The organism is Rhizobium sp. CC1099 (assembly GCF_029714385.1).
Lineage (GTDB): Bacteria > Pseudomonadota > Alphaproteobacteria > Rhizobiales > Rhizobiaceae > Rhizobium.
In genome coordinates, this window is the sequence record NZ_CP121642.1 from 2173705 (window position 1) to 2231375 (window position 57671).

General features: G+C 60.3%; 46 protein-coding genes and 1 pseudogene (2 of these 47 only partly in view). 24 read left to right on the plus strand and 23 right to left on the minus strand.

Going from position 1 to position 57671, the window contains the following annotated elements; translation table 11 throughout:
- From QA644_RS31730 to QA644_RS31795, 14 genes are all read right to left on the minus strand, one after another.
- Positions 1-765, minus strand: partial view of an AGE family epimerase/isomerase gene (locus QA644_RS31730; RefSeq protein WP_239602864.1) — the 5' portion only. 426 nt of this gene lie to the left of the window's left edge; only the first 765 of its 1191 coding nucleotides appear in the window; its start codon is at positions 763-765; its stop codon lies beyond the left edge, outside the window.
- 15 nt (positions 766-780) lie between these two features.
- Complete coding sequence (locus tag QA644_RS31735; RefSeq protein ID WP_283073029.1) at positions 781-2157, minus strand: hypothetical protein; 1377 nt, start codon at positions 2155-2157, stop codon at positions 781-783.
- Positions 2158-2258: 101 nt separating this feature from the next.
- Positions 2259-3713 carry a phosphomannomutase gene (locus QA644_RS31740; protein ID WP_283073030.1) on the minus strand — a complete coding sequence of 485 codons (1455 nt, stop codon included), beginning with the start codon at positions 3711-3713 and terminating at the stop codon, positions 2259-2261.
- Between the two features lie 33 nt (positions 3714-3746).
- Positions 3747-4805: an alginate lyase family protein gene (locus tag QA644_RS31745; RefSeq protein ID WP_283073031.1), complete on the minus strand. Its 1059-nt coding sequence runs from the start codon at positions 4803-4805 to the stop codon at positions 3747-3749.
- Positions 4806-4925: 120 nt separating this feature from the next.
- Positions 4926-7778, minus strand: a complete 2853-nt coding sequence (locus tag QA644_RS31750; protein WP_283073032.1) for a tetratricopeptide repeat protein — start codon at positions 7776-7778, stop codon at positions 4926-4928.
- Positions 7779-7817: 39 nt separating this feature from the next.
- Positions 7818-8477, minus strand: coding sequence for an alginate O-acetyltransferase AlgF (locus QA644_RS31755; protein ID WP_283073033.1), 660 nt, complete (start codon positions 8475-8477; stop codon positions 7818-7820).
- A 16-nt stretch (positions 8478-8493) separates the two neighbouring features.
- Entirely contained in the window at positions 8494-9909 is a 1416-nt protein-coding gene (locus QA644_RS31760) for a hypothetical protein (protein WP_283073034.1), read from the minus strand.
- Positions 9906-12923, minus strand: a complete 3018-nt coding sequence (locus QA644_RS31765; RefSeq protein WP_283073035.1) for a tetratricopeptide repeat protein — start codon at positions 12921-12923, stop codon at positions 9906-9908. The genes QA644_RS31760 and QA644_RS31765 overlap by 4 nt, the downstream gene beginning before the upstream one ends.
- Positions 12924-12927: 4 nt before the next feature.
- Positions 12928-16677: a right-handed parallel beta-helix repeat-containing protein gene (locus tag QA644_RS31770; protein ID WP_283073036.1), complete on the minus strand. Its 3750-nt coding sequence runs from the start codon at positions 16675-16677 to the stop codon at positions 12928-12930.
- Positions 16678-16689: 12 nt separating this feature from the next.
- Complete coding sequence (locus QA644_RS31775; RefSeq protein WP_283073037.1) at positions 16690-17661, minus strand: hypothetical protein; 972 nt, start codon at positions 17659-17661, stop codon at positions 16690-16692.
- A 44-nt stretch (positions 17662-17705) separates the two neighbouring features.
- Positions 17706-19196 (minus strand): mannose-1-phosphate guanylyltransferase/mannose-6-phosphate isomerase, encoded by a 1491-nt coding sequence (locus tag QA644_RS31780; protein WP_283073038.1) that lies wholly within the window; start codon positions 19194-19196, stop codon positions 17706-17708.
- 48 nt (positions 19197-19244) lie between these two features.
- Positions 19245-20288 carry a PilZ domain-containing protein gene (locus QA644_RS31785; RefSeq protein ID WP_283073039.1) on the minus strand — a complete coding sequence of 348 codons (1044 nt, stop codon included), beginning with the start codon at positions 20286-20288 and terminating at the stop codon, positions 19245-19247.
- Positions 20288-21817, minus strand: a complete 1530-nt coding sequence (locus tag QA644_RS31790) for a glycosyltransferase (RefSeq protein WP_239602838.1) — start codon at positions 21815-21817, stop codon at positions 20288-20290. The genes QA644_RS31785 and QA644_RS31790 overlap by 1 nt, the downstream gene beginning before the upstream one ends.
- Before the next feature lie 6 nt (positions 21818-21823).
- Positions 21824-23140: a nucleotide sugar dehydrogenase gene (locus QA644_RS31795; protein ID WP_239602837.1), complete on the minus strand. Its 1317-nt coding sequence runs from the start codon at positions 23138-23140 to the stop codon at positions 21824-21826.
- A 969-nt stretch (positions 23141-24109) separates the two neighbouring features.
- On the opposite strand from QA644_RS31795, the gene QA644_RS31800 reads away from it, so the two are divergent.
- Positions 24110-25144, plus strand: coding sequence for an alginate lyase family protein (locus QA644_RS31800; RefSeq protein WP_283073040.1), 1035 nt, complete (start codon positions 24110-24112; stop codon positions 25142-25144).
- A 31-nt stretch (positions 25145-25175) separates the two neighbouring features.
- Here QA644_RS31800 and QA644_RS31805 read toward each other — a convergent pair whose 3' ends face one another.
- The 3 genes from QA644_RS31805 to QA644_RS31815 all read right to left on the minus strand — a co-directional run bounded on the left by QA644_RS31805 (position 25176) and on the right by QA644_RS31815 (position 28505).
- A complete protein-coding gene (locus tag QA644_RS31805) occupies positions 25176-25445 on the minus strand; it encodes a hypothetical protein (protein ID WP_239602833.1) in 270 nt (89 codons plus the stop codon).
- A 329-nt stretch (positions 25446-25774) separates the two neighbouring features.
- Positions 25775-27529 (minus strand): polysaccharide lyase family 7 protein, encoded by a 1755-nt coding sequence (locus QA644_RS31810; protein ID WP_283073041.1) that lies wholly within the window; start codon positions 27527-27529, stop codon positions 25775-25777.
- Positions 27530-27830: 301 nt separating this feature from the next.
- Positions 27831-28505: a GntR family transcriptional regulator gene (locus QA644_RS31815; protein ID WP_283074068.1), complete on the minus strand. Its 675-nt coding sequence runs from the start codon at positions 28503-28505 to the stop codon at positions 27831-27833.
- 339 nt (positions 28506-28844) lie between these two features.
- On the opposite strand from QA644_RS31815, the gene QA644_RS31820 reads away from it, so the two are divergent.
- The 18 genes from QA644_RS31820 (at position 28845) to QA644_RS31905 (ending at position 48844) form a co-directional block, all read left to right on the plus strand.
- Positions 28845-29972 carry a BMP family ABC transporter substrate-binding protein gene (locus QA644_RS31820; RefSeq protein ID WP_283073042.1) on the plus strand — a complete coding sequence of 376 codons (1128 nt, stop codon included), beginning with the start codon at positions 28845-28847 and terminating at the stop codon, positions 29970-29972.
- A gap of 20 nt (positions 29973-29992) precedes the next feature.
- Complete coding sequence (locus QA644_RS31825) at positions 29993-31123, plus strand: ABC transporter permease (protein ID WP_283073043.1); 1131 nt, start codon at positions 29993-29995, stop codon at positions 31121-31123.
- Positions 31123-32049, plus strand: a complete 927-nt coding sequence (locus QA644_RS31830; protein WP_194730478.1) for an ABC transporter permease — start codon at positions 31123-31125, stop codon at positions 32047-32049. The genes QA644_RS31825 and QA644_RS31830 overlap by 1 nt, the downstream gene beginning before the upstream one ends.
- Before the next feature lie 12 nt (positions 32050-32061).
- Positions 32062-33090 (plus strand): formamidase, encoded by a 1029-nt coding sequence (locus QA644_RS31835; RefSeq protein ID WP_283073044.1) that lies wholly within the window; start codon positions 32062-32064, stop codon positions 33088-33090.
- Positions 33090-33791, plus strand: coding sequence for an isochorismatase family cysteine hydrolase (locus QA644_RS31840; RefSeq protein WP_283073045.1), 702 nt, complete (start codon positions 33090-33092; stop codon positions 33789-33791). Before QA644_RS31835 ends, QA644_RS31840 begins: the two co-directional genes overlap by 1 nt.
- On the plus strand, positions 33788-35338 hold the full coding sequence (locus tag QA644_RS31845; protein WP_283073046.1) for an ABC transporter ATP-binding protein: 1551 nt from the start codon (positions 33788-33790) through the stop codon (positions 35336-35338). Before QA644_RS31840 ends, QA644_RS31845 begins: the two co-directional genes overlap by 4 nt.
- Positions 35338-36006 (plus strand): isochorismatase family cysteine hydrolase, encoded by a 669-nt coding sequence (locus tag QA644_RS31850; protein WP_283073047.1) that lies wholly within the window; start codon positions 35338-35340, stop codon positions 36004-36006. The genes QA644_RS31845 and QA644_RS31850 overlap by 1 nt, the downstream gene beginning before the upstream one ends.
- Positions 35999-36352 (plus strand): cupin domain-containing protein, encoded by a 354-nt coding sequence (locus tag QA644_RS31855; protein ID WP_194730473.1) that lies wholly within the window; start codon positions 35999-36001, stop codon positions 36350-36352. Before QA644_RS31850 ends, QA644_RS31855 begins: the two co-directional genes overlap by 8 nt.
- Positions 36349-38181, plus strand: a complete 1833-nt coding sequence (gene atzF, locus QA644_RS31860; RefSeq protein ID WP_283073048.1) for an allophanate hydrolase — start codon at positions 36349-36351, stop codon at positions 38179-38181. The genes QA644_RS31855 and atzF overlap by 4 nt, the downstream gene beginning before the upstream one ends.
- Positions 38182-38511: 330 nt before the next feature.
- The gene (locus tag QA644_RS31865) at positions 38512-39015 is read left to right on the plus strand and encodes an AAA family ATPase (RefSeq protein ID WP_283073049.1); all 504 of its coding nucleotides are present in this window, start codon (positions 38512-38514) and stop codon (positions 39013-39015) included.
- Between the two features lie 412 nt (positions 39016-39427).
- The gene (locus QA644_RS31870) at positions 39428-39997 is read left to right on the plus strand and encodes a nucleoside 2-deoxyribosyltransferase (RefSeq protein ID WP_283073050.1); all 570 of its coding nucleotides are present in this window, start codon (positions 39428-39430) and stop codon (positions 39995-39997) included.
- Between the two features lie 334 nt (positions 39998-40331).
- A complete protein-coding gene (locus QA644_RS31875; protein WP_283073051.1) occupies positions 40332-41348 on the plus strand; it encodes a hypothetical protein in 1017 nt (338 codons plus the stop codon).
- Positions 41349-41614: 266 nt separating this feature from the next.
- Positions 41615-42598: a BMP family protein gene (locus QA644_RS31880; protein WP_239602812.1), complete on the plus strand. Its 984-nt coding sequence runs from the start codon at positions 41615-41617 to the stop codon at positions 42596-42598.
- Between the two features lie 8 nt (positions 42599-42606).
- On the plus strand, positions 42607-44019 hold the full coding sequence (locus QA644_RS31885) for an amidase (RefSeq protein ID WP_283073052.1): 1413 nt from the start codon (positions 42607-42609) through the stop codon (positions 44017-44019).
- Positions 44016-45548, plus strand: a complete 1533-nt coding sequence (locus QA644_RS31890) for an ABC transporter ATP-binding protein (RefSeq protein ID WP_283073053.1) — start codon at positions 44016-44018, stop codon at positions 45546-45548. Before QA644_RS31885 ends, QA644_RS31890 begins: the two co-directional genes overlap by 4 nt.
- On the plus strand, positions 45538-46587 hold the full coding sequence (locus tag QA644_RS31895; RefSeq protein WP_239602808.1) for an ABC transporter permease: 1050 nt from the start codon (positions 45538-45540) through the stop codon (positions 46585-46587). Before QA644_RS31890 ends, QA644_RS31895 begins: the two co-directional genes overlap by 11 nt.
- Positions 46584-47528, plus strand: coding sequence for an ABC transporter permease (locus QA644_RS31900; RefSeq protein WP_283073054.1), 945 nt, complete (start codon positions 46584-46586; stop codon positions 47526-47528). The genes QA644_RS31895 and QA644_RS31900 overlap by 4 nt, the downstream gene beginning before the upstream one ends.
- A 26-nt stretch (positions 47529-47554) precedes the next feature.
- A complete protein-coding gene (locus QA644_RS31905; protein WP_283073055.1) occupies positions 47555-48844 on the plus strand; it encodes an amidohydrolase family protein in 1290 nt (429 codons plus the stop codon).
- Between the two features lie 18 nt (positions 48845-48862).
- Here the strand turns inward: QA644_RS31905 and QA644_RS31910 are convergent.
- A pseudogene (locus QA644_RS31910) lies at positions 48863-49129 on the minus strand (7-carboxy-7-deazaguanine synthase QueE); the annotation flags it as partial.
- Between QA644_RS31910 and QA644_RS31915 the strand changes: the two are divergent.
- Entirely contained in the window at positions 49094-49459 is a 366-nt protein-coding gene (locus QA644_RS31915; protein ID WP_349254129.1) for a tyrosine-type recombinase/integrase, read from the plus strand. The pseudogene QA644_RS31910 and the gene QA644_RS31915 overlap by 36 nt on opposite strands.
- Before the next feature lie 76 nt (positions 49460-49535).
- On the opposite strand, the gene QA644_RS31920 is transcribed toward QA644_RS31915, so the two are convergent.
- The 3 genes from QA644_RS31920 to QA644_RS31930 form a co-directional block, all read right to left on the minus strand.
- Entirely contained in the window at positions 49536-50645 is a 1110-nt protein-coding gene (locus QA644_RS31920; RefSeq protein WP_283073056.1) for an alpha/beta hydrolase, read from the minus strand.
- Positions 50646-50741: 96 nt separating this feature from the next.
- Positions 50742-51197 (minus strand): cyclophilin-like fold protein, encoded by a 456-nt coding sequence (locus tag QA644_RS31925; protein ID WP_239603508.1) that lies wholly within the window; start codon positions 51195-51197, stop codon positions 50742-50744.
- A gap of 5 nt (positions 51198-51202) precedes the next feature.
- A complete protein-coding gene (locus QA644_RS31930) occupies positions 51203-52411 on the minus strand; it encodes an MFS transporter (protein WP_194730464.1) in 1209 nt (402 codons plus the stop codon).
- Between the two features lie 94 nt (positions 52412-52505).
- On the opposite strand from QA644_RS31930, the gene QA644_RS31935 reads away from it, so the two are divergent.
- On the plus strand, positions 52506-53396 hold the full coding sequence (locus QA644_RS31935) for a LysR family transcriptional regulator (RefSeq protein ID WP_283073057.1): 891 nt from the start codon (positions 52506-52508) through the stop codon (positions 53394-53396).
- Positions 53397-54635: 1239 nt separating this feature from the next.
- Here QA644_RS31935 and QA644_RS31940 read toward each other — a convergent pair.
- Positions 54636-55274 carry an NrsF family protein gene (locus QA644_RS31940; protein ID WP_283073058.1) on the minus strand — a complete coding sequence of 213 codons (639 nt, stop codon included), beginning with the start codon at positions 55272-55274 and terminating at the stop codon, positions 54636-54638.
- A 1-nt stretch (position 55275) separates the two neighbouring features.
- Entirely contained in the window at positions 55276-55812 is a 537-nt protein-coding gene (locus QA644_RS31945; RefSeq protein ID WP_194730461.1) for a sigma-70 family RNA polymerase sigma factor, read from the minus strand.
- Positions 55813-56000: 188 nt separating this feature from the next.
- On the opposite strand from QA644_RS31945, the gene QA644_RS31950 reads away from it, so the two are divergent.
- The 3 genes from QA644_RS31950 to QA644_RS31960 form a co-directional block, all read left to right on the plus strand.
- Positions 56001-56288, plus strand: coding sequence for a DUF2282 domain-containing protein (locus QA644_RS31950; protein WP_074072754.1), 288 nt, complete (start codon positions 56001-56003; stop codon positions 56286-56288).
- A 64-nt stretch (positions 56289-56352) separates the two neighbouring features.
- Positions 56353-57240 (plus strand): DUF692 domain-containing protein, encoded by an 888-nt coding sequence (locus tag QA644_RS31955; RefSeq protein ID WP_283073059.1) that lies wholly within the window; start codon positions 56353-56355, stop codon positions 57238-57240.
- 2 nt (positions 57241-57242) lie between these two features.
- Positions 57243-57671 carry the 5' portion of a DNA-binding domain-containing protein gene (locus QA644_RS31960; protein ID WP_283073060.1) on the plus strand. The gene runs 348 nt beyond the window's last position, so the window shows 429 of its 777 coding nt (coding positions 1-429); it begins with the start codon at positions 57243-57245; its stop codon lies beyond the right edge, outside the window.

Below are 57671 nucleotides of genomic sequence, written 5' to 3' on the forward strand. Positions count from 1 at the left end.
TGCCCATTCGAATTGATGACCGGGCTCGACGATCCGTCCCTTGTCACCGGGAAACGGTGTCCAGTCGCGGTCGAAGAACTCCCTGAGCGCACCGGTCTCCTGATCGATGAACCGCGTCATCGCAAGATTGGCGATCTCATCAGCCAACGCAGCCCAGGGTAGAGGATCAGCAGCCATCGTCTCCCAAGCGAGGCAGGCCTCGAAGAGATGCATGTGCGGATTGGAGCACAACGGCAGCTTGACCGGGCGGCCTTCGTCGAACCCCGCCTCCGGATGGGCATATTCCGCCTTCAGCGTGGCGAGCAGGGCGCGCGCCTTTTGCTCCATCGCGTCCTTCTGTTCGGGGACAGACAGGGCCAACTGGGAAAAAGCGAAGAGGGCGAAGGCCTGATTATAGAGGTCGAAGCTCTCGTCGATCATCTCCCCCGAAGGCGACGCGACACTGCCGAAGAACGCATCGTCCCTGCGATAGACGCGCTCAAACCACGAAAATCCGTGCTGGATCAGTTCGCGCCAATCGACAAGTACGTTGCGCGCGCCGGCCGCGGCAAAGCAATAGATCTGTCGCGGATGCACCCGAGCCCTCCGATTGTCCTCCAAGCAAGGCGTGCCATCCAATCCGACCCGTTCGAAGAAACCTCCAGCCTGCCGGTCGTAGCCGACCTCGAACCAGAGCGGCAGCGCGTTGCCGTACAGCCAGTCGCGCAAGAGAGAGACCTCGTCCGAAAAGGCGGCCAAGGCGCGTGAATACTCAGCGTCCAACATTCGCCAATACTCCCGTTACGTCTTGGATTTGAGATATGTCAGGGCGAAGAGGTCGCCTTGCCCAGCTGCCATGTTGAGATATTGCAGCGCCATCTGCTTGGATTGCGGATTGCCACCGTTCTCGTAGAGATCGACGCCGAGTTCGTATTGCGACTTGACGTCGCCCGCGTCGGCTGCCCGCTGCAGCCACGTGCGGCTCTCTTCGCGATTAGCAGCCTTGAACCCACCGATGCGGTAAAGCGAGCTTAGCGATCGGGCGGCCTCGACATTACCTTTCTGCGCCGCCTTGACGACACCGTCGAACAGGATATCCGCGGCCTTCTGCCCGGCTTCCGCACGCATCAGCTGCGAGATCATCAGGTCCAAGGCCTCAGGCTTGCCCTTGGAATAGGCCTTGACGAGGAGGCTGTTGATCTCGCTCGGCTCGCCGCGCGTGCTGATGTAGATGGCAGCCAGTTCATAGGACGCATTGGGATCGTTATTGCGCGCCGCTGCCTTCAGCGGTTCGAGGATCTTCGCCCGGTCCGCATTGGTCTTGGCACTGCGATAGGCCTCCAGCAATTGTTCTCGCGACAGGACGTTGACGCCTGCGGTCGTAGCAACGCTGATCAGGTAGGAGCCATCACGCCCGCCCAAGTTGGTGCGATAGATGCGCGCAGCCAGCTGGCCAGCGCCCTGCTTGTCGAGCTTACGCGCCAGTTCGAGCCAGGCGTGACCGAGCTTCGGGTTGGGGCCACCCTCGAGGCCGAGATAGTAAACCCGCGCCTGGCGCAGGGCACGATCGGCCTTCGACGTCTTGTCCGCCCGATAATAGTAATCGGAGGCAAGCGCGACATTGCCGGACTTCTCAGCCCGTTCGGCCAGTTCGCGGAATGCCTTGGTAGCACCCGCGGCCGCAGCTTCGTCGAGCCAGGCGTCCGCGGTGCGGAATTCCCCGCCCCCGATCTCGCCGCTGTCAAGCAATTGCGCCAGGAGCAGCCGCGTGTTTGCGTCGGACTTGTCTGCTGTCAGCGGCAGATAGACCGAACGGGCGATCATGGGGACGTTTGCCGGACGATAGACCCCGTCGAGATGTCCCTTGACGAGGCGGCGGCCGGAGCTGGCATCGCCGGCAAGTGCAGCGCGCTCGAAAGCGGCATGGGCCTCCTGGCTCTTGCCGCGACCGCGCACCAGATTGGCATAGGCGCGGTTGTAGCGGACTACGTCTTCCTGTGCCTTCGCATGCTGCGCGGCAAAGGCCAGCAACTGTTCCGGATCACGGCGCGACTTGAAGCCCGCCTTCTCGTAACCGATCTGGGCCTTGGCGTCGTCATAAGCAAACTTAGGCGAAGTCGTGCACGCGGCCGCTGAGATCGCCATGGTTGCCACCACCAGCGCCTTACTCAAACTCATCATCTTATTCATTGTCAGTCCACCCTTACCCCTCAAATGCATACAACGGCGACCCTAACCGATCACGCGTCGGCAGATCCAAACCACCACCAAGGCCGGCGTCAGGCCGGCCCAATCCCCTTGTTCAGCACCGATCGGGCTGTGTCGAAGTCGCGCAACAATCCCAGCCCTATATCGAGCACCTGCGCCGTCTCCTCGGCGCTTCCGGCCTCGACATAGCAGCGCATCTCCGGAGCATTCCCGGACGGCCTGAAATGGACGATCCTGCCGTTGCTCAAAGTCACCCGCAGTCCGTCGAGCTCGCTGAACCCGGAAACCTGCCCCAGCGGGGCAGTGAAGCGTTCAAGATTAGCGTCATCGGCGCGCAGCCAGGCCATCAATGCGGCACTCCGCTCGGTCGCAAAGTTCACCAACCGATCGGCAGCTGTGAACGGCAGACCGAGATCCAGTTTCAGCTTGGACAGCGCCCGGCCGGTAGCCGCCGCCGTGGCGAGCACGGCCAGAATGGGCAGGAACGAGTCACGCGTTGGCAAAGGCTCGAGCAAGCCTGATGCCACCGGAAAGGAGGAACCGGTCAGCGTCCCGCCGTTGGCCTCGAAACCGACGACGCCTTGGTGTGTCTTCAGCGCCTCTTGCATTCCGGCAATCACGAAGGGCGAGCCTACCTTGGTACGGACGACATGACTGCCAAGGGCCTCTATGCCCGAGTTGGAGGTGATCGGCGTGACGATCGCATCGGCGCCGAGAAAGCGGGCAGCGATCAGGCCGCATATGTCTCCGTTGATCGGCGTGCCGGTCTCGTCGGCGATCAGGGGCCGGTCACCATCGCCATCGGTCGACACGATCGCGTCGAGGCGGAGCTCGGCGGCCCACTGTTGCAACGCCGCGATGGTTTGGACGGAGACGGCTTCCGTATCGACCGGAACAAAGACTTCGGATCGGCCTAGGTCGAACACCTCGGCCCCATAATAGCTCAGGATCTCGCTCAGCAAGTCGCGGGCAACCGTCGAATGCTGGTAGACGCCGACGCGCATACCGGAAAGAGCACTTTGCGGCAGCAAGGTTTTGTTGCGGTCCATGAACAGCGACACGGCATTCGCCGCCCCGTCAGTTTCCTTCGCCGAATCCGTCGCGACAGGCAGCTCCAAATCGACCAGTTCCTGGGCGATCGCGGAAATTCCCTGCTCGTGATTTTTGTCAATTTCTCCGTCAGGCAGGTAGAATTTGATGCCATTGCGATCGGCCGGAATGTGCGAGCCGGTGATCATCATCGACGCAGCGCCCGTGCGGATCCCGTAAAAGGCAAGCGCGGGCGTGGGCAGATGGCCGCAATCGACCGGCTGCAGTCCCTGTGCAGCAAGCGCCAATTTGACGTTGGCGGCGATCGCCGGACTAGAGTCGCGGAAATCATAGCCGACCAGAACGCGATCGCCCGGGCTTGCGATCCGGTTCCGCAACAGAAAGGTTGCAAACGCTGCCGAATAGACGAAGGAGGCCTTCCCCTTCAAGTCCACAGATAGCCCGCGCAATCCACTCGTACCAAATTTCAGGCTCAAACCAGCCTCCTTGAAGCAAAACGCAATTAAATGTCAGTCTCGTTCCGATACGTTGTAGAGAACGCTGACGCGTCCTCCGAAATTCGAGGAGAACAACGCCCCTTCGAACAGCTTCCCGTAAACCTTTCTGTCCTCTGGATAATAGTGCAGGTAGGCATCCAGCCAGGCGATGCGATCAGGACGGATCAGGCCGTTCTTGTCGCGCGGCAGTTTGATCTGCGGTTCTCCCGCCAGCATCTCCATCTTCGAAGGATCGTTGATCGAATCCAAAGCGAAGCGCGCCAGCCTCTCCAGGCCGTTGTCGCATTGCGACAGCGCATCGTATCCGTTGGCCTGCAGAACCGACGCCGTCATCACCAGAGGCCCGGCGGCATGCAGGTGGTAGTCGCGCGCCTTCTTCTTGCGCATGAGTTCGAGAGGCAGCGCACCGTCGACCGTCACCTGGCAAACGCCCAGTTTGTAGCTCTCGAAGCCGAAATCCAGGTAGTCCTTGCGCCCGATCGCAACTCCGACCGCGGTCACGGCAAGCCCGCCCCAATAGCGATGATTCTGCTTGTTAGAGTTGCGGTCGCCCGATTCCGTATAGACGGGGATCGTCCGGTCGGCGAGACTGCCAAGCCACTTCTCGATGGCACCGGTATCGAACTTTAGCAGCGCCGCAGCAGGGCGAACTTGAACATAGGCCAGGGCGGCGCCGGCCAGAATTCGCGTCGTGCTCAGATAGCTCTGGCGCGTCTTCAAATCCGAAAGCGCATCGGCCCGCGCCCAACTGTCCAGCGCCTTCAGGGCACAGCTTGCCGCATCCAGCCGGTTACCATCTGTCTCGGTATAGTTGCTCGCATACTTTGTAACGAATGCAGCGAATTGGCGCGTCTGGGATATCGCCTTGTCGTAGCGTTCCTTGTGTTGCGGATCGATCGTCGAGTGGCTCTCGTCGTCATCCTCGTAGATGCTGGAAAGACTGAGCGAGATCACTGGTGCCGGTGGGCTGACCGTGCAGGTCTTCTTACCATTGTTCTTCGCGATATGCCTTGCCAGCTCGAAGGGCACCGTCAATGTGGCGCCCTGAACGGCCTGCGTTGTGCCCACCACGATAAAGGCACTCGCCAGGAGGCTAAATCTCGAAAGCTCTACCATTGCTATGTACTCGGTTCATTTCGTTGCGTCGTCTCGCTCCCAGCCCCGATCTTCAGACCGAGGCTGGAACGCTCTTCATTGCCCCGTGGACAGGGCCCTGTATTTGCTGTCCCAATAGGCAGCCTTGCCAGCATCGGGATCCAGTCCGACAACGCCGACCTTGTAAGCGACGGCCAACTCGCGGGCAGCCTTGGAGTTGCCGGCTTCCGCCGACCTGGTCAGCCAGTCGAATGCCTTGGTGGTATCCTTTGCCGCGCCGTTGCCGAAGAAATAGGCCTGGTAGAGGCGATACATGGCATATGGCTCTCCGGCCCCAGCCGAAACTGTCAACCAACGAATGGCCATGGCATCATCTCGGCTCCCCAGCTTGCCGTCGATATTGAGGCGCGCGATCTTCAGCAGATACTTGCCCGGAGCGCTGATGTCCGGCCCGAGGAAAATCAGAAGCTCGTTCACTTCGGCCGGCGTCGACGCGATACGTTCGTCGGCAATCTCGCTGATCAGCTTGTTAGCCGCATCCTTGTCGCCGGAGCCATAGAGCGTAAGCAGCTCTTCCTTGGCCTTTTCGGTGGAGGAAACGGTCCACATGCCCTGCAGATGGCCTTCGGCCAAGTCACGTAGGACGGAGATGCGTCCGAGCGCATAGGAACGCAGGAAGAAGCCTTCTGCCTTGGCACGGTTGTCCACGCCGTCCACGCCGTCGCGGAATGCTGCGCCGACCGCGTACAAATCGTCGGCATCCTGATCGGACATACTCTCGGCCAACGACAGCCAATAGCGTGCCAAGGTCTTGGCCTGGGGATCAGGCAGCGTCGAATAGACACGAGCCACGTTAACGATGGCATCGACCGAGCACGCCTCGCCCGCGGCGGTCATCTTTGCCAGATCCTGCAGCGCGTTCGGGTCGCCGGGATCGACGAGCGAGATCTTCGCCTTGAAGTCACCGGCATCGGCCGCCTTCTGCAGCCATGCGCGCCCGACTGCGGAGTCCTGCGACAAGTCCGCCAGAAGGATCTTGCCATATTCCCGCATGCCTCGGGGATCGCCCATTTCGGCAAGTTTCTTGTAGATGTCATTGAGCGTCGTCGGCGTCGCCTGCCCGGCTCGCTGCAAGAGTTGGGCTTTCAGCATCAGCGGATCCGGGTCACCTGTCTCGATCACCGGATCGAGGGAGGCGATCTGGACGAGCTTGTCGCTGAGCTTGGTCGCGACGTCGAAGCGGTTGCTGATGATCGACAACTGCGCCAAGCGCTGCCGCTCCTTGTCCTGCAGCGAGGAGACGAAAAGGAGCAGGCGCTGCGCAGCTTCTGGATTCTGCTCAAAGCTGTTGGTACCGGTCTCCCAGCGGGCGACGACATAGCCGATTGCATCTGGGCTGCCCTTGAAGGCCGCCTGCTGGAGATAAACGCGCCCCTTGGCGCGGTCAGCCGAATCCGCCTTGGTCAGCATGTTCAGGCCTGTGACATAGATCGAATAGACCGACCCGAAGATCGCCGCCTTGTGGCGCCAGTCGTTTGCCAATTCCACTGAGATCGGCGCGCCCTGTCCGCAGGCGAACATGCCGGCGAGTTTCGCCGCACCGTCAGAATTCCCCGCCACGGCAGCTTCGCTGAAGAACTGCATGGCTTTATTCAGGTAGTTGGGATCCTTCCTGCCCATCTCCAGGTAGATCTTGCCGATCTCGTCACTGGCATCGGAGGAGCCAGCCGCGGCGGCGGCCTGCAGGATCTTCAGCGCCTTCTCGATGTCGTCCTTTGAGGCACCGCTACTGGCAAGAAACTCGCCATATTGCACAGGCACATCTTCCGAACGGTCCGGGGCCTGCATGGCGCGCTCGAAATACGTTTTCGCCTTCGCGTCGTTGCGGTCACCGCCGAATTCACCTGAATAGATTCGAGCCAACCACTCGTCTGCCGGGCGAAGCCCGGCCTCGGCGGCCGCGCCTAAATACTTGACGGCCAGCGTGAGGTCCTGCGGCACCGAGATGCCGGTCGCATAAGCCTTGCCGAGGCTGAACTGGGCCGACGACATTCCTCCTTCGGCAGCTTGCTTGAGATAGCTCACCGACTTCTGGATGTCGATCTGGTCGATCTGGTTCGAGCGGTAAAGTTCGGCCAGGTTCTGCGCCGTTTTCGGATCACCGGTCTTAGCGAAGGCTTCCAGCCACTTGAGCGCGGTTTCGATCTCCTTGCTGACGAGGTTGCCGCGCAGATAGAGAAAGCCGATCTGGTTCAGGGCCGAGCAATCGCCCTGCTTGACCTGCGCCACGAGCCCGAGAAGTGCGTTGGTCACCGCACTCTTCTTCTGATCGTCCGCAGCCTGCGGGTCGAGAGTGATGATGCGCGCATATTCGATCATCCCCTGCGGGTCGGATGCTAGCGCCGACTTTTCTAGGTAGAAGCGCGACTTGGTCAGATCACGCATCTCGCTCGGGCCATCGTCGCCATAGAGCTGGCCCAGCACGAAAGCCGCGCGGGTGCTGCCCGAACCATAGGCATCGAGTAGATAGGACTCCGCTTCCCGAAGTTCGTCGACAGTTGAGCCGTTCTCCATTAGCACGCGTGCGAGCGGAATGAGGAAGATGTCGCGGCGAGCCGGATATTTCTTCAGGCCGGCGCGCAAGAGTTCTTCGGCCACGGCAGGCGACTTCTGCATCCGCTCGCTGCCCCGACTGTATTCGACGGCAAGAGCAACGACATCCTGCGATGGCAGGTTGATGTCGCTGATCGGACCCTTCGTCCAATCCCGATCGAGTTTCACGCGCGCCGCTTGATTGGTTACAGGCTTGCACACAGCCTTGTAATCGAGATTCGGAGGGTCGAGCGGGATTGCCGGATTTTCGGCCCGGACTGCGGTCGCAAACCCGGCCGAAGCGGCCACGACCGCGACGGCAGCGACTAAAGACTGATGAAAATGAAATTTGCGCACTCTACTCGTCCCCACTCTTGTGCCCCATCCGTTTCGAAATTATCGGTCGATGCCCGTCGCTGCCAGGAAACCGGCCGGACCGTTCGGTGTCTCAACGACGACGACGTTCTGTCTGTCCTTAGCGGTCAGAGAAACCTTCTCTAGCTCGGTGACCTTCCTGTCCCCCTCAGAGACTGCCAAGCCGATGTCGATGACCGGCAGCTCCTTGGATGCCATGGCGGCCGGCGCAAGATCCTTGAACAGCACCTTGCTGTCGCCGTTGAGGAGCAGCGACAGGTTGGCCGGCTTTGTCGAGAAATTGTAGAAGCTCAAAGCTGACTTGGAGGGATTTTCGACCTCCTTGTCGGGAATAACCACGATGCCTTTTTGCCCGGCGCCCTCCGCGCCGACCGCCACGGTGTAGAATTTGCCGGGCTCAAGCTTAGCCTCGGTGGAGCTTGAATCGTCGGAAATCTTATAGGAGCCGTTGCCGATCAGCCGGTAATTCGACAGTGCGACCGGATCGACGTCGAACTTCTGTCCCGAGAAGTCGAGGCTCACTCCGTTCTTCAACTTCACATTGAGGAAGCGAACGAGGCTTTTGTCGGCCGGGATCGGCGCATCGTAGAGGCCGGCGTCGTTTGCCAGCACGTGCGTGTAGGTGCCCACGGAGGCTCCCAAGACGAGTGCAATACGGATTGCTTGGATTTTGCTTTTCATGATCTCATCCCATTCTTCAATTGGACGTTGCCGCATTCTGGAAAATGCGTTCTGGGTAACGGCACAGTTTCACCGAGCCTGCCGATTTTGCCGCTCCCTCAATCTCGAGGCGAACATGGACAGGTGCATTCCGCGTCCCCCCGGGAAGCGCCTGATAAAGCTTGGCAAGTCCGCTCACGCGCGACGGATTTTCGAAGGAAACGTTTTTGGCGGGACCATTGGCGTAGCTATAGCTCGACTGGAACCCGGTCAGTGCTTTGTTAGTAAATGTGTAGGCGAGGTAATGATCGGATGCCTTGCCAACCAACGCAGGCAGATCAAGATCAACCGTATCGGTCTCATCAAACGTCTTCTCGGCAAGTTTTAATTTACCGTCGCAATCACCGACAATTGCAGGAACGATCGTCTCGTCAACATAGTCTACGCTTCGCAGCACCGACTGGAGATCCGAGTACTCCCACACCAGTATTTCAGGCTTCTTGGCCAACCCATTGGCGTTCTGCGTCCAGCCGTAAATCGACTGTGTCAAACCGCCGCCAGCAATCGAGAAGCCAGATACATCGTACTTCAGGGCTTCGCGAAGGAAGCCGTTGAAGTTGAAATCCATCCGCTCATCCGTAAAGGACGTGCCGACGACATGAACGAGTTCTCGGCCCGGCGTGTCGCCCTCGGTCAGCAGGGCATCCAAGTTATCGACGTTGCGCTTCGTCGAATAGCCGGTGACGCTTTCAGTAGGGATCTTCTCTTGGCAAATCTCATTGAGCGCTTTGCCCATATTGAAGCGTATCGGAGCGGCTTTGCCAGTCAGTTCAGTCTTAAACTCAACGGTGTCAGTAATGTCGCCAGCTAGGCCACTGATCTTCTCCGCCAGAGCCTTGGCGACAACTTTCGCACCCTCCGGCGTCCAGTGAATATCCCGCTTGAGATAATAGGCGTTCCAGTCGAAATCCGGTTCGGTGTCTTTGATTTTAGTAATGTCGACTGCATCGATCCCGACGTCGCGCAAAGACTGAACCATCGCTCGGAACTGCTCGGCGGAGAACGCCGGATCGTAGAACATGTCAGAAAGTATGCCGCCATTGGGGATAAACTGCGCACCGGCAATGCCACGGGGCAGCATCGGCACCAAAATGAGGTGAATGCCTCGATGGCGCAGGGCGTCGTTCACGTCCTTGAATGCATCCAGCGTTTCCGCAGACAGCTCATACATGTTCTCCATGTCGCCTTCGCGGAAGAACCAGCCGCCATAACCTTGATACATCTTTACTGCTATCGAAGTCTGAGGAGACTTTTCCTCGAGCCCCTCGCACTTGTAGAGTATTTCACCGGCCGACACGGAAGCCGCTGAAAGAGCGCACGTAAGAGCTGCCATGCCGACTATGGAAGAGACGCTCAATAAACGCGCCGTGCTGAAGGAGTTGGCTTGCATCATTTCGAAACTCCTGCACGGGCTTCCTTGACGTAGGAGTTTTTCAGGCGCCGCGCGAACTGGCTGCCCAACTCCTCGGCGTGGTCGAGTAGGGCGAAGATCTCATCCTTGTTGGCGTCCTTGTCGCGGCCGTAGAGTAGAACGGCTTTGCGCAGGATCATGTCTGGAACTTCGGCCGCAACGAGCGCGTTGAGCCAACGTTCGGCCTCAGGGTTCTGGTTGGTCGGATTCTTGATGAAATAGTAGTAATAGAGCTGAATCATCGCGTCGGTGTTACCGAGCTCGGCAGCCCTCTCCAGCCAGGCAACGCCCTTTTGCTCGTTCTGCACGGCACCCGCACCGGCAAGATAACTCCGGCCCATCTCCGTCATCGCGGTGACGGACCCGTTGAGCGCGGCCTTGATGTAATAGGCGAAGGCTCGCGATTCATATACGCGCGAGCTCGGTCCCTTGGAATAATTGCGCGCCAGCGCCAGTGCGCTACGGTTGGACCCCATGAAGGCCAGATCCCGATAGAGCGCTTCGGCCCGATCGCGATCCATCTCCACATCCTGGCCGAAATAATAATTTGTCGCGATGGTGTTTAGGGCTTCCTCGTTGCCCAGTTCAGCCGCCTGCTTCGTCAGTTGGTCGGCCTTGGCGAAGTCCTTGGGTCTGTATTGGCCGTTCAGATACTGCCGGGCAAGGAACATACGCAGATTGCCGTTGGTCGGCAGATGCGGCAGTGCGCCTTCGACCGTGTCGATCAGATATCGGAAGCTCTCGTCGCCGACCGCCTTGGGATTGACGTTGACGGCGACGCGCGTGAGCGGCCCGCCTTGTCCGCGTTCGGCAAGGATGTTGCACCAGCCGACCACCTTGCGGAAGTTTAACGCTTGGCTTGACGGCCATTTCTGGCGGAGCTTGAACGCGGCGATGATCGCATTGACGTCACCCCGGTCGGCAAGTTGTGCCAGCTGAACCAGAATCGGTTCGGCAAAATCTTCGCTAAGGCCATCCTCCTGCGTTAGTTGCTGAACGAAGCCGAGTAGAGTGGCATCGTCGCCCTTGAAGGACACGACGACATCTTTCATTTGTCGATGCGCTTCCGCCGCATCCAGCTTGCCGGCCGCCCGCCTGACTTGGACCAAGAGAAAGCGGCTAGTGGGCAGCTCCAACATTTCCGGCGTGTCCAGCAGGACCTCGGCCTTGTCGAACTGCTTGAGCGCAAAATCGATCTTAGCGAGCTGCACATTGCTTTCCGGCGTCAGGATGCGTGGATCGAAATTTGCGTAGACATCGGCAAGACGTTTGAGCTTGTCGGCGCTGCCGGTCGAAAGTGCGAGTTCGGCGGCATCCGGACCGGCGGAAAAATAGCCTTGCGACAGCGCATTCAGAAGCAGAGTGAACCCGGCTTCCGGATCGGCTTCGAACTGCGGCGCCCCCTTGGCCAGCAGCACGCCATATTCCTTCATCGCCCATAGATTATGCTGGTCCGCCAGCTCGCGGACCTCGGCATAATAGGGCGAATAGTTCAGCGTAACTTCGAGATCTTGCCGGACCAACTTGGCAAGCGCCTCGCGCAGCTTGAGCTGCATCTCGGGCGAATCCGCATACTGTTGTTTCAATTCCTCGTAGATCGACCGGGCCCGGGATGACTCTTCCTTGACCAGGCGCCCCTCGCGAAAGATATCACCGAGGATGAGGCCTACCGAAAGGTCACCCGCGTCATAGGCGTTCGACAGTTCGGCGACGAGCTGCTCCGGCGGGATGGGCATCGCCGCCGGTGTCGCATAGTAGCCGGCCTTCTCGGCGCTGACGACTATGCGAGCCAGACGACCGATGACCGATGATTTTCCGCCCTTCCAGATGTCCAGGTAGATCGGCAGGGCGTATTTTGCGATCAGGCTGTCCGGCAGGTTAATGCGGGCGAAGCGGTCGGCTACGACGAGACGCTCCTGTCCCGCCTCGGCAGCGCCGTCCAGCATCCGGTCCATAGCAGCGGTGGCGCGGGCCAGATCTTTCTCGACGTAGATGCCCTGGTAGTAGAGTTTGGCGATCAGGTAATTGGCTCGGTAGCTTCTGGCCTCGTCGAGCATCGACACGGCCCACTTGGAATCCGCCTCGTCGAAGCCGTAGACGTTCTCATCGACCAAGTCGAGCGCGATAAGCTCGGCTGCGCGGCTCGAGCCGCCGTCGACGAGCTCCCAGATCAGATGACGCAGTTCGTCCTTGCCGAGGATGGAAAACAGCACATCCCGGTTCTTCTCGATGATCCCGGCGGCGCTGTCGCTGCCGTAACCGGCGGCCAGCACTAGCAACGACTTGAGCACATCGGGGTGCTCTTGCGCATCGAAGGACGTGGCATAGCGTCCGGCGAGGCGGATAACCGCTCCGTCACCGTCCAGCGCCGATAAGTTGGCCATCAGCACGACCTGGCTGCGTAGCGTATCGGCTTCGACGGAGTTCTGACGATTGAGAAGCAGAAGCAGCTCGAAAGCCGCATCGAGCGAGCCCTTTGACATTTTGTCGCGTAGGGCCGCTTCGCTGTTCGTGGCGAGATCCTGTGCCTGTGCATCGACGCCGGGTGGAGCCTGGGTAGCAGCTTCGGCAGGGTGCAGCGCGGCGCGCAGAGCTTGCGCTTCGCCTTCGTTTGCCGCACCGCCCTTGCGCAGCAGCAGTTCGGCAAGCCCCGCCGTCACCTTGGCATTGATATTAGCATCGCCGGCCGCCAACAGGCTGCGATAGATGGCGATGGCCGCGTCGATGTCGGCAACCCTCAGGGGGTTGTGATCGTTGGCGATCCTGCCGCGCGCCAGCAGTCGGGCATAGCCTAGGAGCGCGCTCGCCTCCGTCGATGTCCTGTAGTCGGCGAGTATCTTCTGCTCGGCTTGATAGGCCTTCTTCGCCTCGGCCGCCAACTGTCGCGGCATTTCAGAAGCCGTCGTAGCCGGCGCCACGCCAAAGATCACCGCCGAAGACGCCAATGCGGTGAGCAGCGTCGCGGAGAGGCGTGATTTTCTCGTTGCGAGATTCATCCTCTCACTCCCCTTGTTGCGCGTTGAACGCAGCCGATTGCGGCGAGCCCGCAGCGTTGATGCAATAATTGGTCGAGGCCTCGTCGGCGCGGAATTCCGGTTGCAGGGACTGCGGAATGATGATGCCGTTCTCCGCCAGCGCGCACTGCTTCTTCACCGGAATGCGCGGCACGCAGACCGAGCGCACCAGCACACCCGTCTTCATATTGCGCGTGACGACGTCGAGCCCGAGCGGCTTGAGATCACCCGAAACGTAGCGAGGCAGCTGGTCGACGAACTTGTTGCCGTAGAACATCGCCTCGGACGCTCCGCGGGTCATCAGACCGACGCGGTTATTCTCGAGGAGGTTGTCACGGGCAGCCACTGTTGCGATCGGATAATACGGGTCCTCGACGAAATCGCGGAACTCACTCTGCTCTGCGACCTTGAGGTTGTCGATATAGGCTTCGATGCCGGCCGCCTTATTCTGACGGATCTGGTTGCCCTCCACATGAACATCCCAGGAATTGCGTACCTTCACGCCAGATCTGCCATTGCCGTAGAACATGTTGCTGTCGACGAGAGCGCAGGGACTTTCCATCGCGGCGAACCCGTCGCCTTTGTTGCGGCTCGCATCGTTGGCATAAACGATTGTGCCGTAGCTTTGGCGGTCAAGCATGATGCCGGACCCGTGGTTCTCGAACGAGAGGTTGCCAAGGATGAAGCTGTCGTCGACCTCGCGCGAAATGATGATGCCGTGCTTCTTCTGCGTCCCGTAGGCCGTGTTGTAAGCCATCATCAGGTTCTTCGACCGGTCGTGCGGGTCGAGGCCATAGATCACGCCGTTGACCAGTTCGTTGCCGACAAAGACGATGTCCTTCGCCTCGAACGCGTAGAAACCGTAATAGAGGTTCTCAAACGAGTTGTTGATGAAATAGCCGGTTGGCGCAGCCGCCTGGACCTTGCGGGCCATTGTGTCGGTCGAACCGGAGGACAGTGACATGCCGTAGGTGCGGCCGCCAGCATAGCCCAGCGCCACAAAGCGGGAATCCGCGGCAAGGGTCTCGCTGCCGCTCCAGCTAAGGATGAAGGGACGGAAGAAGATGCCCTTCTCGTGGTCGTAGACATAGCTTGGCTGACCCGTCGTCACCTCCACCGAAGAGACGGTCACGCCATCGAAATAGATATTGCCGCTGTTGACGATGAAGGCGCCGGCCTTGGTATTAAGCTTCAGCGACTTGATCTCTTGGCCGCTGACGACAAGCGAGGCACCGTCGTTGACGGCAAGCGGCACGTTCAGGGTAACCTCGTTGCCGTCCAGCGAGATGGCATCCGGATCGGTCGCTCGCACCTGGGCGATGAGCTCGCTCATCGTCAGCACCCCACGCGTGACGAAGATGATGCGTGGAACGGTCGATTCAGAATTGAGGTAGAGATATTCCCGGACACCGAGGTTGATGATTTCGTCGAAATGTTCGGATGAGAAGCGGATCAGGCGGGTGGCGCGCGTCTCGCCGCGCTTGGAAATGTCGGCAAGCGCCTCGTTCGCCTCCCGCAGCGGCGGCACAGGAATCTTCGAGGTGACCGCTTCGCGTCCGAGCAGCAGGTTGGGCATGAAGGGCCGGCCGGCCGTCGGCAGGCTGTTTTCCTTTAACGAGGACAGGGCAATGCGCCCATCGCTGATGGTTGAGGCTCCCCCGAAGTCGAGCGCATCGGGCGCAAACTTTGCCGGCGCGGTGGCGCTATTCAGCCAGCCCTTGTCGTCCAGCACGCCGGCGCGGGCCTCGGCCAAGCGACGAAATTCGCCGACGCGTGCCTTATAGTCGGAAACCGTCTTCACGCGGGTGGTCGCGACGTCGACATTGCCGAAGATGGCCTCCGCCTCGTCGACGGCGACCTTGTCGGCATCGGCGGCGGTGCCAAGCGGAGCCCCGGACTGGCCGCTCGCGGCCAGATAACGCGCATAGCGCGCCAGCGCCTCGCCCCGCAGCTTGGCGGGCTCGGCTACCCGACCTAAGGAGGCAGCAAGGAGCGCCTGCCCCTCGCCCGAGGTCGACGGCAACAGGTCGCCGATAGCGGCGACAAAGTCGGCACCGCTGCCCTCAGTACCACGGAAACCGGCAAAGTCTGTTACGCCGAGCGCGACCGCCTGCCTAAGATCGGCATCGGATCCGCCACGGACGAATTCGGCAAGCAGTTCCCGACGGCCGGCATATTGCCAGAGCCGTGTCGCCACTTGCGACAGCAAGGCAACGTCGTCGCCGCTCGAAGCATCGAGCTTCGCGAGAGCCGCCGCATTCGGGAGTTTTCCGTTGATCAAGCTCGCAGCCACCTGCAGAGCCTTCGTCGCGGCCGGCCCGCTAGCGATCGCTTTCGCCCCGATCGGCTGGTCGACGGGAAGGGAAAAGATTGTCCTGATGTCGGCACGCAGTGCGGTGATCTGCGAGATCTTCGCCGCACCCGGTATGTTCTGTCCCTGCGCCAGGATGAAAGCGGGATCACGAACGATTTCAATATCGCGGAACAACGCTACGACCTGCCCATCGCTGAGTTGCAGCTGTCTCGACTTGACGGCACCAGCAACGAGCTCCACCAGGGCCTTCACGTAATTGTCGTAGTCGGCTATGGAGAAGCTGTGGATGAGCGCGAGATAGCTATCGACGGCGACGGCCGGCGGCAGCGCCAGATTGACCGCCCTGTCATAGCCCACCAGCGGCCGCTCATCCCGGATGTCGGCCGTGACCGCATCCGAAACCAGCCGGTTGCGAATCGCCTCGTCCTTTTCCGCCAGGGTCAGAAGCTCGAAGGCACGCGTATCGAGGCTGAGCCGCGCTCGTTCGTGAAGTGCCGCGATATCGCCCCCAGCCTTGACGCCGTGCGCACGTTCCACGGCATCGACCCATGCGGACAGGACGAGGCTGACGGAGTCGGAGGCGGTATCGCGGGCATGCCGGATGATGTCGACATCGATCTGGTCAAATACTAGCTGGGCGAGTTCGACTTTTTCGGCGCGCGGCGACATGCGCAGCAGATCAGTTAGCACTCGGAAGACAGCCGGGTCGGCGACCGCGCCCGCATTCGCGCTGGCGAGCTTCATCAGCTCCTGCCGATCAGCTGCGGAGGTCAGACCGTCGAAATAGAGCGGCAGGAAATCGACATAGATATCGAGGGCAAGTTCGTTCAGCTTCGACTGAGCCAGCCGCTTAGCAAGATCGAGGCTGAGCTTGGCTGCATCCATCCCGGACATGTAGTCGAGAATGAGCGTGTAGCGCACTTTGAACGAATCCGGATCCGTCGTCGACAACGACTGGCCGGAACTGTCGACGAGGGTCTTCAGTGCGCTGATGCCGGCATCACGTGCCGACAGTCCTCGCGCGTTCATCTGCATGTGCAGCTCGGAGGCCACAACGGCTAGCCGGCTGCGCACGTCAACGCCGGCGATCTGGGTCGCATGATCGAGGCTCTCGATGCGAGCCACTTCCCTGAAGATCTCGAAATAAGCGTCGAAACTGCGTGACTTCTCGTCGTCGCGCAAGGCCTGCCAGCGCCTCAGCGCGAGCTCCGCCCCATATTTCAGGCTATCCTCGGTGATTTCGCGTTCAGCCGGAGCGAGCTGGTCCAACTGCGGGCTCTGCTCGCCGACCGTCAATTCCTGCGCATGGACGGCGCGGAGGCTCATGCCCGTTGGTACAGCCGATAGGAGCGTTGCCATGGCGGTCAGGCCGACAAGGCCCTTGACCACAGGCGTTGCAATCAGTGTCAAAGAGGTGCGCATGCCATTCGATCCTTACGACAGCAGCAAGGAGACGGTCTTCAGCCACTGCGGCAACATCACCGAGGGGCTCCATACCGACCGTTGGAACTTGACGATCACCGGTTCGTCGACAGGAATGTCGACGCCGTCCGGGATCCTGAGGTTAATTTCCGCTAAGGCCTTGCCGTCCTCGTCAGTCAAGACTTTGGTGCTGTTGACATAGTTTCGTGCATCGATCGGAACGGAAACCGTCCGCCCGGATTTGGGGAACTCGATCCGGACCTCTGCCGCGTTCAGGGCGATGACCGCATCGGTTAGCTTGACATAGGATGCGACATAGGGCCTCGCGCCCTCATCCGAGAGGCGCACGACAGGCGCACCCTTGCGCACATAGTCCTGTGGCGCGACGGCCTGGGCACTTATTTCACCGCCGTTGCTGGCCTCAAGAAACTTCGTGTAGTCCTGCGAGGTCTTCAGTGCAGCAAAGAATTCCCCCTTCGCTACCTTGCCGGCATCCTTCACATAGACGACCTCGCCCGCAGTATGGGAATCGAGCTCCGCGCCCGGCACGGCGACATAGGCCATCTGCGAGGCGGCGCTCATGCTGCGCTGCGAAGTCAGCTGGAAGATCAATCCGATCAATACGAGAGCGACCACGCCGAGGCTGGCCAGCTTGGCGAACCGGCCAAGGCCCGCAGAAGCACTGCGAACATCCGGCGGAATCGTGTCGGCGAACCGATCGGCAAAGGACGGGTTGCGTCCCCTATACCAGTTGAGGGCACTGACCAACCTTAGATATTGCTCGCGCCCGCCGGTGAGAGCCAGGTTAATCTCGTCGCCGGACTGCTCTGCGCGAACGAGAACATCCCCCTTCCAGGCCATCCCGCCCTTAACCATGGCAACGCGCGCAATCCCGCCAAAGCTCAGCAGTTCCTGCGCCAACGGCACGATCAGACCACTGGAACTCAGGCCGAGCACGAGAAACGTGCGGTCAGAAATTTCCACTGTTATATCCGCAGGCGCGTTCATCTCGTTCCTATCCCTCGTGCTCAGCCCAGACGGACCTTCGGTGCTTCGACCTCGGCCACCTGGGGGAACCAGTCGTCGATCTTCCAGTTGAGATCAGGGTCCTTGCGGACATAAGTGAACTCGGACAGTCCGGAAGCGTTGCGGATCGTCACCACCTGCCCCCTGCTGAAGGAAACCGGATTGCCAGACACGAAGGGTGTGAAATGCCCGTCCACGCCGTACTCGGCACGCTGGTCACCATGCAGGAGCCATGTCTCACGCTCGGCACCGGAGACCATGTAGGTGACGGAGTTCTTGCCTTGGAAACTCACTGCGCAGACCTGGCTGTCACCGTAGCTGCGGTCGATCTTGACCGCTCCCCAGCTCTTCAGCGCACTACGGGTGAAGCTGACCTCTGGGGCGTCCATCTTCTTCAGCGAGTTGACGATTTCCTTCACCCGCTGGGCCTGAGCCTTGGGCAGCACGACGACAGCATCCTCGCTGTCAATAACCATGATGTCCTCGATGTGACTGAGAACGACGCGACGGCCGGACTGTGCATGCACGAGGCAATTACGCGACTGCGAGACGAAACTGTCGCCGCGCAGCACATTGCCGTTCTCGTCCTTGTCGCTGATATCCCAGAGGGCGGACAGCGAGCCGATGTCGGCCCAGCCAATGTCATCACAGGGTACGACTGCGACATTGGCGCTCTTTTCCAGCACCGCCGTGTCGATCGGAATGTCGAGCGGGCAACGAGCGAAGTGCTCCTCCGCAGGCATCAGCAGCATATGGCTGCCTAGGTCACGGCTCGTGCCGCCGGCGATCGAGGCCGCAACGGCTTCATAGACGGCCGGGGCGTGCCGCTTGAGTTCCTCGACCAGCGCCGAAGCGCGGAAGAGGAAAATTCCCGCGTTCCAGAGGTATCCCATCTCGACGAACTGCTTGGCTCGCTCCAAATCCGGCTTCTCGAGGAATCCCCCAGGTTGGTTGACCAGCGCGCCGACCTCCTCGCCGTCCACGACATAGGGCTCGCCGGGACGGATATAGCCAAAGCCGGTTTCCGGTTCGGTCGGTACGATGCCGAAAGTGACGATCTTGGAACTCTCGGCCAACGGCACCGCCTTCTTGACAGCCTCCAGGAAGAGGGCCGGATCGTCAATGACATGATCCGCCGGCATGGCCAGCACGAGCGCATCCGCGTCGCCCTCACTCGCGGCAACCGCAACGGCCGCAAGCGCCGCGGCCGTACCGCGCTGGAGCGGCTCCAGAACGATGCCGGCGAATTCCTGCTCCATCTGCCGCGCCTGGGCATTGACCATATCGATGAAGGCACGGCTGGTCAGCAGCCAGGGCGCCGAAAACATCGCGTCGTTGACGCGTGCCAGTGTGTTCTGGAACAGGCTGCGGTCGTCGACTAGTTGCAGGAACTGCTTCGGCATATTACTGCGCGACAACGGCCACAGCCGCGTGCCGCTTCCGCCGATCATGATCGCCGGCGTTATTTTTACAGGCTTTGTCGGTATGCTCATTGTCATGCCTCCAGCTTCGTCAGCGCAATGGATCTCAATCTTTGCAATTCAGTGCCAAGGCGCCGTGTCGAAGGTCGCTAGCACCGGCTGTCCGACCATGGACGGGTCCAAGCTGCGACCCGGCTGCACCTGAATTTCAAGCTGTGTGGCGGTGTATTCGGTGACCTTGGGAATCGAGACGATGTCGACGTTCTTCGCCTCGACGCCGTCGAGATAGCTGAGCGAGATCTGCGGCTTCTCGGAGATATTGGCGAGACGGCGGAACGGCACGCGAACCGACACGTAGAGGCTCGCATCCTGGCGGACGAGCGAGAGCATCCGGCCGCCGGCGCGGCCATAGGTCGAGCCCGGATGGTCGACGGACAACACATAGCAGTCGCAGGCAGACAGAACCTCTACCGTCGACTTGCCGTCGGCGGCCGGCGCATCGAGGGCGATCGTCGCCAGACGGTCCCCCTGCTTCACCTTTTGCGGCAGGTCGGCAAATTCGACCACGCCATCGCGTGGCTGATAAACCGTGACCGTCTCCGCAGCGATGCTCGCCGAAACAGCTTCGAACGTGAACAGCCTCTTGTAGACGATATTGGAGAGGAAGGAGAAAGCGGCCAAGCCGATGATGACGAATATCAATAGCCCGAATATACGACCTGCAAGACCGTTCCCGGTCGACGACGTCACACCGACCACCGCAGCCTTAGCATTTTCCATTTCTGCCATCTGATTTCCCAATACGTAAATTTTTGAACCGCTTTGAACGACCCGCCCGGCGAGATAGAGGTCGGCGAAGTGCGCCAAGGGCGCCGTCTTCTCCGCAGGGTCGAGAATTTGTAGGCCGGCGCGTCGTTCTTCTGGATTCACCCAGACGACGCGCGTGCTGAGGGCCAGCTCGAGGCAGGAGCCCTCGGTCTCTACGAGCAGGGTCACGGCGAGGTGTTCGCCTGGAGCCTGCGTGAGCACGACCTCGGCGAGCCCAAGACCGGTCACCGACCAGTCGCATACCTCGATGCGCTTTCCGTCGATTAGCGCTGCCAGTGGCAATTTGAAGCGCGGGAACTCCCGTTCACGACGCTTGGGCACAGCAACCGCAGTCATCAGAACACCCTGTCAGTGATTTTCGGCAAGCGTTCCGGCACTTCGTCCGTGAAATAGCTACCGAGATTGGCGAGGAAGACGAGAACCGAGACGAAGACCAGCACGGCAACGGTATTGACCAGCCGGGACGACCATAATTTGAAGGCCGCGTCGAACCGGGAATCCGTCCGCTTGAAGGCGGTCTTCTGGCGCGTCCACTTCTGCCGGTCGAGCCGGAAGAAGATCAGCACCTTCACTGCCGAGCCGAAGATCTGATTGAAGTAGAGCAGCGGGATATAGACCAGATTGATCGACGGACGCACGGTCAGGAAGGTCAACGCCAGGATGTAACGCGAGACGATGACCCAGAGGACATAGAAGGCGGCCGTCCACGGTGTGATCATCGCGGTCCCGAGAAGGGCAAGCGTGATGCCCGACAGGCTGGTCCACATCGACATGCGCTGATCGAGAATCGACCACCAAGTAAACGCGCCGATTTTGATCGGCCCAAGATTGAGGGCACGAGCATTTGTGCGCAGCATGTTGCCGAACCAGCGGGTCATCAGCACATAGGCGGAGCTGATGAAGCTCGGGCTCGGCGGCTGCTCGATTGTCTCCACTTGAACGTCCGGCACGTAATACATGCTGTAGCCGTTCTTCAGCAGCCAGAACCAGCTCGACTTGTCATCACCGGTGAGCATGCGGATTCGGCCGAGGCGCCAATGGTCGATATAGTCGTTCTGCACGTGATCGATGAAATCCGGATCGCAGGCAAGCCGCGCGCGGAACATCGACATACGCCCGGTCAGCGTCAGCACGCGCTCTGCGAGACCATGCGACGACATCAGAATCTGGCGCTGCGCAAAACGCATCGAATACCACTGCTTGAAGATTTCCGCGCCCTCGACGGTGCACACCTCATCGGTGGTCAGCGCGCCCAGATTCGGATTGAACAGGAACATGCAGGCACAGCGCTCTACGAGATCGGACGGCACAATGCTGTCGCCGTCGATCACCGAGACGGTGTCGTCGCCAGCGGGATTGAGCGCCGCGATGGCACGGAAGCCGGCAGCAAGGGCATCGCGCTTGCCCGTCCCGGGAATGCGGACGATCTCCAGCCGGAACGGCAGGCTATCGCCATACATCACTTCGGCAAGACGACGAATGAGGCGCTCGTCACCGATTTCGACAATCGAGCAGACGATCGTTGCGCCGGCAGGCGCATTGGCTGCCGCGACGAAAGCGCCGCGATAAACCTTGGTGGTGGTCGGGGCATCGATCCTGAAGCTCGTGATCAGGAAGTAGGCATGCCCAAACCCTTGCGCCTTTGCTGCCGCTTCGGCCACCCGACGAATCCTCGGGAAGCGGACCAGCCGGAACCAGACGCTGCGCAGCAGATGAAGCAGTCCCCAAGACCATCGCCACAGCCCGATGACGCCGACCACCAATGCGGCGTCGCGTGCCTTCTCATCGAATGCCTCCTGCGGCAGCAGCGCTGCACAGACAGCCAACAGTAGGACGAAAACGATATGCTTGAGGACGCCCAACATCAACGTTTACCAGACGAGACCTTCGTAATGCACGCCGGACGGCATATCGACGGGAATACGGACGAGGTCGATGACCTTGACGCCTTCCCGCGCTTTCTTCAGCGCATCCTTGGTGCCCTGGCCGTTGATCCCGACCACGATGGCCTCACTCTCAAAGACGACTTCCTCCGGCGACGAACGCATGAAGCCGGCGAGGTGCGAGATGTAGTTCCGGCCGCCATGATCGTTGACCGAGACGTTGGAGTCATAGATCGACAGCTCGTAACCCTTACCCATCAAGCGCTCGGCCAGAAGCACCAGCGGGCTCTCACGCAGGTCGTCCGTGTCCGACTTGAAGGTCAGGCCGAGAAGGCCGATTTTCTTGGCGCCGGAGCGATTGACGAGGCGGAAGGCGCGCTCGAGCTGATACTGGTTCGCCTCGACAGTGGCGTCGAGGACCGGTGTCGAAACGTTCTGCATCTTGCCGAAATGACGCAGCGCCCGAAGATCCTTCGGAAGGCAGGAGCCGCCATAGGCGAAGCCGGGCTTCATATAGGCGCGGGAAATGTTGAGTCGCGTGTCGGCGCAGACAACATCCATCACGACGTGGCTGTCGATGCCGACGGATTTGCAGAGATTGCCGATTTCGTTGGCGAAGGAAATCTTCACCGCATGCCAGCAGTTGTTGGTGTACTTGACGATTTCGGCGCTGCGGATCGGGATGACGTGCGGCTTTACCTCGACCGAGGCGCAGAGGTCATGTAGGGCCTGAACGGTTTTCTCATCGCCTTCGTACTGGCCAAAAACGATCGCACCTGGGCTGTAATAGTCGGCGATTGCCGTACCTTCGCGCAGGAATTCCGGGTAGTAGGCCAGACCGAAGTCCACTCCAACCCTCTTGCCGGAGGCGCCTTCAAGGGCCGGGATGACGACGTCCTCGACCGTGCCTGGAAGGATCGTCGAGCGCATAACGACCATGTGGAAATCGCTCTTGTCGCGCAATGCAACACCGATCTGCTCGCAGACCAGCTTGACATAGCTCGTGTCCAGCGAACCGTCTTCACGGCTCGGCGTACCCGGGCAGCAGAACGAGATATCGGTCTCGTTGATCGCGGCGATATAGTCACTGGTTGCAGTCAAAAGGCCGTTCTCGACACCCGTTTCGATCAGGTCAGGCAGACCCGGCTCGTAGATTGGAGAGCGACCTTCGGAGATGCACTTGACTTTGTATTGGTCCGGATCGACCGCGACTACTTTGAAGCCGTCTTTTGCAAGACAACCGGCCGATACAGCTCCAACATAGCCCGCACCAAAAATACTTACGCGCCAATTTTTCTTGCCCACCACCTACACCTTTCGCGCAATGTTTGTTCAATAAAGAATAGAAATGCCGCTTTTCTGGTCACCACATTAAATTCAAATAAATCTATATGTTTCACCTGCGAAGAGCACCCCTTTCGATTTCGCAATACAGCATCTGTTTATGACGTCAACATAACGAATCTCAGTTATCAACATGCTCGACCGGAAATATTTGCATCAAATTTAGGCATACTCGTTTCGAGCCAATATTAAGTGTAGTTATACATGTGCGCGAAATGCGGACGAAGATTTCGTTAACAATATCAACATATTAAAACACGATGAAAAAATGCGCACATGACGCCTATTTTTTGTGCGCCGCAGCATTAACCAAAACTTGATTTCGGTGAGTTTTTTGCGACTGAGGCAACTGCGCAACGCTCGGCCAACCGCATCAACTGGAAGCGAATCAACAACTGACGCACGCCATGCGCATCAGCACGCAACGGGGTGCAATGCTAAGTAGACCGTCGGCGCAACGCCGGGTGTCTGCCCGCGATAGAGATCGTAGAAAGCATGGTGCCAATCCGTCAGCCTGGGCAGCCGAACGTTTCGCAGCGGGACAGTTGAACATCGCCGCTCGTATTGACGATGGACGTTCTTAAAGAATGGCACATATATAAGCTAAATATGCCGAAGAGCCTGTAATTAAATTTCACTTAATTCAATCCATAAATTACGATCATCAGCGTTTACTCCGCGAACACGAAATAAAAATTCGGTTGTTTAAAATTTTATACGTCACAAAAACGGAATCTTGCTTTGTATTTCCTATTGTCTCCTCAAACGCGGGAGATAAAGATGAGAATAAAAGCATTCCAAATCGGGACTATTATTGCACTCAACATATTCTCCCCAAACATCTGCGGCGCTCAGGAAGCATCAACCGTGCCCGCGGTCACGATCAAATCGCCAAGTACTTCAGAGGGGCTAACGGGCCTATTCTCAGATTTGCGTAGCCGCGTTTTTGTCACTTCTGACCAGCAGGATGCAGCCACGTCAATTGACCACGCCGAAGCGACAGCGGCTGTCACTATTGACAAGGACTATACGATCCAAACGGGCAGTATTTCGTCCCTTTCCACCGGCAACGGCTTCGGCAGCGGAACACCGGGTGCGGAAACCGAGCAAGTTCCTCTTTGCGTCAGCATCCCTGCGCCGCCCGCGACGCTGCAGACCCAATCGAAGTACAAGGCTGACGACAGGTCAAAATCCTCGATCGACGACGACGCCTTGGAAGCGCGCGATAGGACCGTACAGCCAATTCGCAACTCTATTCGCCTGCTGACCAACATCGCCTATGCCGGATCGAATAGTTCGCTGGTTGCCCAGGCGCGGGCAGAATGCGTGCTGCATAATGTCGATCGGTGGGCGTCGGCGAAGGCGCTGACCGACATGCGCACTGTTGACGCCTATCTCAGCCGCGACCGTTGGGTAGCCGAAATCGCACTTGCGGTTCGGTCGGCCAGCAAACGGGTTGAGCTCTCCAGTGAGCGTAAGGCGCTTTACTCGACATGGTTCAGCACACTTGCCCGCGATACCATGGAGGCTTATTCGTTTCGCCTCGGCCCGAAGTCGAAGACGAATAATCACCGTTATTGGGCGGGCCTGTCGGTCGCTGCCGTCGGTTTTCTTCTCGATAATGCTGATTTCAAGACATGGGGCAAAACGAGTTTCGAGATCGGCGCTTGCCAGGTAGATGATCGCGGCTTCCTGCCGGCGGAACTGGCGCGTGGAGAGAAAGCCCTTGACTACCATGTCTATGCGTTGCGCCCACTCGCTGCCATCATCAAGCTCGCCTCAGACAATGGCGAACCGCTTCAATCAAAGTGCCTCGACAGGTTCAAACGTCTCACCGCGATGACGCGCGAGGCCCTGCAGGATCCCACGGAATTCGAGCGTGTCGCCGGTCAGCGCCAATCGACCATCTCCTCGGAAACCAGCTACTCTGCAGCGTTGAAGCTCGACGCGCTTCCGCTGCTCTGAGATATCGCTGCAAACGGTCGGGAAACAGACATCAGTTGCGCGTTAGTGAAGTGGACGGCAGTTTGATCTGTGCTGCGTCGCGCCATCTTTTCTGATCTGCAATGGATGCGCTTGTCGCGGCAGTGCTGCCCAGCAGTAACGCGCTGTAGATGACCTGTTTCATGCCGTCGGCGCCGAGCTTGGCGAATTGAACCATGTCCATACCAAGTGCCGCACTCACCTGATCGATATGTCTGGGCGCCGCGAGATTTTCAATATCCGCAAGCGCCGCCTTTAAAATTGCTCTTTGCTGCAAGTTCACAGGATCCTCCCATCCCTCCCAAGCTGATTTTCTCCCAGAAGCCCATTCAATAGAAGCGTGGACACCACAACTTCAATTGTTGCACGAATTGAAAGATCCTACAACTTTATATATTATAAAATAGTAATGTTGAATTTATGAATATGAAAGCCGTGACTTCATGCGAGTGGAAATTTACACCGGCGCCAAATCGAAAGGAGCTCAATGGCTGTAAATATCTCGTCGCCGGTCAAAGCAATATGCGACCTCTTTTTAACTTGACCCGGAGCTCACACCTCGTGCCGTGGCGAGCTTGAGGGAAAGCGGACAGTGCAACCACCGATCGTCCGTCAGAGGATAAAGTCACTGCTTTGAAGCTGTACGAAGCCATCGACGTGTATCGAAAAGTCCGCAGTTCCATCGCCATTGACATCGCCGTAGATATAGGTCTCGGACCCGGTATTGACGTAGCGCAACTCGCCGACTTTCTCTGAGAACGCGACAGTCCCGATGAAATCAAAGGCTTGACCGCCGTTGACGGCGGTGTTCGCATCGATCACGCTAAGATTGATTATATCGCCTTCAGCCTTAGAAAACTGGTAGATGTCGTCGCGACCGCTGGAAGTTAACGTCGACGGATCGAGCCAGGTGAAGACGAAGGTGTCGGCGCCCGTCCCGCCGTAGAGATTGTCAGCGCCTTCGTCGGCATAAAGTCGGTCGTCGCCAGCCCCTCCGTAGAGCGTGTCGTCGCCGTCGCCGCCCACCAGCTTGTCCGATCCTGCGTCACCGTAAAGCCTGTCATTATCGCCATAGCCATAAAGCGTATCATTGCCATCTGCCCCGACCAACCTGTCAGCGCCGCCCTGACCCACGAGCATGTCGTCACCGTCCTGGCCGTAAAGCCGGTCGGCGCCGTCACCGCCATAGAGCCTATCGTTATCGGCACCGCCACTGAGGATATCGTCGCCCTCACCTGCGACGACCGTGTCGGCACCGGCGTCGCCGCTCAGGTCATCCGTTCCTGCCCCACCGTAGATGGTATCGTCTCCGTCGCCACCGGTGATCGTATTCGCGCCGGCTTCGCCCTTGAGTGTGTCGCTACCGGCACCGCCATCGATCGTATCGTTACCGTCCCCGCCATAGACGATATCATCGCCCGCCCCTGAGGAAACCGCATCGGCGCCGTCCTGTCCCAGAAGCTTGTCAGCGCCAGAGCCACCCACAATCCTGTCGTCGCCGGCGCCTGCGCGAACTACGTCATCGCCACCATAGCCGTAGATGACGTCAGCGAGCTCACCGCCTGTAAGCACATCATTGCCAATCGTACCGGTTGAATTTGCCGAATAGTCGCTCGTCCCGTCGGCTGTCACGGTGCTCATTAGGCCGCCCAACCCGTCGCCTGTTACGTGAGAAAAATCAAACCCATAAAATGATACCTGGCCAGCGCCGGTACTGTTCGTCTCATTGCTTCCAAGGTAGGCACCCGCCTTAAAGTAGAACTGTTCGCCATCCCAGGCAGAACCGACTGTTGTGACCGACTTGTACGTGTCCCCGCTGGCATAGACGATGACCGTCAGTGTGTCTCCGTGAACGTCAATCTCGTAGGAGAACTGCTCCCCAAGGGAAACTTGCGGCGTTTCACCGCTTGCATTGGTGAGCTCGAATCTCAAGGAATCGTTGCCGTCTCCGCCCTTGTCGCTCTTAAAATAGACTTCACCATTCTCCCAATAGAGCCTGACCAGTTCGTCTTTCGAACCATGAATCTGGCCGACGACGATACGCCCATCCGCGCCGTCCGTTTGCGGCGCCTCATCGACCTTCAAGGTCGCGGTCATCGTGCCTCCTTCATCCAAGCTCCAGGAGGCTAACGAGTGACCATCCATCTCGCGCAGCTCCGATCTCGCGCAGGTCGTGCCCTTGGTCAAGGCGCCATCAGTGATCGCACGAAACACCATCGCCCCATCGTCGGCCGTGTAGAAATAGGACGAATGTTCGAAGCCCGTGAGCTCCAGGATCTCCAAAGCCGTACCAATGGTTCCACCATCCTCGTCGATCGGTAGGCAGAGTTTCCAGTTCATTAAATCGAAGTTATCGGAATTTGTCACCACTAACTCATCCTCAAAGGGGGATAATATCTCGTCTCATCAGGAACTTGGATGCATGGGAATCCGTCGAGACTGTTCGCCGAAAACGCTAAGACAACCTGTGGGCCCCGGTACGAATGAGTTTCCGAACCGTTCTGTTATCGTTTTGCTTGGCCTTACTATGCGTGAAGAATTGCTACGGGAACGTAAAGGCGCTGGTCGCGACAAGCTGGCGCTTGCGGGCAGGCCCCAAAGCTTTTTGACAGAACGTCCTGGAGGATGGCCTTATCCAGTGACAGATCGGCGACGATCCGCGAGGGCATCACTCTCCGGCAGCTGCGAATACCGCGCTGGCATCGCTAACAATTTCCACATGGGAATATGCCGCCTGCCCCGCGGCCGCGACGTCCGCTCGCATGATCGCCGTCACGATCCGGCCGTGCTCCTCATAGGATTTCGCCAGACGCCCGGGCAGACGGAACTGCGCCCGCCGAAAAGGTGCGAGCCGCGCCCGCGTCTGGGTCACCATTTCGAAGACATGATCGTTATGCGCACCGCGATAAAGCCGGGTGTGGAATTCGGTGTTGTGAGCCGAATATTCTTCTTGTGCGCCGGCATGCACCAGCCTCATCGATCCTCGATGCATCAACTCAAGCGCGCGCCGCTCATCGACGGTCATACGCTCGGCCGAAAGCCTGGCGCAGATCGCTTCGAGTTCCGCCATCGCCTCGAACATCGAATGTAGATAAGTCTCGGTGACCTTGGTAACGACGGCACTCCGGTTTGGCTCGCGCACGACCAATCCCATGGCACCCAGCTCGCGCAAAGCCTCTCGCACCGGCGTGCGCGAAACGTCGAAACGAACTGCGAGCGAAACCTCGTCCAACTTCGCGCCCGGCAGGATTTCAGCTGTGACGATCATGTCGGAAATCGCCCGGACCATCTGCTCGACAGTCGTTCCGGTGCGGATCACCTCTTTGCGTATAGCCTGCTTCACCATGCGAATCTACTTACTTGAACACTCTGCATACAGATGCCGTGCGGGACATCATAAGTCAAATTGCGCAGCGAACATATTGTTAAATATTCACTTTCTGGGCAGAAAGCCCGCATGTGCCATCGGCACGTGGCGCCAACGCGGAGTCACAATGAACAATAAATACGTCGTGATTATTTCTTATGCAAACATGCGATCAATCTGTATGCACTTTGCATAACGCAGTTCTTTGCATCAATAAGAACGTATAAAATTCAGTGAATTAGTTTCTGGCACGCACGTTGCATGCACTTTTCTGTACTCGTTCGCAACCGGCCCAGCGCCGCAAGGAGCATCGCGATGACCAAACTCCTTTCCATGAACCGCCGCAGTTTCCTCCAGGCTTCCGCTGCCAGTGCGCTCGCCGGCGCCATGCCGGGCCTGATGCACTCCTCCGCCGCAGCCCAAACCGCTCTTACCGTCGGTTTCATCTATGTCGGCCCCAAGGACGACTACGGCTACAACCAAGCCCATGCGGAAGGCGCCGCCGTCATCAAGGCAATGCCGGGCGTGACGCTGGTCGAAGAAGAGAATGTTCCGGAGACCGTCGACGTCCAGAAGACGATGGAATCCATGACTAACCTGGACGGCGCGACCCTGCTCTTTCCGACCTCCTTCGGCTACTTCGATCCCCACATGCTGGCCATGGCGGCTAAATATCCCGACATCCAGTTCCGCCACTGCGGCGGGCTGTGGCAGGAAGGCAAACACCCGGCCAACACCGGCTCCTATTTCGGCTATATCTTCCAGGGCCAGTATCTGAACGGCATCGCCGCCGGCCATGCGACAAAAAGCAAAAAGATCGGCTTCATCGCCGCAAAGCCGATCCCGCAGGTTCTGCAGAATATCAACGCCTTCCTGCTTGGGGCGCGCACAGTCGATCCGACCATCACCTGCCAGGTGATCTTCACCGGTGAATGGTCGCTCGCCGTCAAGGAAGCCGAAGCCACCAACGCGCTGGTCGACCAGGGCGCCGATGTCATCACCTGCCACGTCGACAGCCCGAAGGTCGTCGTAGAGACCGGCTCCGGCCGAGGCGCCTTCATCTGCGGTTATCACGCCAATCAAAGCCCGCTCGCCCCCGAAAAATATCTCACCGGCGCTGAATGGGCCTGGGGCAATGTCTACAGCGACTTCGTCAAGAAGGCGCAGGCCGGCGAAAAGCTCGGCAACTTCGTGCGCGGCGGCCTGAAGGACGGCTTCGTGAAGATGAGCGCGCTCGGCCCCGGCGTGTCCGAGGCGGGCCGCAAGGCTTTCGAAGCCACGCAGGCGGACATGATGAAGGGTGGCTTCTCGGTCTTCAAGGGACCATTGAAGGACAACAAGGGCGATACCGTCGTGGCTGCCGACAAGAGCTACGCCGAAGACGCGATCGAGCTCGAAAGCATGAATTACCTGGTCGAGGGCGTCGTCGGGTCCACAGCGTAAACCGCGAAGGGAGAAGCGCCATGACCATCGAGGCCAATGATCCCGCAATATCCATCGCCTCCGAAAAACCGGCTTCGCTGCGCCCCGTCCTCGAATGGATCGCGCGGCGAGTCGAGCCGATCGTCATCGGCCTTGCGGCCATCCTGATCGGTCTTGCGCTCTTCTCCCTCTTCATCCTGGTGGTCGGCAAGTCGCCGGCCACCCTCTTCCAACTGATGTATACCGGCGGCTTCGGCAGCTGGTTTTCGGTGCAGAACAGCCTCAGCCGCGCCGCACCCCTTCTCCTGACGGCGCTCTGCGTCGCCCTGCCCGCCCGCCTCGGCCTCGTCATCATCGGCGGGGAAGGAGCGGTCGTGCTGGGCGGCGTTGCTGCCGCGGCCATGGCTCTGCCGCTCGCCGGCACCGCGCCTGTTTTCCTAAGCCTCATTCTGATGGCGATCGCTGCCATGGTGGTTGGCGGTATCTGGATCGGCCTTGCCGGTTTCCTGCGCCACTACCGCGGCGTCAACGAGACTATCTCGTCGCTCTTGCTCTCCTATATCGCTATCGCCCTGATGAACCAGTTCGTCGAAGGGCTGCTGCGCGATCCTGCAAGCCTCAACAAGCCGTCGACCAAGCCGCTGCCGGCGGAATACATGCTCGGCAATATTCCCGGCATGGATGTGCACTGGGGTCTGGTCGTCGGCATCCTCGCCTGCATCGTCTCCTGGATCGTGATCGAGGCGACCAGCTACGGATTTGCGGCCCGCATCGCCGGCGGCAACGTGCGCGCCGCGCAGATCCAGGGCTTGGCGGTCGGCAAGCTGATCGTCGGATTCACCGCGCTGGCCGGCGGTTTCGCCGGTCTGGCGGGCATGATCGAAGTGGCGGCGGTACAGGGAAGTGCCAACGCCTCGCTGGCGGCCGGCTACGGCTATACCGGCATCCTTGTCGCCTTTCTCGCCCGCCACAACCCGCTGGCGATCATCCCCGTCGCCATCCTGCTCGGCGGCATTGATGCTTCGGGTGGCCTCATCCAGCGGCGCCTGGGTCTGCCGGATGCGACGGTTCTGGTGATGCAGGGGACGCTCTTCATCGTCATTCTCTTCTGCGAGACCTTCTACGGACGGTTCAAGGCCTTCAATCCCGATCTTTGGAAGAGGAGCCTGTGATGGAGGAAACAGCGATCGGCATCTGGGGCGTTCCACTGGCGATCTTCGCCGGCGCCATCCGTGTCTCGACCCCGTTCATCTTCGTCAGCCTCGGCGAGACGATTACCGAACGCTCCGGGCGTATCAACCTGGGGCTCGAAGGAACCCTCGTCTTCGGCGCCATGACGGCCTATGCGGTGGCGGTGATCACCGGTTCGCCGACCCTCGGCGTGCTCGCCGCCATGGTGGCAGGCGCGATCTTCGGGCTGATCCATGGCTGGATCTGCAAGTTCCCCAAGGTCAACGACATCGCCATCGGCATCGCCATGATGCAGTTCGGGCTCGGGCTCGCCTTCTTCCTCGGCAAGTCCTTCATACAGCCGGTGGCGCCGAAACTGCCCTCGATTCCGCTCGGCGGCTGGGCAACCTCTCCGCAGATCCAGGCTGCACTCAACATCAATGTGCTGTTCTTCCTCGGCGCAGCGCTGGCACTCTTCCTCTTCTGGGGGTTCAAGAACACCCGCATCGGCCTGATCCTGCGCGTCGTCGGCGACAGCACAGACGCGGCCCGGGCCATGGGCATCCACCCGGACCGGGTTCGCTTGCTGGCGACGGCAGCCGGCGGCTCACTGGCGGCGATCGGCGGCGCCTATCTCTCGCTCTACTATCCCGGCTCGTGGAACGAAGGCATCTCGTCGGGCCAGGGCCTGATGGCGGTCGCACTGGTCATTTTTGCGCGCTGGAACCCGATCGGCTGCTTCCTGGCCGCGCTTCTTTTCGGCGGTGCCGGCGCGCTCGGCCCGGCGCTGCAATCGGTCGGCGTCACACAAGGCTACTACCTCTTCTACGCCGCGCCTTACGTGCTCACCCTCATCATCCTGATCGCCACATCCTCGCCCACCCGCTCGCTCGCCGGTGCGCCGGGTGCGCTGTCGCTCACGAAATAACGGAGCGTTCCGATGAACGGACTTGGCGGTCTCAACAAATCCGAACACGGCGTCGGCATCGGCCTCGTGCAACTTCAGTTGCCGGTGACGGTCACCAAGGCCGATCTTGCGCGCCAGACGCAGGTGATCGTCGATCTGGTCGCCAAGGCGCGGCGCAACCAGCCTGGCATGGATCTAGTCGTCTTTCCCGAATACGCCCTGCATGGCCTCTCCATGGACATCAATCCGGAGATTATGTGCACGCTCGACGGGCCGGAGGTCGCGGCTTTCAAGCAGGCCTGTAGGGACAACGCAATCTGGGGGTGCTTCTCGATCATGGAGCTCAATCCGGGTGGCATGCCCTACAATTCCGGCATTGTCATCGACGACGAGGGCGAGCCGAAGCTCTGTTACCGCAAGATGCATCCCTGGGTACCGGTTGAGCCTTGGGAGCCCGGTAATTTCGGCATTCCCGTCATCGATGGCCCGAAAGGTGCCAAGCTCGCGCTCATCATCTGCCATGACGGCATGTTCCCGGAGATGGCGCGCGAATGCGCCTACAAGGGCGCCGAAATCATGATCCGCACGGCCGGCTATACGGCGCCGATCCGCGAAGCCTGGCGTTTTACCAACCAGGCCAACGCCTTCTGCAACCTGATGGTCACCGCGAATGTCTGCATGTGCGGCTCGGACGGCACGTTCGATTCCATGGGCGAAGGCATGATCTGCAATTTCGACGGCACGATCATCGCCCATGGAACCTCCAGCCGGCCCAACGAGATCATCACCGCCGAGGTGCGTCCTGACCTGGTGCGGGAGGCCCGGCTCGGCTGGGGCGTGGAGAACAACATCTACCAGTTCGGCCATCGCGGCTATGTCGCCGTCGCCGGCGGCGCGCAGGATGCGCCCTACACCTATATGCACGACCTCGTCGCCGGCAAATACCGCCTGCCGTGGGAAGACGAAATAAAGGTCAAGGACGGCACGTCCTGCGGATTTGACAAGCCGATGCGCCGGTACGGCGAACCCCTCAAACCTGCCGCGGAATGGGAGAGAGATTGATGGACGCGATGGTCGAAACCAAAGGGCATTTTGTCGACGCCGATCCGTATCCGTGGCCCTATAACGGCGCTCTGAGGCCGAACAATACCGCCCTCATCATCATCGACATGCAGACGGATTTCTGCGGCAAGGGCGGCTATGTCGACCACATGGGCTACGACCTGTCGCTGGTGCAGGCGCCGATCGAACCCATCAAACACGTGCTTGCCGCCGTGCGGGCCAAGGGTTACCACATCATCCACACCCGCGAGGGCCATCGTCCCGACCTCGCCGATCTGCCGGCCAACAAACGTTGGCGCTCACAGCGGATCGGCGCCGGCATCGGGGATCCCGGCCCCTGCGGCCGCATTCTGACGCGTGGCGAACCCGGCTGGGACATCATCCCCGAACTCTACCCGATCGAAGGCGAGACGATCATCGACAAGCCCGGCAAGGGCTCGTTCTGCGCCACCGACCTCGAACTCATCCTCAATCAGAAGCGCATCGAGAACATTATCCTCACGGGAATCACCACCGATGTCTGCGTCTCGACGACGATGCGCGAGGCGAACGATCGCGGCTACGAATGCCTGCTTCTGGAGGACTGCTGCGGTGCGACCGACTACGGAAACCACCTCGCCGCCATCAAGATGGTGAAAATGCAAGGTGGCGTCTTCGGCTCCGTCTCCAATTCTGAAACGTTTGTGAGCCAGCTGCCATGAGCACCGTTCGCGACACGCCCCTCCCCAAGGCCGGCAAAGCGGTCGGCATCGATACGCTCGGCATGACAATGCGCTTCGGCTCGTTCACCGCGCTCGACAACGTCTCGATCGCCGTTCCGGCCGGCTCATTTCACGCACTTCTTGGCGAAAACGGCGCCGGCAAGTCGACGCTCGTCAAATGCATCATGGGCTTCTATCACGCGACATCCGGCTCGCAGTCGGTCGACGGCCACGAGGTGGTAATCGCCTCACCCAGGGATGCCGCGACCTATGGGCTCGGCATGGTCTACCAGCATTTCACCCTAGTTCCGTCTCTGACCGGCGCTGAAAACCTGGTCATCAGCCGTACCGAAGTACCCACGGTGATCAACTGGGCCCGCGAACGCAAGGATCTGGCGGCCTTCATGGAGCGCATGCCGTTCAAGATTCCGCTCGACAGGCCGGTGAGCGAGCTTGCCGCCGGCGAAAAACAGAAGCTCGAAATCGTCAAGCAACTCTATCTCGGCCGCTCCTTCCTCGTGCTCGATGAGCCGACCTCCGTGCTGACCCCCGCCGAAGCCGATGAGATGCTCGGCATCGTGCGCGGCATGACCGAACGCGGCGAGCTCACCGTGCTGATGATTTCCCACAAATTCCACGAGGTGACGAAATTCGCCGACGCTTGCTCGATCCTGCGTCGCGGCAAGCTGGTCGGCACCGGCAAGGTAGGCGAGCTCTCCACCGCCGAGATGGCGGCGATGATGATCGGCGACGTCAAGCTCGCCGAGCTCGACAGCCGTCTGCCGGTGGCGGAAGCGGCAAGACCCGTGCTGACTGTAAGCCAGGTGAAAGCCCCGGACCGTTCCGGCCTGAAGACGATCGAAATCGACGAGCTTATGGTCCGCTCCGGCGAGATTGTCGGCATTGCCGGCATTTCCGGCAACGGCCAGAAGGAGCTGACAGAAATTCTCGCTGGCCAGCGCCCGACCGATACCGGCCAGGTCATAGTCAATGGCGAGGCTTACGGCGCCACCCGCGAGGAGACCCGCAAGAACAAGGTGCGTTTCATCCCCGAAGAGCCGTTGCAGAACGCGTGCGCGCCCAAAATGACCGTCAGCGAGAACCTTGCCTTCCGCACCTTCGACTTGAAGCCGGACGGCAAGGATGCGATCTGGCTGAACAGGAGCAGCATGAAGAAGCGTGCGTCGGCGCTGATCTCAGATTTCAAGGTCAAGACGGCCTCTTCCTCCTCGCCGATCGCAGCGCTTTCGGGCGGCAACGTGCAGCGTGCCGTGCTGGCCCGCGAACTGACTGGCGATGTCGATCTGCTGATCGTCTCGAATCCCTGTTTCGGCCTTGATTTCTCGGCCGTCGCCGAAATCCGCGCCCGCATCATGAAGGCTCGCAATGCCGGAGCCGCAATCCTTCTTCTTTCGGAGGATCTCGACGAGCTCCTCGAGATGTCGGACCGCATCATGGTGATCTCGGAGGGCAAGCTCGTCTACGAGACGCCGGCGCGTTCCGCCGATATCGGCGTCATCGGCGCGCATATGGCAGGGCACCACTGATGGTCGCAATCAAGGCAGAACCCTTTCCCTTTGCCGTGAAGCCCGGCGCGCTGGCGCTGATCGTCATCGACATGCAGCGCGATTTCGCCGAGCCTGGCGGTTTCGGTGCAAGCCTCGGCAACGACGTTAGCCGCATCACCAAGATCGTACCGGACGTAAAACGTCTGATCGAAGGCTTCCGCGCTGCCGGCCTGCCGGTCATCCATACGATGGAATGCCACCGGCCGGACCTCTCCGACCTGCCGCCGGCCAAACGCGACCGAGGCAGTCCTTCGCTTAAGATCGGTGACGAAGGCCCGATGGGCCGCATCCTGATCTCGGGCGAACCCGGCACGGCAATTCTTCCGGAAGTGGCACCCATCGACGGGGAAGTGGTGATTGAAAAGCCCGGCAAGGGCGCCTTCTATGCCACCGAGCTCGGCGACCTGCTGAAGGAAGGCGGCATCAAGCAGCTCGTATTTGCTGGCGTCACGACAGAAGTCTGCGTCCAGACGACCATGCGCGAGGCAAACGACCGTGGCTATGAATGTCTGCTCGCCGAGGAGGCGACGGAGAGCTATTTTCCCGAATTCAAGGCCGCGGCAATGGCGATGATCCGCGCCCAGGGCGCGATCGTCGGTTGGACTGCCCATGTCGACGACATTCTGGAAAGCATCACCCATGCCTGAAACGACCCGCGAACTGCTCACATCGGGTGGGTGGAAGGACTTGGAATTCGTCCGCTTCCGCGATGAAGTCACCATTCACTGGATTAGACCTTTCCAAGGCGACCAGCCGGGCGTGGCTCTCCTGAAATACGAGGCAGGCGCCTCTGTACCGCGCCACCGGCATGAGGGGCTTGAAACCATCCTGGTGCTCGACGGGGTACAATCCGACGAGACCGGTGATTACGGCCGCGGCAGCTATATCGTCAACGCGCCGGACACCGAACACTCCGTCTGGAGCGAGACTGGCTGCGTCGTGCTGATCCAATGGGATCGGCCCGTAAGAATACTGGAAGAGGAAAGGGTATGAACGCGACGACACCGGCCTTCGATATCACCTCGCTGCACGCGTTCTACGGGGATGGCGGCAGTGTCGCCGACGTTGTCGAAGCGGTCTTTGCCCGCATCATCGAAGTTAGCGATCCCGGCATCTTCATTCACCTGGCCGAAAAGGATACCGTTTTGGCCGAGGCGGCGAAACTCGGAGCGTTCGATCCGGCAAAACCGCTTTTCGGCATCCCTTTCGCCGTGAAGGATAATATCGACGTTGCCGGCATGCCGACCACCGCCGCCTGCCCGGACTACGCCTACCTGCCGGAAAAGGACGCGACCGTCGTCCGCCTGCTGAAAGAGGCCGGTGCTCTGGTGATCGGCAAGACCAATCTCGACCAGTTCGCGACCGGCCTCGTCGGCGTCCGCTCGCCCTACCCGATCCCGCGGAACGCTATCGATCCCAAGCTGGTGCCTGGCGGTTCATCCTCCGGTTCGGCAGTGGCGACAGCCCAAGGCATCGTCAGCTTTGCGCTCGGCACGGACACCGCCGGTTCGGGCCGTATCCCCGCCGGGCTCAACAATATCGTCGGCCTAAAACCAAGTGTTGGCGCGTTTTCCACGACCGGCGTCATTCCCGCCTGTCGCACGCTGGACTGCGTTTCGGTCTTCGCGCTCACGGTCGATGATGCCTGGAAAGTGTTTTCCGTCGCCGCAAAATATGACGAGACGGATCCCTATTCGAAATCCGTTCCCGCACCCGGATTAGGCTCGGCCCAGCCGGTGCTCACGATAGGAGTGCCGTCTAGAGCCGATCTCGAGTTCTTCGGCGACACCGTGATGGAGGCTGCCTATTTCGATGCGCTATCCAAGCTCGAAGAACTCAGCCACAATCTGGTCGAAGTGCCGTTCGGCAATTTCTATAAGGTCGCCAATCTGCTCTACGAAGGCGCTTGGGTGGCCGAACGCTACGCAGCGATCAAGCCCTTTTTCGACGATATGGAGCAGAGCCTCTATCCGGTGACGCGCCAGATTTACACTGCCGCCAAGTCGCTGTCGGCCGCCGACGCCTTTAACGGCTTTTATGCGCTGCAAGCCTTGAAGAAAGAGGTCGCGCCGCTCATCGCTTCCGTCGATCTGTTCTGCGTGCCGACCGCCCCAACCCATTATACTGTGGGCGATCTGGAGGCGGAGCCGCTCCGGGAGAACGCGCGCCTCGGCACCTATACGAACTTCGTCAACCTGCTCGACATGTGCGGCATCGCCGTGCCGACAGGCACACGCTCTGATGGCCTGCCGGCGAGCGTCACGCTGCTTGCCGCGTCGGGCCGGGACGGGCTGACGGCAACGCTTGCCCGCGATCTCCATCAGGCAAGCGGCCTGATGCTCGGTGCGACGGGCTGGTCGCAGCCCCGGCTCACTCCTTCCATTTCGGCGCCCGCGGATGAGGACCTGATCGATATCGTCGTCGTCGGCGCACATCTTTCCGGCATGCCCCTGAACCATCAGCTGATCGATCTCGGCGGAAAATTCTCTCGCACCGCACACACCTCTGGCGCCTACAGACTATACGCGCTTCCCGGAACCGTGCCGCCCAAACCGGGCATGGTCGGCGTCGGCGAGGGAGAAGGCAGCGAAATCGAAGTGGAAGTCTGGAAGCTTTCACCTGCGGCTTTCGGGCTGTTCGTGGCGGCTATCCCTGCTCCCTTGAGCATCGGTACGGTCATGCTTTCGGACGGCACTTCGGCAAAGAGTTTTCTCGCCGAACCGCTCGCGCTTAAGGGAGCCTCAGACATAACGAACCATGGCGGCTGGCGAGCCAATCTCAGAAAGCTTTCGCCACCTCAGGGGATCAGCAACGCCGGTTAAGTAGCCGACCAAGCAAGAACATGCTGCTCCGCGTTGTTCCTGCCATTCTCTCTGAGCAGATGTCCAAGGCGGCCCGGCGAGCTGACGGGTCGTCAGTCAGATAGCCTTGAAAAAAGCATTCCGGGAAGCAGGTCAAAGGCGTGTTGTTCTCTTCCACCTGAGCGACGACATTAATCGCATACTCGGTCGCGGCTTCGATCTGGTCTCGGAACTCAGGCGTCTGGGCCGCAGAAACGTACGGTCTTCATATGACTTGGCTCGATCAACGTCCGTTTCAAAGGTGATGCGTGCAGTCCGATTGTGGCGACGCACTCCGGAAAAGGAAGATACATGCCGCTCTTGGTTCTGACCGGCGCGTCCGGTGCAGGAAAAACGACGATTGCCGAGGCAATAGAAAGCAGACATGGCGAGAAGATCGATGTCTTTTACAAAGATCGGATCGGCGTACCATCTGTGGACGAGATGATCAGCAAATTTGGGTCGGTGGAAGGCTGGCAGAAGGCAGCGACTTTTGAGTGGATGTCGCGGTTGGCAGAACCGGTGGCGCAAGGTCGCAGCGTGCTCTTCGAAGGCCAGTCGCGCCTTTCGTTTGTCGCGGAAGCGGCAGCACATGCTGGTATCGTGGCGTACTCGACAATCCTTGTGGATTGCGACGATGAAACGAGGATCAGACGTCTTTCATTTGATCGCGGGCAGCCGGAACTGGGCGATGAGAACATGTTGAATTGGGCTCGATTTCTGCGAGAGGAAGCAACCGCCTGTGGGCGCGAGATTCTCGACACATCGCATCTGAGCCTTGATGAGGAAATCTCCTATGTCCTGGACCGTCTTTGAAGAGCCTGTATGGGGGAACGCCAACGACGCCCCCCAGAGCGCTCGTTTCAGGCTGGCATCATGCCCGCCAAGAAATCTGAACCTCCGCGACAGATTGGACAGAACTTCTGTATGAATGGCGATTTGGCATTTGCGTAACCTTCCCGATCTGATCTGAATTTGTCAGCGAGATTCTTTTTGAGCGTTGCATAAGTAAGAAATGCTTTAGGGTTCGCTCGGAGGTAATCGCGAAAAGCAAGGTGCCGCTCCAGTTCCGAACTATCGGCATCGCAGACGTCCAGATGATGAGACGTTGGCCGGCTGCGGCGCCGTTGCGCGCCGCGGTTCTCGCCCACTGGATTGTGATCCTTCTTCGCTGTACAGCGAGGAAGGTATTTTTGTTGCCGAGCCCATCCCTTTTAGGTGCAATTTTATGACAAGAAAAGTTTATCTGGCCGGTCCGGAGGTCTTCCTCCCAAACGCCCGTGAAATCCTCGACCGGAAGGCAGCACTTGCCCGTGAGGCGGGACTTCTCCCCCTCTCGCCCGGCGATCTGGAAATCCCGCACACGAACTCGAGGCGCGAGCGGGCCGCGGCGATAAACGCGGTGGATGAGAAGATGATGCTTCAGGCGGACGCGATCATCGCCAATCTGACGCCCTTTCGTGGCATTGCCGCCGATACCGGGACAGCCTTCGAACTCGGTTTTATGTGCGCAAGCGGTAAGCCTGTATTCGCTTATACAAATGTGGCCCGCGATCACAGTGGACGAGTGAGCGATCTTTATGGCGGGGCCGTCGCGTATGATGCGGAAGGTCGACTGCGTGACCCGAACGGGATTGCGGTCGAGGATTTCGGCCTGGCCGACAATCTCATGCTGCACGCCGGGATTGAGCGGCGCGGTGGCGTTTTCATCATCGGAGACGCGGCGCGGGATGCGCTCTATACGGACCTTGCCGCGTTCAAGACGTGTCTTGCCGTCGCCGTTGAGAAGCTGGTCTAAAATGTTTAGATGGCTCTGGCTTTCACTGCTGCGATAGCTGGCGCGATAGGGTTGTTTAACTGGGTAGTCATCCTGCCGCGCTCTGGTGCTGGCAACAATATCTTGACCTCTATGCGGAGTGTCACTGCTCAGAGAGATCGGCGCTACGATGCCCTCTTGGCAAATCTGACCGCGCCTCTCTCAGCGATGCCTTGCTTAACGCCGCTCAACGTGGCGACGAGAAGTGCGAGCGCGTCAGGCGGACTTCTGACGACCTCCTTCTATGTAGAGTTGATTGAATGTTCAGGGAAGACTATGCTGCACTGCAGCGTCAATCCTTTTGGGGGATGTGCAGATGTTGTCGGTCCTGACGAATGTGCAGCTCGAACGCGCGGCAGCCTTGCCGGCTAAATTCACCGACAATCCATTCCGCGCTGTAACGCTCGACGCCATACAGCGACGCAATGCTGTCCTGGATGCCGTTTTCTACGACGTCAACGCCGTCACGCACGAAGAGACGCCAGATCTTGCCTTCTGGCTTGCGCGGGAGGGAGCCATCATTCTCGTGCCGCCGACCGGCGAGGGCCGGCTGCGCGTGTTTCTAACGCCTCAGGACTATCTGCAGAAGGCGGCGCCGGTCGCCGCGCTGGCCGTTGCCGGTGTTGGCAGTTCCGCGCTTGGCGCGGCCGCATTCGCGCGTAATATAGCTGACGGGCTCGGCCAACCCGTGGCGGCCGTGGTTTCCGGCTATGGCATCGCTGACATCCTGACGGAAGCGCTCGGCGGTTTCTTCTGGTTCGGCGCGCTCAACAGCATACGGCATGTGTTCGAGCCGCTCGATGCCTTCACCAAGATGTTCTCCCGTACCGAACTGCTCAAGAACGGAAACTTGTGGACGCGGACGAGCAAGGATACGGAAACCGTGGTCGCGCTGCTTGAGGACGAGCGCTTCTCGCCTCGCGTTTTGGCCGGGCATTCCAAGGGCAACCTGGTCCTGTCAGAGGCGCTCTACGCGATCACCGAGGAGCGGCCCGACCTTGCGGAGAAGGTTTCGGCGCGGTCCCGGATCATCACAATCAGCGCGAAAGTCGGCATGCCCTCCACCTTTAGGGATGTCATCGACGTCATGGGGGAATGGGATTGGTTCGGGGCGCTGAATTCCCGTCCCGACATTCCGGCCGATCTCGTGGTGCCGCGTGCTTGGCACAGCACCAATCCGGGTTTCCCGATGGGAATGGGGATCGACGTTTCGCAAGCCATCCGGCAGGCAATGTCCACTCGCGAAACTTCGCCGAAATCTGCGCGCGGGGCGCGTTTTTCCGCGATCCTCGACGCGCCGCAACGCACGATCGCGGCGATGCGCTCAGCATAGCCGCGATGGGACGAGGCTGATCGCGCCCGTTCGCAGCCCGAACGTCGAAGAGGTTAGACCCGAGACCTGCATTCCGCATGGAGCAACAAGCGGTTTTCATAGGAGGCTGCACGAGCTCCAGCCGCTGGCCAATGGCGAAAAGACCGACAAGGTAGCAATGACAAGGGGTCGAACAGCCTGATTTTTAAGCCAATTTGGCGCTTGACACTTTTTTAGGCGCTCCCTATGTTTTTTGAACCAAATGGTAAAAAAAGGGGAGCAAATCAATGACCAAAGGCATCTTGATTTCACGCCGTGCAGTGATCGCATCGGGCATTGCCCTCGGGGTCAGCGGGTTCGCGCCACTGGCAAGAGCGGCCCCGATGAAGGTTGCCGGCATTCATGCCTCGCCGGTCGAGAACGCTTGGAATTCCTGTCTGCATAAAGCCTTGCAGGATGCAGCCAAAGAAGGCGTCATCGAGTATGTTTTCTCCGAAGGAGTTTCCGGCACCGACTATCCGCGCGCCATGCGCGAATATGCCGAACAGGGCAACAAGTTGATCATCGGCGAGGCCTATGCCGTCGAAAAAGAAGCGCGGCAGGTGGCCGCCGACTATCCGGACACGGCTTTTGTGCTGGGATCGAGCGGCGCTGAGGCCGGCGGCAATTTCGGCGTCTTCGGAACCTGGAACCATGACGGCGCCTATCTTGCCGGGATGCTGGCCGGCAAGATGACCAAATCCAATATCGTCGGTTCGGTCGGCGCGATTCCGATCCCCGAAGTCAACATGCTGATCAATGCCTTCGCGGAAGGCGTCAAGGCCGTCAATCCCGATGCAAAGCATCTAGTTTCTTTCATCGGCACCTTCTTCGATCCGCCGAAGGCCCGCGAAGCCGGCCTTGCCCAGATCGACGCCGGCGCCGACATTCTGTTCGGCGAGCGCATCGGCACAGCGGACGCCGCGAAGGAACGCGGCATCAAATCGGTGGGCTCGCTGATCGACTACACGCCGCGCTATCCGGACACCGTGTTCGCCAATGCCATGTGGTACTTCCGCCCGATCCTCAATGCGGCAATCGCCGATGTCGCAGCCGGCAAGCCGGTCGGCAAGAACTACACCCTTTATGGCCTGATGAAGGAAGGCGGTAGCGATATCGTGTTCGTCAAGGGGGTGGCACCGGCCGACGCCGAAGCTGCGATGGAAGCCAAGCGGGCGGAAATAAAGGCTGGCACCTTCGAAGTACCGAAGATGATGGACGAGCCGAAGTAGTTCGACCGATGCGCCGTGACGCGACCGACCTGGCACAGGCGATCAGGAATGGCAGCCTGACCTCTGTCGAAGCGATGCAGGCCTCGCTTGCCTCGGCGGAGGACCATAAAACCCTCGGTACTATTGCTCATCTCGACGAAGCGGTGGGCATGGCGTCGGCCGAAGCCGTGGATCAAGAACGGCGCTCGGAGTCGGGCCGCTCTGCTGCCCGGCCGTTTGCCGGCGTGCCGACGCTGGCGAAGGATCTGGGCGGGCCTTTCGAAGGCTTGCCGGTAACCGCCGGGTCCCGTCTCTTCGAAAGAACGGGCAGCGAGCCGGATTCGGATCTCGCCAGCCGCTTCCGCGAAGCGGGTTTCTGCCTGTTCGGGTTGACGACAAGCCCGGAATTCGGCCTTTCGCTGGCGAGCGAACCGGCGGCTGGGCCGATCTGCCGCAACCCGCTCGATCGGGCGCGCACGCCCGGCGGTTCCTCCGGCGGCGCAGCGGCGGCGGTCGCAGCCGGCGTTGTAGCGATTGCCCACGCAACGGATGCCGGCGGTTCCATCCGCGTGCCTGCGGCGTGCTGCGGTCTTGTCGGCCTGAAGCCAAGCCGCGGCGCCATGCCCGCCGGCCCATCCTTCGGCAATCATCTCGGCGGCATCGCCAGCGAACTTGCCGTCTGTCGCTCGGTGCGGGATACAGCGCTGATTTTCGATACGCTGCGTGGTAAGGCAAAGGGACCGTTCCCCGATCCGGCGACCGTGGCGGATAGAGGTGGCCGGTTGCGGGTCGGCCTGCTGGCAGAGACCGGCTCAAAATATCCGACGGATAGTAAGCGGCTCGAAGCAATCAAGGATGCTGCGCGCACGCTGGAGGCGGATGGGCATCAGATCGTCCCGCTCGGCTGGGCCGAATTCGAGCAAAGCGTCGATGCCAGCAGTCGCGCGCTCGGCGACATCATCGCAGTCAATCTCGCATCCTTCATCGATACGCTCGAACTCGATATTTCACGCGCCGAACCTTTGACCCAGGCATTCATTGAACGCGGGCATGCGCTCACGGGACCGACGCTCTGGGCTTCGCTGAATGGCGCCGTGCACACCAGCCGCGCGCTTTGGATTATCTTCGACAGGGTCGATTGCCTATTGATGCCGATGCTTGCGAAGGCGCCCCTTGCGATCGGGTCATTTCCGTTCGATCATGGCGATACCGAGCTGCAGCTTGAGCGGATGGCTGCTTTTGCTCCACTTGCCTCTCTCGCTAATATTTCAGGATTTCCGGCCTTGACCCTGCCCTTTGGAACCGATGCGGACGGCTTGCCCTTGCCGGTCCAGATCATGGCTCCGATGGGCCACGAGCCGCTTTTGCTGTCGCTTGCCGCACGATTGGAGGCCGAGGAACGCTGGCAGCATCGCTTTCCGGTGGCAGGGCTTGCAGCATGACAATTCCGGTTCTCGAAATCGAAGGCGTCAGCAAGCGCTTCGGCACCAATCTGGCCAATGACGACATCTCGCTGACGCTTGCCAAGGGCGAAATCGTAGCCCTGCTTGGCGAAAACGGCGCGGGCAAGACCACGCTGATGAGCATCCTCTTCGGTCATTATATGCCGGATGCCGGCCGGATTCTGATCGACGGTGCCGAACTCCCGCAGGGCAAGCCCCGCGCCGCGATCCGCGCCGGCGTCGGCATGGTCCACCAGCATTTCTCGCTGGCGCCCAATCTGACCGTTCTCGAAAACGTCATGACCGGTACGGAAAAGCTCTGGTCATGGCGTTCGGGCACATCCGCCGCGCGGAAAAAGCTTCTCGCCATTTCTGAGCGCTTTGGCCTCAAGGTCGATCCGGACGCGCGTCTTGGAGACCTGTCGGTCGGCGAGCAGCAGCGCGTCGAGATCCTCAAGGCGCTCTATAGCGACGCCCGCATCCTGATCCTAGACGAGCCAACGGCGGTACTGACCAATATCGAGGCCGAAAAGCTATTCACAACGCTGAAGGAAATGGCCCGCCAGGGTCTGTCGCTGATCTTCATCTCCCACAAGCTCGATGAGGTGATGGCTGCGGCCGACCGTATCGTCGTCTTGCGCAGCGGCAAGATGGTTGCCGAACGCAGGGCATCTGAAACCAGCAAGGCCGAACTCGCCGAGCTGATGGTCGGCCGCCGCGTAACGCGGCCGGTACGCGAGCCATCGACGCCTGGCATGGTTGCGCTGGAGGCCACCGATGTCACGGTGAAGATCGACGGCGTCGAGCGGCTGAAGTCCGTCAGCTTCCATCTGCGCGAAGGTGAAATCCTCGGCATCATCGGTGTCTCGGGCAATGGCCAGGCGGCGCTGGCGCATCTTCTCTCCGGCACGCTCTCGCGCTCATCCGGCGACCTTCTGCTTTTCGGGGAACCTATCGGCAATCTCGGCGTCGGCGATGTCGTCAATGCCGGCATTGGCCGCATTCCGGAAGACCGCAACGAGGAAGGCCTGATCGGTGAAATGGCGATCTGGGAAAATGCCGTGCTGGAGCGCATTTCCTCGCCGGCGTTTTCGCAACGTGGATTTGTGAACCGCAGGGCAGGCATGGCCTTTGCCAAGGAGATCATCGACCAATTCGACGTCCGCGGCGGTAGCCCTTTAAGCCGCGCGCGGCTGCTTTCGGGCGGCAATATGCAAAAGCTTATCCTCGGCCGCAATCTGCACCGGCGGCCGCGCATCCTGATCGCCGCCCAGCCGGCGCGCGGCCTCGATGAAGGTGCCGTGGCAGCCGTACATGCGCGTCTTCTAGAGGCTCGCCGGCAAGGGACCGCTGTTCTTTTGATCTCGGAGGATCTGGACGAAGTGATCGCGCTTGCCGATCGCATCCAGGCGATCGTGGGCGGCAGGCTTTCGCCACCCGTCGAAGCGGAAGTCGCGAACGCACGCGAACTCGGACTGATGATGGCCGGCGAATGGCAGCAATCCCCAGAGGCCGATCATGCGGTTTGAGCGTCGCGAGCATCGTCCACTTTATCTCCTCGTCCTGACGCCGCTGCTCGCCGTGGTCGCAGCGCTGGCACTCTCCGGCATTTTGATCGCGATTGCCGGTGCACCGGTATTCGAGGCTTATTGGCGCATCCTAACGGGCGCCTTCGGCTCGCGGCTTTCGGCAACCGAGACATTGACGCGGGCCACGCCGCTGATGCTAACCGGGCTTGCCGCCGCCGTCGCCTTCCGGGCAAGGCTGTGGAACATCGGCGCCGAGGGTCAGTTCTATCTCGGTGCCATCGCGGTTGCCGCAGCGAGTGCCAAGCTGTTTGGCAATCTCCCCGCTCCGGCTCTTATTCCCTTGCTGCTGCTTGTCGGTGCCGTCGCGGGCATGGTCCTGATCCTCATTCCGCTGTGGCTGCGCCTGCGCTTTTCGGTCGATGAGGTCGTGACCAGTCTGCTCATGAACTTCGTCGCCCTGCTCTTCGTCTCGATGCTGATCGACGGGGTGCTCAAGGATCCGCTCGCTTTCGGCTGGCCGCAGTCGCAATCGGTCAGCGATCACGCCATGCTGCCGAAGCTGGTTGCCCGCTCCCGCCTGCATATCGGCCTTGCGATCGCGATTGCGCTGGCGATCATCGTCCATTTCATCCAGTCGCGCACCGTGTTCGGCATGCAATCGCGCGCCACCGGGCTCAATCCGTCCGGCGCTGTTTTCGCCGGTGTTCAGCTTGGCAGAACGCTGGTGAAGGTCGCCTGCCTGTCGGGTGGGCTTGCGGGCCTCGCGGGGGCAATCGAGGTCATGGGCGTCAAGGGTTATGTGACGACCGACCTGTCGCCCGGTTTCGGCTATTCCGGCATCGTTGTCGCGATGCTTGCCAACCTCAATCCACTCGGCGTCGTCTTCGCCGCCATTTTCACGGCCATGATGTTCGTGGGCGCGGATGGCATGAGCCGTGGTCTCGGCATCCCGACCTATATCGCCGATGTCACGGTGGCGCTGTCGCTGCTGACGATGCTGATCGCATTGTTCTTCACCCAATACAGGATCCGGCGATGATGCAACTGTTCGACATCATCGCTTCCGCCGGGCTCTGGGCGGCAATCCTGCGGATCGCCACGCCGCTGATTTTTGGCACGCTCGGCGCACTGCTCTGTGAACGGGCTGGCGTGCTCAATCTCGGCATCGAAGGCATCATGACCATCGGCGCGATGATCGGCTGGCTTTCCGTCTATCACGGCGCCGATCTCTGGGCCGGCCTGCTGATCGCTGCGGTGGTCGGCGGGGTCTTCGGCCTGCTGCATGCGGGCCTGACGGTATCGCTGGGCCTCTCCCAGCATGTCTCCGGTCTTGGCGTCACGCTGTTTGCCTCCAGCTTCAGCTATTATGTCTTCCGGCTGATCGTGCCGCTTGCCAATACCCCACCCACCGTCGTGCCGTTCCAGCCGATCGCCATTCCTGGCCTCTCGACGCTGCCCTTCATCGGGCCGGCCTTCTTCACGCAGACGGCGCCGACCTATCTCGCGATCGCCATTGCCCTGCTGATGGCCTACATCATCTTCCGCACACCCGTCGGGCTTGCGATCCGCATGACCGGCGAAAATCCGCATGCGGCGGAAGCACAGGGTGTCAATCCGATGAAGGTACGCTACGGCGCAGTGGTTTCTGGAAGCGCGCTGATGGGAATGGGCGGCGCCTTCCTGACATTGTCGGCGTTCAACAGCTTCTTCCCCACCATGGTGCAGGGACGCGGCTGGATCTGCATCGCGCTCGTTGTCTTCGCCTCCTGGCGGCCGGGCCGCGCGCTGTTCGGTGCCCTGCTCTTCGCCTTTTTTGATGCCTTCCAGCTTCGGCTGCAAACCGCGCTGAGCGGGCTCGTGCCCTATCAGCTTTTTCTGATGACCCCCTATATTCTTTCCATCGCCGCGCTTGCCGTCATGGCCCGCCGTGCCCGCGTCCCGCAGGCGCTGATGCAACCCTATCGCCGCGGCGAACGTTGAAACCGCTCGCATCCAATGAGGCTCCGATGTTCGATCTGATCGTCAGAAATGCAAATCTCACCGATGGCCGAACCAGCATCGATATCGGCATCCAGGGCGGCAGGATCATCGCTGTCGAGCGCAATCTCCAGGCGCAAGCGGGGGAAGAAATCGACGCAACCGGCCGGCTGGTCAGTCCTCCTTTCGTCGATCCGCATTTCCACATGGACGCCACCCTGTCGCTCGGACTGCCGCGCATGAACGTATCCGGCACCCTGCTCGAGGGCATCGCGCTCTGGGGAGAGTTGCGCCCGATCGTGACGAAGGAGGAACTGGTCGATCGTGCGCTGCGCTATTGCGATCTGGCGGTGACGCAGGGGCTGCTCTTCATCCGCAGTCATGTCGATACTAGCGATCCCAGACTGGTGACCGTGGAGGCGATGATCGAGGTTCGCGAAAAGGTCGCGCCCTATATTGATCTGCAGCTGGTCGCCTTCCCCCAGGACGGTTATTACCGCTCGCCGGGCGCGATCGACGCGCTCAACCGTGCCCTCGATATGGGGGTCGATATCGTCGGCGGCATTCCCCACTTCGAACGGACGATGGGCGAAGGTACGGCTTCGGTCGAAGCGCTCTGCCGTATCGCCGCCGATCGCGGCCTGCCGGTCGACATGCATTGCGACGAAACCGACGATCCGCTCTCGCGCCATATCGAGACGCTGGCCGCGGAAACCATCCGCTTCGGCCTGCAGGGACGCGTCGCCGGCTCGCATCTGACCTCGATGCACTCGATGGACAACTACTACGTCTCCAAGCTGATCCCGCTGATGGCGGAGGCGCGGATCAACGTGATCCCCAACCCCTTGATTAACATCATGCTGCAAGGCCGGCACGACACCTATCCGAAGCGCCGCGGCATGACCCGCGTGCGCGAATTGATGGATGCCGGCCTCAATGTCTCCTTCGGGCACGATTGCGTCATGGATCCCTGGTACTCGATGGGATCGGGCGACATGCTGGAGGTCGGCCACATGGCGATCCACGTCGCGCAGATGGCCGGCATCGAGGACAAGAAGAAGATCTTCCATGCGCTGACCGTCAACTCGGCAAAGACGATGGGCCTTGAAGGCTATGGCCTGGAAATCGGCTGCAACGCAGACCTCGTCATCCTCCAGGCGCAGGATACGCTGGAAGCGCTGCGGCTGAAGCCGAACCGGCTCGCGGTCATCCGCCGCGGCAAGGTCATCGCCCGTTCGGCACCGCGCATCGGCGAGCTTTTCCTCGATGGACGCCCTGCAAAGGTCGATGGCGGCCTGGATTACGCACCTCGCCATTGAGATGCGGGCCGGCACAATTCAGACGCCGCGCATGTTGCTCCAGAGCAGGACGTGCATTTGCGGCCGAACACGGGCCTCGAGCCACCGGTCCCTCGTTACCCTTGTCGACCAGAGCATTCGGTCCATGATGGCGTCGATATCGAGCCTTGCATCGTCGTCATCGGGTGGCGGCGGGTGTGATTGCCAGACTGGAGATAGACGGGAAGATCAAGATAGCGGGGCCGCAGCGCGAGCATAGGCGTAGTCGCGGTGGTCCAAAACAACGACTACCTCTTTCCGAACAGCGCAGGTGGCAGGATCTCCCGTTCGAACGTTACCCAGCGCCTCAACCTTGCGGTCGAGGTTGCAGCTCGGACAGCCCCGGGTCTGAAGAAGAAGGCGATGTCACCGCACTCTTTCCGACACACGACTGCGATGCATCTCTTACAGTCCGGTGTCGACCTGACCGTGATTGCCCTATGGCTCGGCCATGAGGATCCGAGCACAACGCACATATACGTGGAAGCCGATCTTGCAATGAAGGAGGCGGCGCTCAACCGCCTTCATCCGGTCGCTACCGCAAGCGCGCGGTACCAGCCACCAGATAAATTGTTGGCATTTCTGCAGCCGTTATAGGTCAAGACGATAGAAGGGTCGTTCCCGGGCCGTTGGGAACGACCGATCGTCTTTACCTTCAGCGGTGTACCATGCTTCACGCCGTAAGGTGCTGATCGAAGAAGCTGCCAAGCTTCTCGAATGGGATCAGATCGACCCTGTCGTATAGATCGACATGGCCCGCGCCGGCGATCCAGACGAGTTCCTTCGGTTCCGATGCTCTGTCATATGCGTTCTGGCTGAACTCCTTCGAATGCGCTTGGTCGCCCGAGACGAACAGCATTGGCCGAGGCGAGATCGTCTCGATGTCGTTGAACGGGTAGAAGTTCATAAACTTGACACTGCTCGCGAGCGTCGGCTTCGTCGTGGTCTGCCCAGTCGCGCCCTCAGGCGTAAACTCGCCGCGCGACGTGCGGTAGAAGTCGTAGAACTCGCGCTGGACGGGATCGGTGTCAGCAGTCAGCTCGAGAACAGTGCCGCCGACATACTGGATGTCGCCGCCGTCGAATTCCGACCAGCGTTGCTCGGCTGCCGCCGCGATGAACTGCTTGCGCTGCTCGACGGTCTGCGACTTGTTGAGAGCATCGCGGAAGGCCGCGCCCATATCGTACATGCTGACAGTGGCGATCGCCTTGATCCGGGGATCGATCTTGGCGGCGCTGATGATGAAGCTGCCGCTGCCGCAAACACCGATGCCTCCGATCCGCTGGCGATCAACGTAATCCTCGCTACCCAGGAAATCGACACCCGCACTGAAGGCTTCCGCGTAGATGTCCGGAGAAACGAGATTGCGAGACTGGCCTTCGCTTGAACCCCAGAACGGCAAGTCGATCGACATGGCGACGAAGCCCTGTTCGGCCATTTTGGTGGCGTAGAGGTTGGCGCTCTGCTCCTTCACCGCGCCCATGGGGTGGCCGACGATGATCGCCGGATGCTTGACGGCGCGGTCGAGATCGTTCGGGAGGTAGAGGTTGCCCGCGACGTTCATTTGATACTGGGTTTTGTAGCTGACCTTCTGAAGGGTCACCTTGTCGCTGGTGTAGAAGTTGTTTGCGCCGTTGGACATGTCCAGTGCCTTTGCGAATTGGGTGTCGAAGAATGATGCTGCGCCGAGGGCCGCGACGCCGACGCCCGTCAGCTTCAGCATCTGACGGCGGTCGATGGCCCGATCGAACGCGGGGATGTTGGGTTCACGCTGTTCAGTCATCCGTGGTCTCCGTTAATGGACGCGTAGGGTACGGGGGATCGCTCCTCGCGGGCGTCCAGTCTCCGCGCGGTCGAAACTTCGGTGGTTGTCAGGTCTTCAGATGCGTTCGATGCGCACCGGGTATTCGCCGCGGACGCGGAGGGGTTCGAATCCGCCGTCGAAACGGCCGAGCCGGATCAGGCCGTCCCATTTGTAGTCGTCGTAGAAGAGCGCCAGATTGCCCCAGGGCTTGAAATAGCAGAGGTCGCCCGGCCGCTCGTTGCCGAATGGCCCGCTTCCGTCCTCGGTCAGCTTGCGGGGCAGGCGTACGATCTTCTCGTTGCTGCCGTAATCCTCGATCTCGAGGCTCAGTGGCAGCATGGAGGCAAGATCCCGCGCCGACGGATTGTCGTAGAGCGTTGCGGTCAGGACACGGTCGTTGAAGGTCAGCCTGATCCTGACATCGGTTGGCTTCTGGCTGTTGGGATCGCGTCCCTGCTGGGCTCGACCCATTCCTGGCAAAATCATGGAGGCACCCATCCCTGTGAGGAGCGTTCGGCGGTGGATTGTCATAGACGTCATCGCGGTTTCCTCCATGTTGACCGCCAGGCGAGGGCGGCGAGCAGCGACGATCCAGCCAGAGCGGCGGCCGCAAATAGGAAGGTAGTCTGCCAGCCCGCCTCGTCGAACAGAACACCGCCGAACGACGCGCCGAAGGTAATGGCGAGCTGGATCGTCGCCACCTGAAGTCCGCCCCCGGCCTCGGCGTCGTCAGGCATCGTCCTGCTCAGCCATGTCCCCCAGCCGACGGGAGCCGCCGTGCCGAACAGCCCCCATCCGACGAGGAGGATCGCGGTCGCAGCGGTCGAAGTGCCAAACGCGATCAGTCCGAGCGCGATCACCGCCATCACGACGGGGATAATGCCAAGGATGCTGAACAGGCGCGTCCGCAACAGGCCGGTGATCAGGTAGGTTCCCGCGACGCCCGCCAGGCCCATCAGCAGGAGCAGAAGTGAGAGGGTCGAAACCGAGACCGACGTGACCGTTTCCAGGAACGGGCGGAGATAAGTGAACAGCGCGAATTGCCCGGCGAACAGCAGCATGATGGACGTCATGCCGAGCGCGACCTGTCTGCGGACGAGCAATTTGAGGACGTGCGGCGACTGTTCGCTCTTTAGTGGCGGTAGGGAGGGCAGACTGACCCACTGCCAGACAAGCGACAGTAATGCGAGCGGGACGACCGCGAAGAACGCGCCGCGCCAGCCGATATAGCTGCCGAGCATGCTTCCGAGCGGCGCGGAGATCGTGGCAGCGATGGCGTTCCCGGCGTTCAACATCGCCAGCCCTTTGGGGACGGATTCGTCCGGAACAACGCGCATGACGATGGCTGTGGACATCGACCAGAAGCCGCCGACTGCAACGCCCAACAGGGCGCGTCCGACCATCAGCGCAAGATAGTTTGGCGCGAAGGTGACGATGGCGCCGGACACCACGAGCATCAGGGAGAAGGACGTCAGGACGAGACGTCGATCGATACCGCGAGTGAGGTTCGACACGAAGAGGCTGGTCAGCACGGCGAAAATCCCGGAGATCGAAATCGCCTGACCCGTACGCCCCTCGGTCACGCCGAGGTCGGTTGCGATCGGCGACAGGAGGCTGACAGGCATGAACTCCGATGCGATCAGCGCCGCCACGCAGAGTGCCATCGCGATGACCGCGCCCCATGCGGCCGGAACGGCTTGGGAACGGGGGAGGATATCGGACTGGGTGAGAGCTTGCTGTGTCATGCTCCAAAGATAAGCCGAACCGACTTCGATGATTAGCTATTGCAATTCGTTTGAACTTATCGATTCATGACATCAATCTATGAGGACGCGGCTGATGAAACGGGAAGACCTGAACGACATGCTGTGGTTTCTGGCCGTCGCCGAGGAACGCAGCTTCACGAAGGCGGCGGCGAAGCTCGGCACGTCGCAATCGACGATCAGCCATACGATCAAGAAGCTAGAGGCGCGCATGGGCCTGCGGCTCTTGACCCGCACCACCCGCAGTGTCTCGCCTACGGAAGCGGGAGAGCGGCTGATCCGTTCGCTTGCACCTCGGATCGAAGAACTCGAGTCCGAGATCGACGAACTGATGGAGATCAGGGACAAGCCCGCGGGGACGGTCAGGATCACCCTGTCAGACCATGCGCTGGAGAGCGTGGTCTGGCCGAAAGTGCGAGCGGTCCTGAAGGACTATCCGGACATCAGTCTAGAGCTGAACACCGACAACGCTTTCCGTAACATCGTTGAGGACCGGTTCGACGCAGGCGTTCGACTTGGCGAGAGCGTCGACAAGGACATGATCGCCGTTCGGATCGGCCCCGACTGGCGTCTCGTTGCAGTGGCGTCTCCGGACTATCTTGCCAGCCGGCCAGCGCCGCAGACGCCACAGGACCTCGTCGGCCATGACTGCATCAATCATCGCCAGTCGCGATCAGGCGGTCTTTATGTCTGGGAATTCGCCAAGGGAACGAGGGAGCTCCGGGTGCGTGTCGACGGACAGCTCACCTTCAGCACCAGCTACGCGATGATCGACGCCGCGGTGAACGGATATGGGATCGCCTATGTACCGGAAGACATCGTCGCGAGGGAGATCGCATCCGGCCATTTAGTGCAGGTCCTCGATGACTGGTCCCCGGCCTTCCCAGGATATTACCTGTATTATCCGAGCCGAAAGCAGAACTCGCCTGCCTTCAAGGTCGTGGTCGAAGGCTTGCGGCAGACGTAGACTTCGATTTATCAACGGCTCCCGTCCCCAGCACACTGCCTGTGGGTGCCGGCTGTCGCGTGAAGCAATTCTTGCGAGGCCTCGCCGTTTCGATCTATCCGATCCATCCTCAGTGCTATCCAATTGCACTGCGACCGGGGTGATTAGGCACACCCGAAATACCTCTCTGATGCCTGCAGACCAAAGGGTTCAGCGCGAGATGATCATGATCTACCACGGGTCATATTCATGGACGATCTCAAGATCGTCGTCGGCGTCGATCTCGTCAGCGGGCAGGACGCCGTACTCGCCGTCGACCTCGAAGACGGTGACCGGGAACATCAGGTCGCGGGAAAGCTGGAAGGCGTGGGACTATGCGAGGGAGAGATCGTGCGACATTTGAGAGGCTCCGTTCGGGAGCGGGCCAATTCCCTCGATGGCTCCTCAAAAGGCACGGATACGGGCGCGATCACCGCGACGCGAAGCAGGAGCGGCCGCAGCTTGCTAGCGGACCCTTTATGGGTTGATCGTGGGCGATCCGGAACCGGGCCAGGACGCCATCACAGACAAGCGGGATTGGCTTGCTTCCGCTGGGACAAAGAATTTGTCCACGGCTTGGGCGTTGCGCCAGTTGTTTGCTTTCCACTCCAGCAGCACCGATCGCTTCCGTTTTCAGCGGAAAGAGGGCCTGTACCAGGCTGTCCGATCAATCGGGCTCAAAGAGGTTTGCTCTCTGAAGCGCGTAACTCTCGTAAGGCCCGGAATAGCCGATCTCGTGAAAACGATGTGGGGAATCAATTCGCGGACGAAGACGACCTTCGGCCATATCTCCCGCCTCGAGGCGAATCTGTTCGCTCGCCATGTCTTGCCTCGATTGGATCACGGCCCGCTTTGATGGGAACGCTATTCACGCGGTTTTCCCTTGAGTGAGGAAGCGGATGATCGCCAGCCCGGCGAGCGAGACCGCGACATAGGCTGGTTTTGGCAGTACCTTGGCGACGGGCTATCCTGTTGGCGGGTGGTCACGGCGCCCTTATAACCTTTCTTGGAGTTGCTGGGCGGCAAAAGTTCAAACCGGCGACAAACCGCTGGACAATGGGGAACTCTCGGCCTTGCTCGTCGCCCGATACGGAACCAATCTCAAGTCGACAGAAAATACGATTGTCGGCCTAGATAACTCAGCGAAATCAGACAGAGATGCATTCCCTGCGTCGGTGTCCCCTTCGTACCTCCTATTCTGGTGATCGAATCGGAAAGGCTTCACCAGCGCGCAACGCGTCTGCCAAGGACCGTGCCGAGCGCTGCAAGTCCGGCGATAGCGATAGAATACCAGGTAGCGACGAACAGCGGTGAATCGTCGGTGCAATGGGCTGCGTAGAAAGTTGCGGCGATGCCGCCGGCAAGCAGGCCAGCGACGGCGCCGGCAAGGCGGGGGCGCGTCGGCGCGCCGTGACGGAGCGCCGCCAGAAAAACGGCCAGCGGGCCGAGACCGATCAGCGGGATGAAGGTCAGGCAGACATAGACGTTACTGCCCCACCAGACTGTAACCAACTGATCAGAAGGCACGACGAACAATTCGGCCACCACCGCAGTGCCGAGAAGGATCGGCACAAGAAAGAGCCAACAAGCGGCGCGTCTGACATCGGAACCGGGACGCGACAACACCCGCAGGAGCGCAAAAGCGACGACGGCGAGCGCAAGTGTGACGATGAATTTGAACAGGAACCGGAGCGTGTGGGCGGCCACCGCGAAGTCGGGGCGCGGACCGATCAGGACGAAGAAGACGCCCGCTGCGACGATCGTCGCGGCGACGATCGCCACCCACCATGCATAGCCTAGCGGCATCGCCTGCTTTGCTGCATCTGCCTTCAGGGCGTTGATGAGGTCGTTGGTCTGCATTTCAGCTCCGTCCAAACTTCTTTGCGATCGATCGCAAACCCCGGTGCAGGGCAACTCGCACCGCCGTCTCCGTCATGCCGAACTTGTCGGCGGTCTCGCCGATCGAACGCCCCTCGATCGAAATCGCGGCTACGACAGAACGCTGGCCCGGCGCCAGCCCATCCAGCACGCGACCGATCTCACGGTCGCTCACCGCCTCGGCCTCCGGCTGGGCGACCGTCTCGGCGATGTCGCCGATCTCGATCTCCACATGGCGGCCACGCTTGCGAAACGCGTCGATCAGCTTAAAGCGCGCGATCGCATAAACCCAAGGCAAGACAGGCGCGTCGCTGATCCATGTATGACGCTTCATATGAATAGCCAGAAGCGTTTCCTGCACGATGTCCTCGGGATCGACGCCGCCTAGCACGATCTTCCGACGCGCGAAGCCGCGCACGATGGCGGCGGTGCGTCCCAGAAACGCAGCATAGGCCCTTTCATCCCCTGCGATCGCGGCGCGCAGCAGCATGGCAAGTTCATTTTCCGCGTCGCCGTTCAACCCTTGTCTCTCCAATACGCGCGCACAGGCTGCTTTGTTACGCGCCGCCCGAAATAATGTCCAACGAAGCCACACCTTCGATCACGAATTCGTGTTTGTTGCCATGCGTAACAGAAGGCCTCGCCGGACCGAAGGGAGGATTACGCGGCCGATGACCGGCACGCGGAAGGTCCAAGAGGAGATCAACCATGAACCGTTCCACGCTCACCCTTACCCTTGCCGGCTCGCTCGCCACCGCTATTGCATCGGTTGCCTTCGCCGCACCGTTGCCGGCTGAGAAAATGGTCGGCAACGAGAAATGCTATGGCATCGCGCTTAAGGGTCAGAACGACTGCGCAGCCGGCGCCGGCACGACCTGCGCGGGTACCTCAACGATGGACTACCAGGGCAACGCCTGGAAGGCCGTGCCGGCCGGCACCTGCACCAGCATGAATGTCGACGGCCACATGGGCAAGCTGGAGCCGATAAAGGGCTGACCGCCAAGCGGGGGCCCGGTATCTGGGCCTCCGCTGTTGTCTGACAAAACCGGGGAGAACCGCGATGTCCGCTTCAAAAATCCCAACTTCCGCCTTGCCCGCGCGTGCCGGCCTCGGCCTCAAGCCCGAACACTACGAGACCATTCTGGCCAATCGGCCGGATGTCGGCTTCTTTGAGGTGCATGCCGAGAACTACATGGGCGCCGGTGGGCCGCCGCATCACTATCTGGAAGCCATCACGGAACTCTATCCACTTTCGCTGCATGGCGTTGGCTTGTCGATCGGCGCGGCGCGCGGGCTCGACAAGACGCATCTAAAGCGGTTGCGCGGGCTGATCGAACGCTATCGACCGCAGAGTTTCTCCGAACATCTGGCCTGGTCGACCCACGACACGGGCTTTCTCAACGACTTGCTGCCGCTTCCTTATACTCAAGAAAACCTGGCGCGCGTCATCGACCATGTCGACGAAACGCAGCAGGCACTCGGGCGACGACTGCTACTCGAAAACCCGTCGACTTACGTGCTGTTTGCCGACAGCACGATCGATGAGGTGGACTTTCTGGCGACGATTGCGGAGCAGACCGCCTGCGGTCTCCTGCTCGACGTCAACAACGTGATGGTGTCGGCGGTGAATCACCGGCTCGATGCCGCCACCTATATCGACCGTTTCCCGGTCGAATTGGTCGGCGAGATTCATCTCGCCGGATACGACGAGACCATCGACGACGCCGGCGACAGACTGTTGATCGATGCGCATGGTACGGCGGTCAGGAGCGATGTGGTGGCGCTCTACGAACACACACTTGCGCGCAGCGGACCACTGCCGACGCTGATTGAATGGGACAACGACGTTCCGGATTTCGACACCCTGCAGGCGGAGGCGGCACGCGCGGATGCGATGCTTTCCGCCGAAGCGCTACGACGCAAAGGGCGCCGGATGAAGGCGGCGTGACGATGGATTTCGCTGCCAGCCAGAACGCCTTTGCCGACGCTTTGCTGCATGCCGACCGGCCGGTGCCGGATGGCATCACCACCGCGCGCGGCGAGGTCGACGCTGCGCGGTTCGTCGTCTACCGCAACAATGTCTTCGTCGGGCTGACAAAGGCACTCGCCCAGCACTTTCCGGTAACCGAGCGGCTCGTTGGCACGGAATTCTTCATGGCCATGGCGCGGGCCTATGCCCAGGATCACAAACCCGCCTCACCGCTGATCATCGAATATGGCGGCGACTTCCCGGATTTCATTGCGAGCTTCCAGCCAGCGAGAGAGCTTGCCTATCTGCCCGATGTCGCCCGGGTCGAGGCGGCCTGGATGCGCGCCTATCACGCGGCGGATGCCGCGCCGCTCGACCTTGCGGTACTTGCAGCCGCGGCGCCCGAGATG

Excerpts from the sequence above, each read along its gene's own strand:
- QA644_RS31855 (WP_194730473.1), top strand. The coding sequence starts at position 35,999 with ATGCCTGAAACGACCCGCGAACTGCTCACATCGGGTGGGTGGAAGGAC.
- QA644_RS31770 (WP_283073036.1), bottom strand. The coding sequence starts at position 16,677 with ATGCGCACCTCTTTGACACTGATTGCAACGCCTGTGGTCAAGGGCCTT.
- QA644_RS31925 (WP_239603508.1), bottom strand. The coding sequence starts at position 51,197 with ATGACAATCCACCGCCGAACGCTCCTCACAGGGATGGGTGCCTCCATG.
- QA644_RS31820 (WP_283073042.1), top strand. The coding sequence starts at position 28,845 with ATGACCAAACTCCTTTCCATGAACCGCCGCAGTTTCCTCCAGGCTTCC.
- QA644_RS31935 (WP_283073057.1), top strand. The coding sequence starts at position 52,506 with ATGAAACGGGAAGACCTGAACGACATGCTGTGGTTTCTGGCCGTCGCC.
- QA644_RS31760 (WP_283073034.1), bottom strand. The coding sequence starts at position 9,909 with ATGATGCAAGCCAACTCCTTCAGCACGGCGCGTTTATTGAGCGTCTCT.
- QA644_RS31890 (WP_283073053.1), top strand. The coding sequence starts at position 44,016 with ATGACAATTCCGGTTCTCGAAATCGAAGGCGTCAGCAAGCGCTTCGGC.
- QA644_RS31885 (WP_283073052.1), top strand. The coding sequence starts at position 42,607 with ATGCGCCGTGACGCGACCGACCTGGCACAGGCGATCAGGAATGGCAGC.
- QA644_RS31900 (WP_283073054.1), top strand. The coding sequence starts at position 46,584 with ATGATGCAACTGTTCGACATCATCGCTTCCGCCGGGCTCTGGGCGGCA.
- QA644_RS31905 (WP_283073055.1), top strand. The coding sequence starts at position 47,555 with ATGTTCGATCTGATCGTCAGAAATGCAAATCTCACCGATGGCCGAACC.
- QA644_RS31950 (WP_074072754.1), top strand. The coding sequence starts at position 56,001 with ATGAACCGTTCCACGCTCACCCTTACCCTTGCCGGCTCGCTCGCCACC.
- QA644_RS31825 (WP_283073043.1), top strand. The coding sequence starts at position 29,993 with ATGACCATCGAGGCCAATGATCCCGCAATATCCATCGCCTCCGAAAAA.
- QA644_RS31830 (WP_194730478.1), top strand. The coding sequence starts at position 31,123 with ATGGAGGAAACAGCGATCGGCATCTGGGGCGTTCCACTGGCGATCTTC.
- QA644_RS31780 (WP_283073038.1), bottom strand. The coding sequence starts at position 19,196 with ATGAGCATACCGACAAAGCCTGTAAAAATAACGCCGGCGATCATGATC.
- atzF (WP_283073048.1), top strand. The coding sequence starts at position 36,349 with ATGAACGCGACGACACCGGCCTTCGATATCACCTCGCTGCACGCGTTC.
- QA644_RS31735 (WP_283073029.1), bottom strand. The coding sequence starts at position 2,157 with ATGAGTTTGAGTAAGGCGCTGGTGGTGGCAACCATGGCGATCTCAGCG.
- QA644_RS31865 (WP_283073049.1), top strand. The coding sequence starts at position 38,512 with ATGCCGCTCTTGGTTCTGACCGGCGCGTCCGGTGCAGGAAAAACGACG.
- QA644_RS31940 (WP_283073058.1), bottom strand. The coding sequence starts at position 55,274 with ATGCAGACCAACGACCTCATCAACGCCCTGAAGGCAGATGCAGCAAAG.
- QA644_RS31920 (WP_283073056.1), bottom strand. The coding sequence starts at position 50,645 with ATGACTGAACAGCGTGAACCCAACATCCCCGCGTTCGATCGGGCCATC.
- QA644_RS31785 (WP_283073039.1), bottom strand. The coding sequence starts at position 20,288 with ATGACTGCGGTTGCTGTGCCCAAGCGTCGTGAACGGGAGTTCCCGCGC.
- QA644_RS31930 (WP_194730464.1), bottom strand. The coding sequence starts at position 52,411 with ATGACACAGCAAGCTCTCACCCAGTCCGATATCCTCCCCCGTTCCCAA.
- QA644_RS31955 (WP_283073059.1), top strand. The coding sequence starts at position 56,353 with ATGTCCGCTTCAAAAATCCCAACTTCCGCCTTGCCCGCGCGTGCCGGC.
- QA644_RS31835 (WP_283073044.1), top strand. The coding sequence starts at position 32,062 with ATGAACGGACTTGGCGGTCTCAACAAATCCGAACACGGCGTCGGCATC.
- QA644_RS31790 (WP_239602838.1), bottom strand. The coding sequence starts at position 21,817 with ATGTTGGGCGTCCTCAAGCATATCGTTTTCGTCCTACTGTTGGCTGTC.
- QA644_RS31895 (WP_239602808.1), top strand. The coding sequence starts at position 45,538 with ATGCGGTTTGAGCGTCGCGAGCATCGTCCACTTTATCTCCTCGTCCTG.
- QA644_RS31765 (WP_283073035.1), bottom strand. The coding sequence starts at position 12,923 with ATGAATCTCGCAACGAGAAAATCACGCCTCTCCGCGACGCTGCTCACC.
- QA644_RS31850 (WP_283073047.1), top strand. The coding sequence starts at position 35,338 with ATGGTCGCAATCAAGGCAGAACCCTTTCCCTTTGCCGTGAAGCCCGGC.
- QA644_RS31845 (WP_283073046.1), top strand. The coding sequence starts at position 33,788 with ATGAGCACCGTTCGCGACACGCCCCTCCCCAAGGCCGGCAAAGCGGTC.
- QA644_RS31875 (WP_283073051.1), top strand. The coding sequence starts at position 40,332 with ATGTTGTCGGTCCTGACGAATGTGCAGCTCGAACGCGCGGCAGCCTTG.
- QA644_RS31840 (WP_283073045.1), top strand. The coding sequence starts at position 33,090 with ATGGACGCGATGGTCGAAACCAAAGGGCATTTTGTCGACGCCGATCCG.
- QA644_RS31870 (WP_283073050.1), top strand. The coding sequence starts at position 39,428 with ATGACAAGAAAAGTTTATCTGGCCGGTCCGGAGGTCTTCCTCCCAAAC.
- QA644_RS31755 (WP_283073033.1), bottom strand. The coding sequence starts at position 8,477 with ATGAAAAGCAAAATCCAAGCAATCCGTATTGCACTCGTCTTGGGAGCC.
- QA644_RS31880 (WP_239602812.1), top strand. The coding sequence starts at position 41,615 with ATGACCAAAGGCATCTTGATTTCACGCCGTGCAGTGATCGCATCGGGC.